We start from the raw sequence: 50410 nt of genomic DNA on the forward strand, positions 1-50410 counted from the left end.
GGCGCCACCCTTGCAAGTAGAAACAAACATAGACCACCTCCAATAATGATCTAATTATAACATACCTACTACATATCTACAAGCGAATAATGAATAAAAAGGCCAAAAAACAGACCCCATGGCCGTTGACGACCAAGAGGTCAGTTAGAATCTGCCAAACTCAGGAAGGACCCCGTTTTCGATAAAAATCCTGAATTCCTGGTTCCGTTCGAGCAGGCTCCTTTCTACGCAGTTCGTGTCATTCCGTCAACGATGGGAACCATCGGCGGTGTCAGAACCAATGACAAGTTCCAGGTTCTTCGTGCGGACGGCTCCGTGATCAAAGGCCTCTATGCGGGCGGTGAAACAGCCAACAGACCTTTCTACCGCAGAGTCTATACATCCGGAACCGGTCTCGGACTGGCCTACACCTCCGGCCGCATCGCAGGTGAAAACGCCGCACAGGAAAAATAATCTTCCCCTGACCGGATAAGCTAAACCCGCTCTCTAACACCTCCTGAGAGCGGGTTTATTCGTTTCGAAAGACATTAAAAAAACCGGGACAAGCCCGGTTTCTGTTCTAGAACGAATTACTTCGTTCTTTCCTGCAGCGCTGCAATCGCAGGAAGCGTCTTGCCTTCGAGGAACTCGAGGAACGCGCCGCCGCCGGTGGAAATGTAGGAAACCTTGTCGGCAACCTCGAAAACTTTAGCCGCAGCAATGGTATCGCCGCCGCCAACGATCGAGAAAGCGCCGTTTGCGGTCGCATCTGCAATGTCCTTAGCCAGGTTGCGAGTGCCTTCCTTGAAGTTGTCCATTTCAAAGACGCCGAGAGGACCGTTCCAAATAATGGTCTTGGCTTCTTTGATGTACGGTTCAAGCAGCTTGCTGGTCTTCGGGCCGATGTCCAGAATCATTTCGTCGTCTTCAATATCATCGAGATCGCAGATACGGAAGCCGGCGTCATAGCCGATGTGGTGCGCAACCACGACGTCAATAGGAAGCGGAAGATGCCCGCCCTTCTCTTCCATGATCTTCATCACGGCTTTGCATTCGTCAACCAGGTCCGGTTCGGCAAGCGACTTGCCAATCTTGTGACCCTGCGCCAAAAGGAATGTGTTGGCGATACCCCCGCCCACAATCAGAGTGTCAACCTTCGGAGCAAGGTTTTTAAGAATGGTCAGCTTGGTGGAAACTTTTGATCCGCCGACAACAGCGGTCAAAGGATGCTTGGCTTCAGCAACCGCTTTCTTCAGCGCATGGATTTCTTTGGCAAGCAGAGGACCCGCGACGGCAACTTCCGCTTCTCTGGCAAGGCCGTCAGTAGTCGCCTGCTCACGGTGCGCGGTGCCAAACGCGTCATTGACATAAATATCACAGAGCGCAGCCATCTTGGCGACAAGTTCGGGGTCGTTCTTCTTTTCGCCCACGTTGCCGCGGCAGTTCTCTAATACCACCACTTCACCGGGCTGAATGTCCACACCGTTGAGCCAATCCTTCTCAAAGCGAATCGGCATGCCAAGCATGCGGCCGAAGTGCTCGGCGACTTTAATCAGACTGTCTTCTTCCGTCAGAGCGCCTTCTTTCGGACGGCCCAAGTGAGAGCAGACCATAACAGCGGCTCCGCCTTCAAGCGCCATCTTAACCGCGGGCATCGACTCTCTGAGACGATGGTCGTCAGCGACGTTGCCTTCGGCGTCACGCGGCACATTCATGTCGGCACGGATGAAAACGCGTTTTCCGCGCAGAGCGTCTTCCTTGAGAAGTTGTTCCAATGTTCTAACTTGCATACTTTTCCTTTTGCAAAAGGCCCCGTAAACGGGGCCTCGAGATAATCAAAGATTACTTGGCGTTGTACATCGCAACAGCGGTGTCGAGCATTCTGCAGGAGAAGCCCCACTCGTTGTCATACCATGCGACCGCTTTAACCAGTGTTCCGTCAATGACCTTTGTCAGAGTTGAATCGAAGATCGAAGAGAAAGAAGTATGGTTGAAGTCTGTGGAAACCAGCGGAAGTTCGTTGTAGCCGAGAATGCCTTTGAGCTCGGCGCTTTCGGAAGCTTCGCGGATGATCTGGTTGACTTCTTCAACGGTTGTCGGACGAGCTGCCTGGAATGTCAGATCAACAACGGAGACATTCAGAGTCGGAACACGCATTGCATAACCGTCAAGCTTGCCCTTAAGTTCGGGGATCACCAGGCCGACAGCCTTAGCGGCACCGGTCTTGGTCGGGATGATGTTGTGCGCGGCGGCTCTGGCGCGGCGAAGATCCTTATGCTTCACATCGGTAAGAACCTGGTCGTTTGTGAACGCGTGAATCGTTGTCATCATGCCGTCTACAATACCGAGCTTGTCTTTGAGCGGCTTAACAAACGGGCACATGCAGTTGGTGGTGCAGGAAGCGTTGGAGACAACCACGTCGCTGGCTTTCAGAACGTCCTGGTTCACGCCGTAAACCACTGTCGCATCAACGTCTTTGCCGGGAGCGGAGATCAGAACTTTCTTGGCGCCCGCTTCGATATGCTGCATCGCGCCTTCTTTATCACGGAACGCGCCTGTGCATTCGAGAACGATATCTACGTCAAGATCCTTCCAGGGAAGCTTCTTCGGATCGCGCTCGGAGCACATGAAAATGCGGTCGCCGTTGACAACAAGATGGCCGTCTTCCCAATAAACATCGCCGTTGAATTTGCCGTGCGCGGTGTCAAACTTGGTCAGATGAACGGTCGCTTCAGGCTTGGCGGTGTCGTTAATGGCAACGATCTTAACGTCAGGCCACTTGTTTTCTTCGTAGAAAGCACGAAGTACATTGCGGCCGATTCTGCCGTAACCGGTGATGGCAACACGAATTGTCATATCTTATTTCCCTTGATTAAGTAGTTGCTGAACAGTGGCCACGACATTGTCGACCGTGAACCCGAAAAGTTTAAAGAGCTCACCGGCAGGAGCCGATTCGCCGAATGTATTCATACCGATAACCGTTCCGGCACCGCGGATGTATTTCCACCAGATGTCGGATGTTGCCGCTTCAATCGCGACAACCGGCTTGCCTGCGCCGAGAACAAAATCTTTGTATTCCTGCGGCTGACGATCAAAGACCGTTGTCGAAGGCATCGATACCAGACGAGTCTGGATGTTCATCGCAAGAAGCTGCTTGCGGGCTTCAGCAGCCAGCGCAACTTCGCTTCCGCTTGCAAGAAGCGTGACCTGAACGGAGGCGGCTCCTTCAGGCGCTTCAAGCATGATGTAGCCGCCCTGAGCCATCTCATCGGCATTGTATTCTTCGCGCTCCACGAACGGAAGATTCTGTCTGGAGAGAATGAGCGAAGTCGGACCGTCTTTGCGCTCAATCGCGCTTGCCCAGGCGGTCAGAGTTTCACAGGTGTCGGCAGGACGCCAAACGTCCATGCCCGGAATAATTCTGAGGCTTGCGGTGTGTTCGACAGGCTGATGCGTCGGACCGTCTTCGCCCACACCGATCGAGTCGTGCGTAAAGACAAAGATGGAACGAATCTTCATCAGAGCGGCCATTCTCAGTGCATTGCGGGCGTAGTCCGCAAAAGTAAGGAATGTCGCGCCGTAAGGAATAAAACCGCCGTAAAGCGCGATACCGTTCATAATGGCGCACATTCCAAATTCGCGGACACCGTAGTTAATATGACGGCCGAGCATATTGTCAGGCCTGAGCGCCTGAACGCCTTCCCAGTTGGTCAGGTTCGAACTTGTCAGGTCAGCCGAACCGCCAAGCAGTTCGGGAAGCGCCGGAGCAAAAGCGTTAAGCGCCATCTGACTTGCTTTGCGGGTTGCAACCGTCTTGGCTTCGCCTGCAGCCTGAACGATCGCGTCAAAAACGATGTCATCCCAGTTTTCAGGAAGTTCACCGCTGAGACGGCGTTCCAGTTCAGCCGCTTTTTCCGGATAACGGGCGCGGTATGCGTCGTATTTAGCCTGCCATTCGTCTTCCATGGCTTTGCCGGCCGCTTTGGCGTCCCAGGCGTCATAAATTTCCTGAGGAATTTCAAAGGGACCGTATTCCCAGCCGATCGCTTCTCTTGCTGCGGCGATTTCTTCTTCGCCAAGCGGAGAGCCGTGCGCTTTGTTGGTACCGGCGCGGTTGGGAGAACCAAAACCAATCACGGTCTTGCAGTCAATCAGTGTCGGCTTGTCGGACTTCTTAGCAAGTGCGATCGCGTCGGAAACCGCTTCGACGTCGTGGCCGTCGATCGGACCGATCACGTTCCAGCCGTAAGACTCGAAACGCTCACGAACGTTTTCCGCGTACCAGTTTTCAACCTTGCCGTCGATGGAAATACCGTTGTCATCATAAAGGGCGATGAGCTTATTGAGCTTCCAAATTCCGGCAAGCGAGCATGCTTCGTGCGAAATGCCTTCCATCAGGCATCCGTCGCCAAGGAACGCATAGGTGTAGTTGTCAATAATCGTGCAGTCTTCCGTATTAAATTCTGCTGCGAGCATCTTTTCTGCAAGCGCCATGCCGACTGCGTTGGCAATACCCTGTCCAAGCGGACCCGTAGATGTTTCAACGCCGGGTGTTACACCGACTTCAGGGTGCCCCGGCGTTTTGCTGTGAAGCTGACGGAAATTTTTAAGGTCGTCGATCGTGAGATCGTAACCGGAAAGATGCAGCAGCGCATACTGCAGCATGGATCCGTGACCGTTGGAAAGAAGGAATCGATCGCGGCCGAGCCAGTGCGGATCAGCGGGATTGTGTCTGAGATGTTTTGTCCAGAGGGCGACAGCGATGTCTGCCATACCCATCGGCATGCCGGGGTGACCGGAATTTGCCTTCTGAACCGCGTCCATTGCCAGCGCACGAACGGCGTTGGCCATTGTCTTGCAAGAGACTGATGATGACATGATTTAAAAGAGTTTTAAAAATAAAAAAAGCGCGGGCCGACAGGGCCAGTACCTGAGGTTCGATTTTACCAACTCTCGAGAGTACGAACAAAATTTAATTTTTGGAGGCGTTTGGGATTTTTCCTTAATAATTCGGCAATTGGGTTATCATCACAAAAATTCTGAAAGCTGTGTTAACAATATATGCCTCGTTTTTACGTTCCGTTTCCCGACGCAGAAGTCGGAAAGCCAATTGTTTTACCCTCTGAGTCCGTTCATCACGCGATGCGCGTGCTTCGTCTTCGTCAGGATGACACGGTCGAAGTTTTTAACGGCAGAGGACTTTGCGCTAAAGGACCGATTCACTTTGCCGCCGATTACGCGGAAGTTGTGCCTGAGGAAATTAAACAGTCCGAGCGCGGGTTGCGTCTTATCCTTCTTCAGTCGCTCGTCAGCAATGAAAAAATGGACTGGATCGTAGAGAAAGCCTGTGAACTTGGCTACAGCAAAATTGTCGTCTTTCCCGCTGATCGCAGCGAAATTCGTCTGACCTCGGAAAAAGCCGCAAAGCGTCTTGAGCGCTGGAACAAAATCGCGGTCTCAGCCTGCAAACAGTGCGGAGAAGATTTTCTGCCGGAAATTGTTTTCAAGTCGAGTTTAAAGAGCGCCGCCGAAGAAGCCGAGGGACTGCGAATTATGCTGAGTCCGTCTGCGCAGACCCGCTCTGAAGATGAAGAAATCCGCGCCGTCACCTTTGCTGTCGGGCCCGAGGGCGGTTTCTCCGACGGTGAAATGAACACACTCCTCGGTGCGGGCTTTACAGGAAAGCGTCTCGGCGCGCGCGTCTTAAGAACAGAAACGGCAGCTATCGCTGCCGCTTCCTACGCCCAAACGCTCTGGGGCGATTTTAATTAACCCTGATTCTGAGAATCTCCCGCAAGCGACGGGAACTTCTCAAGCTTCATGTTGGCTGAGTAAGTCGCAAAATCCTTGTGATCCTGATGATCTTCCGGGAATTTGCTCGGACTGCGGGCCTGAATTCTTGCCGCCTGAATTTCTCCGTTTGCCGCCATCTGCAGATGGCTTCTCATCGAAAGAACCTTGCGGCTGTATCCGCCGTCCGTCTTGTGGTTAGCCGCGCCAACATAATATTTGAGCGCGCCCTTGAGTGAGCCGGTTTTATTCAGATATTCCTTAAGAATCTGAGTGCCGACTTCGATACCTGCTTCAATCTCATGAACCGCTTTCACGCCGCCGTACTCTTTAAAGCGCTTGGCATGAACTTTGGCATGAACCTGCATGAGTCCTTTGGCTCCCGCAGAACTGCCGGCATTCGGATTAAATGAAGACTCGGTCGCAATAATCGCAAGAATCAGCAGAGGATCGATATCGTGCTCTTTGCCGGATATGAAAGCCTGATGAACGATTTCAAGTGCATCTTCTTCCGATACCTTGGCATAGTGCTGTGAAATAAACGCGGCCGCGTTTTCCTGCATGCGTTCCAGCACGTCGTCAATCGTCTGACTTGCGGTATCACGCACATCCTGCTCTTCGAATGTGTGGTAACTTAGAGCCTTGATGCGAAGCGGCGCTTCTGCGGCTCTCAGCATCGGCTGAAAGTGTACGGAAGCAGCGCCGACAAGAACAGCACACGCGGCGGAAACACTCAAAAGGATCCTTCTCAGATTCTTTGTTTTATGCTTCGGGCAGTAAGAATTAAAGTCGGAAACCAAGGCGGCTGCCGACTCCTGTTTAACGATCTTTTGTTTAGTCATCCCGTAATAATGCCTCTCAAGATTTGGGTTGTCCAACCGAAATAGGTGTTAATACGTGACTGACTGTTAAAAACTGCTTGTCAGTGCAAGAATAATTATGCCTTAAAAAATACTCGGAAATATGAGACAGATATTCCATGCCCTCCCCTGGATTCCTCCAAAGGAACCCGACACCGTCATCAAACTCTTTCATGAGTATGGAGTCCCGCTGACATTTCATTCACGCCAGCTTTTAAAGGCCAAGGGAGAAAATAATAAGTTATATCTTGTTACAAAAGGAGCGCTGGCTTATTACATTGCCGACCAATATAAGAGCCATGCAAGTGTGCTCAATCTACTGATTCCAAATCGTGCTGCGTGCGACCTCTCTGCGCTCACTGGAACCAGAGTCAATGTGACCACTCGCGCCATCGGCACCTGCGAAGTTCTTTCCATGTCTCCGAATATCATTCCGAACTATATGCTCGAACACGCGGAGTTTGGTTTGGAAATGGCCAAGCACGTAACTATCAAACAGGAATGCTCCATTGAGGCGATGGTCGCAAACTTTACACTTGAACCGGCTGACCGCCTGCGCACTCTGCTTAAAGTGCTGCTCCTAAGCTATGACAAGCCGATCGTCGACGATCAATGGATGAAAATCCCGCTTGATCTCACCAATGAACAGTACGGATCGGTCGTCAATCTCACACGAGTCTCAGTAAGCAGACTCTTTTCCGACTGGAGCGCTAAAGAACTCATAAGAAAATCCGGCCGTAACGTCTTTGTTCGTTCAGAACTCTTTAAAGATATCTACGACTGGGTTTAATCAAACGATTAATTACGAAGAAGAAGCCTCGTCATCCTGATTCTTGTCTTTGCCTTCCGAAGCCAAATACGCAAAGATAACCATCAGGATCATCGCCAAAATAGCGCATGCCCTGACTGAATGGACTGCGCCGAACTTCTCGGAAGCCAGTCCGAGAATAAACTGCCCGATCGGAACAAAACCGAGCATCACAGCTAAATACATCGCCGAAAAGCGCCCTCGATAAATATTGGGCGCTCGGCTCTGCACCAGATTATTCGCGCTCGCCAAAGAAAATGTCAGCGATGCGCCGGCAACCAATGCGCACAGCCACTGCGAAGTCAGTGAATCCAAGGCGGGAAGTGCCGCAAAACCGATACATGTGACCCAGCCGCCCATCCATACGGTTGTTACATGGTCAATGATTCCGCGGTTTCTCTGCATCAGAACCGCGGCGGCCACCGCTCCGAAACCTAAACCGGAGGACATGGAGCCGAAACTCAGCAGCTCGCTGCCTTTCAGAGAAATCGCCGGCAGCAGTGCGACCGCAGGCATCACCAGAATGGACAGACAGGCCACCTGAGGAAGGATGTCGCGCAAGATTCGATACCGCATAAAGAGTTCAACTGAACCCATATTGACGCTTTCTTTGCGTTCCTCCTCCGTCGTACGGTTCGGAATTCGGACAATGCGCATCAAAGCGATCATCGGAATAAAGCAGACCGCGTTCATCGCAAAGCACCAGGTTGCTCCGACGCTTTCAATGATAAATACCGCAAACATCGGCGCCACGGAGCGTGCGATATTCATAATCAGAGACTGCCGCGCAATCGCTTCCGAAACGGTTTCACCGGTTTCCACAAGCATCGCGTGCATGCACGGGCCGTCAATGGATGTAATGATGCCGAAACAGAGCGCGAGCAGTGCAAGCTGATACGGCCCGAGATCGCCCTCATAAGACAGCCAGGCGGTCAGAGCGGCAATCACGCAGCCGAAGGTCTGTGTGATTAAAAGAATATGGTGGCGGTGAAATCGGTCGGCGATTTGGCCCGCAATCGGAGCGAGCGGCAGAGAGGGAAGCGCAGACAGCAACGCAATCGCGCTTAGCCAAAGCGGAGACTTGGTTAACGTCCAGACAACCCAGGAGAGCGCCATGCCGTGTACAAAACGGCCGAGCGTAGAAAAACTGTAGGCGCTCCAAAAATAGGTATTTGTTCTGTGGTTGGTCTTTTGCACACTCTTCTCCCGACTGAGAGATTATTTTAGTCGTCGATAAAGTATACGTGAGCGGCTTTTGCGTTCTGAGAAGCCCGAAACGGCAAAACCGCCCGAAGGCGGTCTTGTCTAAGTTATCGCAGAAATATTACTTCTTAGCAGCGATGTTGTGATCCTTGATCGCGCTTTCCGCAGCGATACGAGCGGAGTTGACGGCGAAGCCGATTGTGGAGCCGGCCATCAGGAGGTCATAGGAGTCACCGTACATACCGCCGACGTCAGAACCGGCAGCGTAGAGGTTCGGGATTGCCTTATCTTTGTCGGTAACAACCTGCAGACGGTCGTTAACCTTGATACCGCCGAGTGTGCCGAGAGAGGAGGCAACGCTCTTGATCGCGTAGAAGGGACCCTGTTTGACCGGGAAGATGTACTGCGGATCTTTAGCAAAGAGGGCGTCATGACGCTGTTCAGCAGCCTGGTTGTACTGTTCAACACTGGCTTTCAGCTTGGCAGGATCCATACCGGTCTTCTTGGCGAGTTCGTCAAGAGTGTTGGCTTTGACTGCCCAGCCGGCCTTTTCAGCGGCATCCCATTCTTTGTCGAAGTTGGTGAGCTTGGCACCGATCGGAACCATAACGCCAACACCCTGAACAATACCGTCGTGCTTCATAGAGTCGAGGTTCTTGTTGTCATAGACAACCCACATCTGGCCGCCGATTCTTTCAAGAGCGTTACCAGCTGCGGGCCAGTCACCCATGATTGTTTCGTCGGTGAAGCGTTCGCCCTGCGGTGTCAGCCAAAGATGCGGCTGCTTAGCTGTAGCGGAAACGTGGTTTGTTGTTCCGACGGCTCTCGGACCCGGACGGTAGGACTGCTGAACTTCCAGACCTTCTTTACCGCCGCCTGCGGACCAAGCCATCTGAATACCGACACCGTTCTTGCCGGACTGAGCCAGACCGTCTGTATCCGGGAAGCGTGTGTACTTCTTCATCATTTCAGGATTATCAGCGAAACCGCCGGTAGCGATAATCACAGCCTTGGCGTTAACAGTAACGGTGTTGCCGTCTTTGTCTTTAGCGATAACGCCGGCGACCTTGCCGTCTTTCATGAGAAGCTTTTCAGCCGGTGTGTTGAAGAGCACTTCCATGCCGTATTCTTTTTGTCCTTTTTCCTGGAAGAGCTTGATCCAGCCGGCGCCGCGGCCTTCATAGATGTGCCATGTGTAGAGACCGCCCGGGTAATTGGTTGTCAGTTTTTCGAATTTAACGCCGTGTTTCTGCATCCAGTCAACGGTGTCGGCGGATTTGTCAACGAAGGCTCTGACGAGGCGGGCGTTGCTTCTCCAGTGGCCGTAAGCCATGATCTTCCTAAACGCTTCGTCCTTTGTCAGAGGAATGTAGTAGTCGCGCTGCATCTTGGAGCCGACAGCGAAAATACCTTCTGAGAAGTTGCCTGTGCCGCCGGCGATCGCTTTCTTTTCAAGACCGATAACCTTCGCGCCTTTTTCAGCGGCGGCGAAAGCAGCGGCTGTACCGGCTGCGCCCTGACCGACGACGACGATGTCAGCGTTCAGAACCTTGTCGGCAGCATAGGACATTGTTGAGAAAGCAGCTAACACTGCAACAGCTAAAAGTTTTTTCATTCTTGAATACTCCTTGAGAAAAACAGCCTTTATCGGCTTTTATGAAACTATTTCTAGGACCTGTGGTGAGGTGGTCTGTGTCTTTGTTTCTATGGAGAAAATTATCGCCTCTCCCCATTAATCATGTCTGTAATTACTGTTACAGCTAAATTAGAAAAAACGTATACACGATTACATTTATAGGAAAAAACCCTCCTATTTGTAGACAAATTCCCCTACACGAACAAATACCGGGTTAAATCAGCCCGCTCCCCATGAGTTCGTCATCTGCAGCCCTTGTTCGCCAAGCGATTTTTCTAACTCTATACCCCCCAATTCGTATTTTTCCCAGCCCAAGAAAACTATCTGAGCAAAGAAACCAAATCTGTCGGATCTTCCTTCCGGGCACAAAAAAGCCAGAAAATACAGATCCGGCTCCTGGTGTATCTCAGCTAAAAAACTGAATCTTAAAATTCAAGCGTCTCTCCATCCTCCGGAATAAGAGCGCTCTTCTCCATCTTGTGCTCTGCGACAAACTTCCGCATACCTGCTCTGTCTACCGTTGCGTGCGCAACTTATCCATATGGCTGATGATGGTCTTCACATACGGCGCTTCCTTATGAACCTCTAAAACATCATGGGCGTCCATAATCAGTCTGCCGAAATACTGAAGAGCGGCACCGCAGGCATTGAGAATGATGACTTCCGGACGATACTTTTCCAGAACTGCTGCAACTTCATCATAAAAAATGGTGTCTCCTGCAATATAGAGAGTCTTCTCGCCGGGAGCCCGGAACAAAACTCCACACGCCGGTCAAGAAATAAAACTCTTCGTCGCAAAATTGGTCGCCAGCGCCTACTTCAAACTAACCCGCTCATTCTCAGCCCTGAAGCCGCTTTAGAGCCAAGAGTTAATTGCTTATACCCAAACAATGTCTAAAGCAGATGTCTTACTGAAAAAACTTTCGCAAACGGGACGACTGCGGAAAATCAAAGCCGGTCATAAAAATTAAAGCCGAAGTTTTTGGCTCCGGCTTCAATCAGACAATCGCGCTTTAAAGTGCGCCGTCTTCAATGCACTTACTAAACAAGAAGCGGCTGCTTGCTTTCTTCCACTCGTCAAACTTAACGCCGCGAGGCAGAATCTCAAAGTCCGCTGTCGGCTCCGTAACCGTTTCCGCGTTCATCTGTTCAGGTGTCAGCGCGGAATAATAGACTCGGATTTCAGCTTCGCCGTTCACCAGCCACTTTTCAAATGTTAAGTAACCGCCAGGCGTGTTCTCGTTCTTTGCGCGGTTCGGAAGCTTCCAGTTCAGATCAAACAGCGCCCCGAGATTTGCAAGGTTCGTGTCGTGCCCGACCAAATAGGTGTATTTCGGACCATGATCCAGAGAGTCAATAATCTTTTTCGCAAGCGCAGAGCCTTTATAAGCGGCAACTTCCATATCGCGGTTCAGCGCGGTAAATACACCGACTCGAAGCGGCATCAGCTGCATAATGCCGGGCCAGTCCAATACGCCCCAGCCCGCCTTTTGTCCGGGGAACTGTCCCCATTCCAAAGCAAAAATCTCTGTGATGCTCGCAGCGGAATACGGCGCGCCTTCATAACCGACTTTATGTTTGCTCGCTTTACCGCGCATTTTCCCTGTGAGCTCCCGCCCTAGGATTTTTTCGACTTCGGCTATCTCGCTGCCGTAAATCTTCGAAAAGCCTGCGGCCCGTTCCGTCAGCTTCTCGGCAAGCTCTTTCGGATACTCAATCTTGCATACTTTGGCTTTCAAAGGAGAAAAAAGGGCGGAATGCTTTTTATCTGTCGTTCGTACCTGATAGCCGCATCCCGGATACAAACCTTCATTCAGCGCTTTGGCGGTCGCGATGGTTCGCTCATCCGTATCGGCGATGATCTGAACATCATCCGGTTTAGGACAAGTCCCGTATGTAAAAGGCGCACGAGTGCGATTCAGCGCCCAAGTACGCTCTACCAGATAGTAGCCGCGCTTTGTGAGAATGCCGGGATCGACCCCGAAATTCGGCCACTTCTTCGAAGACCAGGACTCCAGTTTCTCTGCCGACTGCGTCGGAGAACGAACACCGTGTCGGGAAACCACGACGACGTTCATCAGTTCTTCGGAATGTACGCCGGGAAGCGGGCCGGTTTCAGCTGCCGACGCCCCGGCCGATGCGAGAATAAAAAGAGATACTGCAGCGGATGATGCAAGCGATGTTTTCATTTTGTCTATCCATTAGGAAGATAGTCCAAATATATACGTCGCAAGCGCCAGGAAGATAAAAAATCCGCCTGAATCGGTAATAAAGGTGAGAAGGACAGATCCGCCCATCGCCGGATCGCGGCCGAGTTTTTTCAGTGTGATCGGAACAAGAATCGCAACAATCGCACCCATCAGCATGTTCAGCAGCATCGCCAGGAACATTGTCAGCCCCAGCAGTTTGCCGTCCGGCGTGTTGTAGTAGAGCGCCCAGGCAAAAAGACCGGCAACAATGCCCCAGATGAAACCGTTCACAATCGCGACCAAGACCTCTTTCTTCACCACGTCGATTTGGTTGGCGTCCGTAATCTGACCGGTCGCTAAAGATCGAACCAGAAGCGTCAGAGTCTGGTTGCCCGAATTACCCGCAATACCGGCGACAATCGGCATCAGCGCCGCCAGAGCGACAACTTTCTCGATCGTTCCGTCAAAAGCGGAAATCACGCGGGAAGCAAAGAAAGCGGTAAAGAGGTTTACACCAAGCCACAGCCAGCGGCCTTTCGCCGATGACCAAACCGAATCAAATAAGTCCTGATCATCATCCAAACCGACGGCACCGTAAGCTTCTTCATCACTTTCTTCACGGATGACGTCAACAACTTCGTTAACCGTCAGACGACCGACCAGTCGTCCGGTCTCGTCCACCACCGGAGCACTCACCAAGTCATATCGCTCAAACGCCTGAGCGGCGTCGCTCACATCTTCCAGAGGCGAAAGCCGCAGCACTTCCGTCAGCATCACGTTCTTAACGGAATCCTCCGGATAGTGCGTAAGAATTCGATCAACCGGCAGCGTGCCCATAAGCTTCTCGTCCCGATCAATCACAAAGACCTGGTCCGTATGATCCGGAAGCTTTTTCAGCCGTCGGAGATAGCGAAGCACGATATCGAGCGTCACATCCTGCTGAATCGAAACAATTTCGAAGTCCATGCGGGCACCGACCGTGTCCTCGGGATAACTCATCGCCGCACGAAGCTGAGCTCTCTCTTCGTGCGAAAGTCCTTCCTGAACCTCCGCGACAACGTCAGGCGGGAGGTCCTCGACCAAGTCTGCGATTTCGTCGGTATCCAGTCCTTCGACCGCGTCCACAAGTTCGTCGCGGTTCATCGCGTCGATAAGCGTTTCTCGTACGCCCTCGTTTACCTCGACAAGGATCTCACCGTCTCGGCCCGCGCGCACGCAGTCCCAGACGATGAGACGCTCATCCAGTGGGAGCGCTTCAAGAATGTAGGCAATATCCGCAGGGTGCAGCCCTGAAAGCGTATCGCGGAGCAGTGTCCTGACTTCTTCGCCGACCCTTAGGTCTTTGCGCTCCTGGGCCTCTTCTCCTTCATCAAGCAGCTGCTGAATAATCGCTAAACCGCGCGCAGCCGCCTCCGGATCACGTACAGCGATGTCGTAATCCGGATCGTGAAGAGGTGTATCTGGATTGATCGTACCCAAATCAATCTCCTTAGAAATTCAAACGCGGGGTTTGAGAGGAGTTAAGCCGCAGAAGCCGTGAGCATTTTGCGAAGCGCTTCGTAGACGGAAGCGGTTTGCGGACGATGTCCCATCCAAATCTCATAGGAATCGGCGGCCTGCTCGACCAGCATGCCGAGTCCGTCAGAAGCCTCTTTTGCGCCGCCGCGTTTTGCGAGCTCCATAAAGGGAGTAGGCGCAGCCGCATAAACCAAATCGTACGCCAATGTACAGCTGTCAAAAGCAAAGGGAGAGACCAAAGGCGCTTTATTCTGAAGACTGGTCGGAGTCGCGTTGATGATGAGATCGTAATTTTCCGAACCGGTTTCATCGTAAAGAATGCTCTGAATGCCAAATTCGTCACAAAGTTCAGAAGCTCTTGCAGTACTTCGGTTGGCAACCGTCACGGATTTTGGCTGACGATCCATCAGCGCGGGAAGAATACCGCGCACGCCGCCGCCCGCACCCAAAATCAAAATCGACGTCCCTTTGACGGTAAACTTCAGACGTTCTTCAAGGTCGCGAATAAAACCGCTTCCATCCGTGTTCTCGCCTAAAATCTTGCCGCCCTGAAAAGTCAGTGTGTTCACTGCTCGGGACTGTCTGGCCTGAGAGGAGCATTTCGTAGAACAGCGATAGGCGTCAACTTTGAACGGGATCGTCACGTTGATTCCGAAATATTCTTCATCAATCAGATCTCCGATGGCGCTTTCAAATTCCCCCATCGGAATCTCTATTTTTTCGTACGAAATATTGTCTCCGAACTGCTTGGCAAATAATTCGTGGATCGCGGGGGAGTAGCTATGCGCTACCGGGTTCCCAACAACTCCCAGTTTTGTAAGCTTTTTCATCGAATATCTCCTGCTCCTCTGTTTTTGTAATCTTAACTCATGCATACAGCGCTTGAATATCTATTGATTTTCAACCGCTGCAGTCTGATTTTCCCCTTCCTCGGAATCAGCAGAAAGTTTCTCCCCTGCCTCTTCTTCCTGTTCTATTTCGTCATCAAAGTCATCTTCATGCGTTTCATCGAGCACTTTGACGAGACTGCATTCCATCACCAGTTCGACATAGTCCAAATTCAAAACACGCATCAAAACCGACTGTCCGCGCGGAAGCTCCGGCAGTCCGGGCACGCGCTGAGCCATCGGAAGGCCTTCGACGCGAACCAAGTCTCCTTTAACAACACTTGCCTTAACTTCCTTAATACCTTCCTGCTCAATCCAGCGCATCGACCAGTAACGAGACATTCTTGACTGGAAGTCATTAAAGGCCGAGTAGTTGCTGTCAAAGAGCGAAATAATCGAAAACAGTTCGCTGTCGTTGCTTCGCAGCGCCGGAGTCTCCCCTTTCAGTGTCGAGATGATCTGACGCTGATTGATCAGGTCCACATAGCGTCTCAGCGGCGAAGTCGACCATGCGTAATACGGCACGCCGATTCCGTCATGCGGTCCGGGCACGCTGGTCATTTTGACGCGGCCGGCGCGCTGTGAACGATAAATTCCCGCGGTACCGCGCTCTTCAAGCCACGCGCCCCAAGTGCAGTTCGCAAAAATCATCATTTCCGCAACCAGCAAATCGAGCGGGTCGCCGCGGCGGCGGCCTTTCAGCTCGATCTCCGCATTCTCGTCTTCGCCCTTCAGACTGAAGTACCAGTCAATGCGGCCGACAGGCTCGGGTCTGCCCCGAACTTCTTCACGATTTTTAAGAAGTACCTTGGCAAAGTTCCACAGCCAAATAATCTCACTGCTGAAGGGCACATCCAAAGAGCCGCTTTTAATCGTTTCTTCCGTGACTTTGTCGGCAATCAGGTCATAGCGCAGATTCTTTTCCACACGCACCCGTTCAAGCCGGGTTTCGGTCGAAATCACGCTGAAGGTCTCGTTGTCCACGACCGCGTATAAAGAAACCGCAGGAGACGCTTTGCCCTCGTCCAGCGTAAACGCTTCAATCCAATTCTTCGGCAGCATCGTGGTCTTCAGCCCCGGTGCATAAACCGTAGACATGCGCTCTCTTGCAGCCAAATCTATAGGAGAGTCATGTGTGATGCCGAGTCCCGGTGCGGAAATATGAATGCCGACTCTTGTACGGCCGTTGTCAAGCGGTGTCACGGAAATCGCGTCATCAATCTCGGTCGTTTCCGAATCATCAATAGAAAACGCGACAGCGTCCGAAATCGGAAGCTCCTCATGAACATCTGCGGGAGGCGTGCCTAAATTTCCCGGGAAGTTTTTGCCATGCGGAAAATTGACCGTGAAGAAGCTGTCCACGTGCCAGTGCCAGGCGTTCTTAATCGCTCCGACATTTAAAAGCATGCGCAGCGGAGAAGTGCTGATCTTGTCGCTTGCTTCCTTAACCGCTTTCCATTCCAATGAATTCTTATCAGGCTTGGTTAAAAGCTCAATCGCCTTGGCTTTGATTGCCTCAGGAGCCTTATGCTCTTCAGTAATCTCGCGCACATACTCGTCTTTGACGCGTTCCTGTTCTTTCTTGCGCTCGATGGCGGCCAAAGCCAGTCTCAGAGTCTCCTCCGGCGCTTTTCGGTAGGAGCCTCTTCCCTTACGGTAGAAGTAAACCGGATTGGCATGTAGTTTGAGAAGAATCGCCGCTTTCTGCACCGCCGTAGGCGCAGCGCCGTAATACTCGTTGGCAATCGCACCGAACGTGAAGTCGCCTTCGGGAGAAAACTCCCAGAGAAGATCCACATCGATTGTCTCAGCCTCTTCCTGAGCACATCTAAGAAATTCTGTCGGACTCGGGTTCTCAAACGTAATCAGTATGTGAGAGCGTTTTGCTTTAATCCGCTTACCTGTCGGAAGTTCCACCTGACAGGCGGACGGAGTCGAACTCTTTTCCGTTCCAACTTTAAATGCTCCGTCTTCTTCAAAAAATAAATTCATGCCGGCCTTTCAGTCGCCAAGCAGGAGTTAACTCAGCGACAAATTTTTTAAATCTCGTTCTGCTGCAATTCTAAGCGAGCAGATATGTTTTCAGCTTCTTCTGCGCTTGCCGCACAGAAAACTTCTTCAGCGCGTCTACTTTAACCGTTCTTACGAGCGAAGAAACTCAAGAATCGGCTCAACATAGGGCGTAAAGTCCGAAATTCTATGATCGCCTTCCGCTATCTCGATGATTTTGGTCTTAGCAAGCATCTTCGCTGTAACAGTCGGATCGAGAACCTCGTCCTTCAGACTCAGCAGCGTGAGGCAGCGCTCGGGGCGCGTCACTTCGCGCACCAGCATCTCATTGAGCTCATCCATGAAGGATTCGCACACGTACATCTTTTTATCAATGCCGCTGACCTGCATCCAGCCCGGGCGAAAATCCACTTTGCCCCAATTGCCGAGCGCGGGGTTCAGCAAAACCGCCCGATTAATATCAAAATGCTCGGCAAGCCAAGCCGCGTAAAAGCCGCCCAAAGAAGAGCCGACGACATTGACGTTTTCCGCGCCGAGGCGGCAAACCGTTTTTGTCAGCAGCTCTGCGACTTCCTTAGGCGACATATAAAGCTCCGGCGCCTCAAAGGGGATACCGGCCTTTTCATGTGCCAAGCGCAGAAGGCTGCCTTTATTAGAATCCGGATGCGATAAAAATCCGTGCAGATACAGAGTGGTTCTCATCGCAGACTCTTTAGGCTTTCTGACCAAAACGAGCCTTCAGCTCATCGAGGATCATCCCATGAACCCCACCGAAACTTCCGTTGCTCATAACCAAAATAATGTCTTTCGGATTCACAGCAGCGGCTGCCTCGTGCGCAAGCACGTGCAAATCTTTATAGACATGTGTTTTGTCTTCGATCGGCCTGAGCGCTTGCTGAATATCCCAGCTCACGGACGGCCCCTGGAAAGCAAATACCTGAGCCGCCTGAGACAGACTCGGCGCAAGCGCCTGCTTGACCGCTCCGAGCTTCATAGTGTTGGAGCGCGGCTCAAATACCGCAATGACTCGCCCTCCGTCGGTCTTGGCCGCAACCGCTCGAATGGTTTCTTCTATCGCGGTCGGATGGTGCGCAAAGTCATCAATGACGCGAATTCCGCCGACTTCGCCCTTAACTTCCATACGACGCTTGACGCCGTGGAAGCGAGTGAGCGCATCCAGCGCCTCTTCCGTACTCACGCCGGCGGTCGTCGCCGCGGCAACCGCAGCGAGCGCGTTCAGACGATTGTGCTCTCCGGGCAGATCAAGCTGCATCCGGCCAAGCTCTTTACCGCCAGCCGAAACTCTCCAGCCCTCATGATCAACCAGACGCCAATCCGCGTCTTCTTCCAAACCGAAACTTTCCGCCGGCGTCCAAAGGCCCATCGCAAGAACCCTGCGCAGCGCTTCGCTCTTATTATTAAAGATGACCTTTCCTTCCGAAGGGATTGTCCGCACCAAATGATGGAACTGCCGCTCAATCGCCGCAAGATCGGAGAAGATATCGGCGTGGTCATATTCAAGATTATTCAGAATCGCAGTTCTCGGACGATAGTGAACAAATTTGCTTCGTTTATCAAAGAAAGCGGTGTCATATTCGTCGGCTTCAATGACAAAGAACTTAGAATCCGTCAGTCTTGCCGAGCAGCCGAAATTCTGCGGAACGCCGCCCACCAGGAAGCTCGGATTCAGACCCGCGTCTTCCAGCATCCATGTGAGCATGGATGTCGTTGTGGTTTTACCGTGTGTCCCGGCAACCGCAAGCACATGCTTATTCACCAGTATGTTTTCAGACAGCCATTGCGGACCCGACGTATAAGGAAGACCCTGATTCAGGATCGCTTCCAAAAGCGGATTGCCGCGGCTGATGGCGTTGCCGATCACATACAAATCCGCGCCGAGTGTAAGCTGATCCGGGCTGTAACCTTCAATTAAATGAATTCCTGCCTGCTGCAGCTGATCCGACATCGGAGGATAAACACCTGCGTCACAGCCGCTTACTTTAAAGCCCATTGCCTTTGCCAGCTGGGCAATACCGCCCATGAAGGTTCCGCAGATGCCGAGAATATGAATATGCACCTTATGCTCCGTCAGAAAATAGTTCGGAGTCCAATATACAGCGGAGAGGACTCAGAAGAAAATACCTGAAGAAAAACTTTAGTAAGCGAGTCCTTACTAACAAATACGGTTCCAATAATTAGAAGCAGATCGTGATAATTTGATACTTTTTAGGTGCGCACAAATTTTTTGCGCTCGTTATGATTGCTCTCCTTAGAGAAATAAAGAAAAATCGGTCTGAGTATCGATAAATTTCATGAAAAATAGAAACAAATTAGAAGAATTTAGTGAATTAGCGGTAAAAACCGCCGAACTCATTGCCGAAGGTCGGGATTGGAGCGAGGCGAGAAGCAAAATCGCGGAGTTTTACGACGTACCGGTTTTCCGTCAGCCCTCAGACGAAGAGATTGAATCGGCTCTGCGCTGTCACTACAGCATTTACGACCCGCAGGGGCATGCCCTTCGACTGCTTGAGCTCAGAGAAACGGCGCTCTTTATCATGCGCGAACTTTCTGCGTTTCAGCCTCGGCTCACCAAAGGCGTTCTCAGCGGGTGCGCCGATCAATATTCCGATATCTGTCTTCAGGCGGTGAGCGAGGACTTAAAAGCGTTCCAAATCGCCCTGCTTGATCGGGATGTCGACTTTACCGTTCTGCCTAATCCGAAATCCGGCAGGAAAGAATTTGCGGAGGAAGTCGTTTTTGAGGCACCCTTAAAACCGAACGGATACTTTGCGGTCAACCGCATGACCGTTTGGGTCCGAGTCAAGGTATTTGAAACACAGCCCCCTGTCAGACAAAAGAGCGAAAAAACTCCGGACGCGTGGCAAATTCCGCTCGAAGCGGCAAAATCCGTCGACATTGACGGACTCACGCGTTTAATCGACTCGACGCGAGTCTAATCCTGTATTTTTCATTATCTTCGTCTATCTTTTCTCATCGTTTTCCCAAATAGTCTTTAAGGTTATTTGAAAGAAAATCATGCAAAAGAGAAGATTTTTAATGTTTTAAATACAGTTAAGCCCTATACTTGCGAAATATTGACTTATTCCCGCTATAGCTCGGGATATAACTCTATGAAAAAAATATTATTGCTTAACGGGCCGAATCTCAATTTGCTGGGAACTCGTGAACCGGACAAATACGGGAATAAGACACTCGCGGATATCGAGTCGTCGCTTTCAGCCTACGTATCAGAAAAAGACGCGAAGCTGAGCTGCTATCAGAGCAACCATGAGGGAGACCTGGTAGACCGTATTCAGCAGGCCAAAGAAGAAGGAATTGACGCCGTTATTATTAACCCCGGCGCCTATACGCACACCAGCATCGCGATCCGCGATGCCTTTTTGTCTGTGCAGATTCCTTTTGTCGAAGTGCATCTATCCAATATCTTTAAACGCGAAGCGTTCCGCCACCATTCCTATCTGTCCGATATCGCGCAAGGCTGCGTGATCGGTTTAGGCGCCAAAGGCTATTTTCTGGCTGCGGACGCGCTTCTCGACAACTAATTAATTTATCTCTCTTATATAAAGAGGCTTTTCCATGGACTTGAGAAAACTTAAAACATTGATCGACCTCGTTCAGGCTTCAGGCATTTCTGAAATCGAAATCACAGAAGAAGGCGATCATGTCAAAATCGTCAACCGTCCGGCTGCAGCTGCCGCTGCGCCCCGCGCTCCGGAGCCTGTTGTCTACGCGGCTCCCGCTCCAGCTCCTGCCGCACCGGCCGCTCAGCCCGCAGCTCCGGCGCCCGCCGTCACCGCGAACACGCCTTCCGGAACTCAGGTCACAAGCCCGATGGTCGGAACTTTCTACCGCGCCCCGAGCCCCGGCGCCGACCCCTTTGTCGAAGTCGGCGCTCAAGTCAAAAAGGGCGACACTCTGTGCATCATCGAAGCGATGAAGCTGCTTAACGAAATCGAGGCCGAAGTCAGCGGCACCGTTAAGGAAATTCTCGTTGACAACGCTTCTCCGGTTGAATTCGGTCAGCCGCTTTTCGTCATTGAATAACCAGAGAGATATCTATGTTCGGTAAGATCCTTATCGCAAACCGAGGAGAAATCGCGCTCCGTATTCAGCGGGCGTGTAAAGAAATGGGCATCAAAACCGTTATCGCCCATTCTCTTGCGGACACAGACGCAAAATATGTTCGGCTTGCGGATGAGTCCGTATGTATCGGACCGGCGCCTGTTCATCAGAGCTATCTGAATATGCCCGCGCTCATCAGCGCCGCTGAAGTCACCGATGCTGAAGCCATCCATCCGGGCTACGGATTCCTTTCTGAAAACGCCGATTTCGCTGAACGCGTGGAATCAAGCGGCTTCGTCTTTATCGGCCCGAGACCGGAAACCATCCGTCTGATGGGAGATAAAGTCTCCGCGAAGAAAGCGATGATCGAAGCGGGCGTGCCCTGCGTCCCCGGCTCCGGCGGCGCGCTCCCGGACGATCCTTCCGAAATTATCAAAATCGCTCGTCAGGTCGGCTACCCGGTCATTATTAAAGCCTCCGGCGGTGGCGGCGGACGCGGCATGAAGGTCGTCCACACGGAAGCGGCGCTCATCAATGCGGTCCAAACCACCAAACAGGAAGCAAAAGCCGCCTTCGGCAATGACACTGTCTATCTTGAGAAATTCCTCGAGAACCCGCGCCACATCGAAATTCAGGTACTTGCGGACTCTTTCCGCAATGCCATTTGGCTCGGAGAGCGCGACTGCTCCATGCAGAGACGCAATCAGAAAGTCATCGAAGAGGCGCCCGCTATCGGTATTCCCCGCCGCCTGGTCGAGAAAATCGGCGAGCGCTGCGCAGAGGGCTGCCGCAAGATCGGTTACCGCGGTGCCGGCACTTTCGAATTCCTATATGAAAACGGCGAGTTCTACTTTATCGAAATGAATACCCGTATTCAGGTCGAACATCCCGTAACTGAGCTGATTACGGGCGTGGATCTGGTGCAGGAACAAATTCGAATCGCCGCAGGTGAAAAGCTGCGCTATCGCCAGCGCGATATCCAGATTAAGGGACACGCGATCGAATGCCGTATCAACGCCGAAGATCCGTTTAAGTTCATTCCGAGTCCGGGCCGCATCACAACGCTGCATCAGGCGGGCGGCCCCGGTATCCGCGTGGACTCTCACGTCTATCCGGGCTACTTTGTTCCGCCTTACTACGACTCCATGATCGGCAAGCTGATCGCTTACGGCGACACTCGTGAACAGGCGATCGCCAGAATGCGCACCGCGCTTTCTGAAACGGTCATCGAGGGCATCACGACCAACCTTCCTCTTCATAAGGAAATGATGATCGATCAGAAATACATGCAGGGCGGCACCAGTATTCATTACCTCGAAGAAAAGCTTTCTCACCGGGCTTCCGTTCAAAGTTAAGGACTCATATGCTGCACGAGTTTTCTCTATTAGCCACAAAACAGATGGCGGAACCGCTCTCTGACTTTCTGATGGAGCACGGCGCTTATTCCGTCTCCATTGAAGACGCAGACGCCGACACCGATCAGGAAAAACCGATCTTCGGCGAACCGGGAACCGAACTTGATGACTTCGCGTGGGACCGCTCTCTTTTGAAAGTGCTCTGCCCTGACGACTTCAACATCAAAGCCGTCGTTGAACTCAGCGCACAGGAACTGGGCATTGAGACACCCACCATCGAAAACGTCGTTGAGGTCCCGAACAACGATTGGGTACGCATCACACAGGCGCAGTTCACGCCGACCCGAATCGCAGGCGACCTCTGGATCGTCCCCTCCTGGCATGAGCCCCCCAACCCGGATGCCGTCAACATTCGTCTGGATCCGGGTGTCGCGTTCGGCACGGGTACGCATCCGACAACGCGTCTTTGCCTGGAATGGCTTCATGATCATTCGCTCAGCGGCAAATCCGTTCTGGACTACGGCTGCGGCTCGGGCATTCTTGCGGTTGCCGCTAAAAAACTCGGCGCCTCCGAGGTGCTCGGTACGGACATTGATCCGCAGGCGATCGAAGCGGCCAACTATAATGCGGAAGTAAACCAAGCAGACGCGCACTTTTACCTGCCCGAACAAATGCCGGAAGGAAAGTTTGATGTTGTGGTGGCCAATATTCTCAGCAACCCGCTCAGAATCCTTGCACCTGCTCTGCTCGGCAGAGTAAAGTCCGGCGGTCATTTAGTGCTCTCCGGAATTCTGGAACGTCAGGCTGACGAGCTGATTGAAGTTTATCGCTCGTATCGCCCTGATTCTCCGCTCTCCGTATGGAAGAGCATGGACGGCTGGATCTGTCTGGCAGGACAGATCGCGTAAATACAAAGTGAGGATTTATGGAGCCAAAACTCAGCGACACTAATGTTTCTTACCATCTGCCTGACGAACCGTCTCTGACGCCGTTCGGCGAGCAGAAGTCCGACATTCCGAAAATTGTGCCGGCTGATTTTAAGGCTCCTCCGCGTGTGGTTCCCAAGCAGGAAGCAGGCGCGGTAAAGCCTGCGGCGGCAAACCCCGCTCCGGCACCCGCTGCGCCTCAGGCTGCGGCGCAGCAAAGCGCGGCGCCGTCGAACACGTCCGGAACAACCTACAGCGCAAACGATCCTCGAGCCCTCATGGCTTCGCTCTCTAAAGACATTTCCGAGCTTTCTCAGCCGCGTAAAAAGGAAGAGGCGCCCGTCACTCCGAGCGAACCGGAAATCGGCGTTAAAGGAGCCGACGGCATCATGTATCCGCCGGAAGATGATCTTGGAGACCCCGAGGTTCCGCCCTCTTCCTCCGGTTTCTTCCGCTCTGTCATGCTGCTGATCTGTCTGTGCTGCGTCATTGTGGCCGCTTGGCAGGTCACACTTTTCCTTCAGCCGGAAATTCTTCAGAAAGAACCGTTCAACTCCATTTCGGAAAAGAGCTGCGACTATCTGTACTGTCCGCCTCTGAGAACGCCGGTTATTCTCAAAAGCGGCGTGGATGCTGAAGGCCCCAACAAGTGGATGCTTTCGATGCAGATTCAGAATCAGGACATGCGCTCACAGAAACTTCCGAACCTGCAGCTAACGCTCGAAGGTACGGACGGCGCAAAGACACAGAAGATTTTTGAACCGAGAGAATATAAAGTCGTTTCCGGAGAGAAAGCCATTAAGGGCGGCGGCACTATCGAAATTCAGGTACCGTTTGACTACACGGAAAGCAGACCGAAGTCTTTCAGAGTCAAAGTGTTGGAAGATTAAACATGGTGCAGAGCTACGCTCTTCACTAAAAGCCAGACCTCAGAGCCCTTCCGGATTGATAAGTCCTGAAGGGCTTTTCTTGTGAGCTTGGCGACGATCGTCTGACCCGAACATAAAACCTGAATCAAAGCGCCTGAGCCGTCAGCAAGATCGGTCAAAGCGGACACAGTGCCTTTGAGTCGGTTCTGCACCGACAGATGTGCGGGATTTTCCAGCGAGACCACAATGTCCTTTGCGGGGATCGTCATCGAAATCTTATCGCCGACCTTCAGGCCGTCAGCGCTGACCCAAAGCATGAGATCGCCTGAGCGCACCGCGGCAAGATTCCACTGTTCATCGATCGAATCCACAGCGCCTCTCAGAAGCGCGCCGGAATCTTCTCCGACTTTCACTGGAATATCAATGTTGGTCAGAACCGACTGTAGCTCTCCCGAGGATTTGATTTTGCCCTGCTCCATCACAACCAGATGATCGGCCAGACGCATAACCTCTTCGGCCGAATGCGTCACATAAAGCATCGGGATATTAAGACTCTCGCGAAGTCGCTCCAGCCAGGGAAGAATTTCATTTTTTCGTTTGAAATCGAGCGCCGCCAACGGTTCATCAAACAGCATAATTGCGGGCTCTGTCGCAACGGCGCGTGCAATCGCGGCGCGCTGTCTTTCGCCGCCTGAAAGCTCCGCAGGACGGCGATTCATGAGGTGACCGATTCCAAGCAGATCGATGGCTTCGTCCATTCGCCTGCGCGCATTCTCGCTCTTTGAGCGGCGCACGGCGAACTCGATATTCTGCTTTGCGGTCAAATGAGGAAAAAGGGATGCCTCCTGAAAGACGTACCCAAGCGGCCTGTCCCATGTCGGCAAAAAGATAGTGCACGCATCATCCTGCCAAAGCTGTCCGCTGATCCGAACTTGCCCGAGGGCTCTCTCCAGTCCGGCAACGCACCGCAGCACCGTTGTTTTGCCGGACCCCGACTCTCCGAATAGGACCGTGATTCCTTTGTTCGGAAAGCTGAAAGAACAATCCAGCTCGAAACCGTCTGCACGCTTGAGAAGTAAAGATGCGCTACAATTTTCCGTCATGGCATTACACGCTCATTTTTGCGATTCAGAAGTGTCAGCCCGAGCAGTACGATAAAGCTGAAAGCTACCATCCCACCGGCAAGCCAATGCGCTTTCCCGTACTCCATAGCCTCGACGTAACTATAGATCTCGGTTGACACGACCTGAGTCTTTCCGGGAACATTCCCGCCGATCATTAGAACCACCCCAAATTCGCCGATCGTATGAGCAAATGTCAGAAGCGCTGCCGTCACAAAACCCGGACGCGCCAACGGTACGACAACATTCCAAAAGGCATCCCATGGACGAGCGCCTAATGTCGCCGCCACTTCCAGCGGCCTTTTTCCGATCGACTCAAACGCAGCCTGCAGCGGCTGGACGGCAAAAGGCATTGAGTAAACAATGCTGCCGATCACAAGTCCCGGAAAAGTAAACGTCAGAATGCCGATACCGAGCGCTTCCGTTAGCTTTCCCAAGGGACCGTGCGGTCCGAGTGCGACCAAAAGGTAAAAACCTAAAACACTAGGCGGTAATACAAGCGGAAGCGTCACAATCGAACTGACTGGCGCACGCCACTTTGAATTTGTGTGCGAGAGCCACCAGGCAACCGGCGTCGCGACAGCGATTAAAAATACCGTCGTGATCAGTGCGAGCTTGAGCGTCAGCCAGATCGGGAGAAGTTCTTCCGCTGTAAACATAATTACTGTTAATTATTCAAGACCGTAGCCATAGGAAAGGATAATGTCCCTGACCTTCGGGCTGGTTTCCATAAATTTCATAAACGCAGCAACATCCTTGTTGTCTTTGCCGAGATTCAGCACCACGACGTCCTGTCGAATCGGCGAATACAGATCCGAAGGCATAACCCAGCCGGAACCGGATGTCATCTTACCGCCTTTATACACCTGAGAAAGGGCAACAAAGCCGACTTCAGCATTGCTTGTCTTAGCAAACTGATAAGTCTTGCCGATATTGTCACCGGTCACAAACTTATTCTTAACCTTATCAAGCATGCCCCACTTCTCAAGCGTCTGATAAGCCGCCTCTCCGTAAGGCGCAAGTTTCGGATTGGCGACCGCAATCTTCTTTACTGCGGGCTCTAAAAGAAAGTCCTTGCTTTCCTTAACGAAGTCAGGAGTCGCGCTCCACAGCACTAACTTTCCGTACGCGTAAGGTCTAGCGCTGCCCTTAACACCTAGGCCTTCGTCTTCGATTTTCTTAGGCGTTTTAGCATCCGCGGCAAATAGGATCTGATAAGGCGCTCCGTTTTTAATCTGCGCAAAAAACTGACCGGTCCCGCCGAAAGAAGCAAGAACTTTATTTCCGGTTTCCTTTTCGTATACAGCGGCAATATCTTTCATCGGAGCGGTGAAATTTGCAGCAACTGCGACATTGATGTCTGCAGCCTGCGCTGATCCGCAGAAGATGAGCGCAGAAAGGGAGGCAAGTGCAAAAGTTTTCATAAAAGGATTTAAAATGTGGAATTAACTATGTCGTTATTCTAATCTGGAATAGCAAAAGAAAACAACTCTTTCAACTTCAAATATGACGCTCAATATTTCGAACGCTTTATCTCAGAATGTTGTCGACAAGCGCGTAGACGTGCTTCGCAAAATTAAGCAGTGCGGGAGCATTTCGGAAGCCGCCCGCAGTGCCGGTATCAGCTATAAGGCCGCTTGGCAGGCTATTGAAAATATGTCCGCGCTTGCGGGTGTTCCACTCGTTGAAAAAATCGTCGGCGGATCTTCCGGGGGCGGCGCACGCCTGACGGAAGCCGGAGAATCCGTTCTTGAAGCCGCTGCCGCTCTGAGCAAACTCAGAGATCAGCTCATTATCGATATTGAAAACAAAGGCAGCAGCGGACTTGCGGCGCTTGCCGCAAACACTCTGAAAATGAGTATCCGCAACATCATTCCCTGTGTTGTGGAAGATATGCACGGCGGAATGTCGATGACCAAGGTAAAACTCAAAATCTGCGAAGGAGAATACCTGCGGTCGAGCATCACGATAGAAAGCCGGGAACTGCTGGACCTTAAGACCGGGGACAAAATCTTAGCTTTATTTAAGGCCTCCGGCGCAACGATTAATTTGGACCCGGAAGCGGAACCCAAAAGCTGCTGCCTGAAAGGTCAAGTGGTACGACTTCCTCCCAAAGAAAAAGGAGGCGAAGTGACAATCCGCCTTCCCAATGGGTTTAATGTCGTTGGTTTTGCTCATAAATCCAATGGGTTATCTGTTGGTTCAGACGCCTACGCCCATATCCCCGAGCAAGCTGTTGTGCTCGCACTTTTTGGGTAATACGTCTTCATGACTCCTTTAATTCTTCAAAAAATTATCAGGGAAAATTCTAAGAAATAATCAAAGCGCCATACTTGTTTGTATAATCCTTAAAATAATATTATGAGGTTACGATCAGATACACCTCATCTGCTCGTCCTCACAACCGCTGTAAAGAGCGCTAAAAACTGCTCTATAGAACAAAGGAGTTGATCATATGTCTCAGGCCAGTAAATGGGGAACCTTTTGGCTTCTCGTCATTGGTGTCGTTGTCGGTATTCTTCTTACCGCCGCCACCGTCGGTGTCGTCCAGTGGGCGGGCACTGACAAGTTCTGCACCGGCTGGTGCCACTCTATGGACGGCGTAACTTACGCCTGGAAACAGGGCCAGCACGCCCGTACTCCCTCCGGCTATACCGCCGGCTGCTCCGACTGCCACCTGCTTAACGAAACCAACCGTCCGCTGACCCCGGTTGCCTACGTTGAACTGCTTTTCGCAAAAGCTAAAGCCGGTTCCATTTCCGGTTTCGGCGAACTTCGCGGCACTCTCAACACACCTCAGATGTGGCTCGAAAAACGTGCTGAACTCTCCAAGAGAGTGGTCGACACAATGACCGGCAACAACTTCAGAAACTGCCGCGGCTGCCACAATCTTGCTGAAATGTATGACGCTAAGAAACCGATGGTTGCTGCAATGCACAAGGGCTTCATTGACAAACCCACCAACTGCGTCATGTGCCATAAGATCGCCGGCCATAACTACAAGCAGGCTGATGAAATTATCAAAGAAACCGGCAAATGGCCTGATCCTGCTAAAGCTTGGGAAACCGCTGAAGCTAAGAAATAATTAGGTCCCTAATCAAAAAACGGAGCGCGCAAGCTCCGTTTTTTGTTTGCATGAATTCTTCGCCGACAAAAAAAGCCCGCAGAGCGAATCTTGCGGGCTGATTTTTATGCGATGACTTAATTAGTCTTTCTTGGAACGATTGGCAAAGAAGATGTCCTTCTGAATCGTTTCTGTCGCGAGCGTGAAGACCTGGTTGGTCAGTTTTTCACACAGAGCTTCTGTTTCGGCAAGCATTTCAAGGTTGACCTTCTGCAGCAGAGCTGTCGCAGCCTCTTTGTCTGTCTTAACAAGAGCCATGTATTCTTCTTCCAGCTTGGCCTGTTTGGCGCTGAGCGCCTGTTCCTGTTCGGCAAACGCCTTCTTAACGAGCGGCGCATAAACTTCATAGTTCGTCATAACGAGTGTCTGAAGTTTGCGGAACTTCCAGTAAACAGAAGCGCTATCAGCCTGATCCGTACCGATCTGATAGTGTTCCGGAACAGATTCGAGACCCTGATAGAACGGCATGAAGCAGGAGAGATCAGCCATACCGAAAGCGATATAGATCACATCGCCGATCGCATGCGGCATCCAAGGACGAACCTGAACCACATGCGCTTCGTATGTACGGAAAACGCTGACCGGACGCCACGGTTCTTTACCGTTAAGGCCATTTGAATACGGATCGTGTTCGGAACCGTCAAAATGGTCTCTCATCACGCGCTTAGCGTCTTCAACGCTGAGTTTGCGTTCCGGCTTCATAAAGACTGCAAATTCTCTGCCGTCATCAACCGGCTGAATCACAGACGGATTAAAGAGCTTCTGAATCTGCCAGACGCGCGGGTCATTGTAAATACGGTCGCGCTCGTCATTGCGGGTGTAAGCGGCTGCAAAATCAAAGGGACCTTTGGCCGGATCATAGAAACCGTTCTTTTCAGCGAACTCAACCAATGTCGGGCTTGCGAGCTGATCCTGAGCTTCGGGATCATAGAAGCGCAGACGGCCCTGATTGCCGGAAGCAAAGTAAACATCATCAGGGATGCGCTGAGCAAACCACTGATGGCCAGTACCGGTTTCGAGATACCAGATTTCTTTGTCGTCGCAGAAGCCGACACCGAAGCCTTCGCCGGCGCCGTGAGTTTCGATAATCTTGCCGAGGAGCTCTACGCCTTCCTTAGCGGTCTTGGCGCGAGGAAGAATGATATCGATGATGTCATCTTCGGTAATGCCGGACTCTTTGTTGTACGGGTCGATCGCGAGCGCATCGTCACGCGCAAAAATCGACTCAGTTCCCGTAACGGCAAGACCGACTTCGTTAAAGCCGACAGCGCCGTGCAGTTTGGTCTGCCAGTTCGGAACGGAGGTGTAGCGCATCGCGTGAGCGGGCTGCGGGTAAACAAAATCCGTTGCGCCATTATGATCCTTTGTGCGATACATTTCGCCGGCGGCATAATCCTTGGCCGGGTGAATAAGAAACAGCTGGGCCTTAAGGGCGGAGCTGTCCGCGCTGCGGGCCATGATGAATGAACCGTCTGCAGAACATTTGCCGCCAACAATAAAAGTAGTACACATATTCGGATCCTCTTTAAAAAAGTTCACGACATTCTAAAGCCGAGGACCGTTTGAGGGAATACTCAAACTCACTGCTTATATAACAAAAGTGTGAAGATTTTCGACAAATAAAATATTCTCCGCTAAACACTCCGTCCTGGCTTCAGAAACAAATTATTTTGCGGTCTCCTTCGTTGACTGAGCTTTCCTCAGTTTGGATTCCTCTTTAGAAGCGGAGCTCCCACTCGTTTCCACTTTAGTGATACTCATCTGGCAGCAGCACTTCTTTTCGGGTGCAATGAAAATTTTTTTGAATAGAGATTTCAAATCCGACATAACTAATTAACCTAATAGCTGATTGAAAATAAAGCCTGTGGTGCAGGCAACAATAAAAACCGATAACAGAAAGGCGGTAAGCATCTTTTTCGTAAAGATCGAACTCAGTAATGAGACTTCCGGGATACTGGCTCCTCCGCCTCCGATCATCAATGAGATTAAAACACCCGGACCTAAACCGCAGCTTTGAAGAATGGTCGCCGCCGGAATAATTGTTTCGGTCCTTAGGTAAAGAGGAATACCAACGACAGCTGCAACGGGAATACTTAGCCAGCCGGGGATCGAAGAAAGTTTTTGAACCACGGAAACCGGAAGTACTCCGTGTATGACGCTTCCAATGGCAGCGCCAAATAGAAGATACGGAAATACTTTTCTAAGCAAAAGCAAAGAACCAATCAGAGAATTTCGAAGAGCAGTACGGATTTTCTCTCCGGTCGTTCCGCTTAACTCTGCCCAACTGAGAGACTCCTCACTTCCGCCCGTAATATTCACGTCATAGACTTCCTTTTCAAAACCAAGACGCTCCAAGAGAAGACCAAAGAAAACCGCAAAGAAGAAGGTGCACAAGCCATAGAGCACCGCAACCCTAGCTCCGAAGAAAACTCCCATAAGTGTAAGGATCGCAGGATTCAAAATGGGAGAAGAAATAAGAAAGGCTACCGAAGTTGAAAACGGCACTTTTGATTTGATAAAACCCACAAACAATGGGATCGTAGAACATGAACAAAAAGGCGTGACTGCCCCGACAAGAGCTCCGCAAGCCGCCGAAAGCAGTTTGTTTTTCCCTGCATACTGAAAGAGTCTGCTTCTGGGATTTATGAAGTATCTGCCAAGTCCGACTAAAAAGGAAATTGCAAAAAAAAGACCGACAAGCTCAGCGGTCAGCTTTAAAAAGTACAGCAAATAAGACAACATAGATGATACAAATTGCGTTTATGCGTTATCTATACGCATAATTAAACAGGTTTCCTCAGTACAGACTTCAGAGTTTTTTTGTGATTCGGCTCATTGAGATAAAGTTTTTTGAACACTGCAGGAAGCTTTTCAGGCAAGACATTTCAGCAGAGTAAATAATGGAATTGGATTTTTTCTCTGACTTAACAATCTGGGCCTCTTTCAGCACAGCCAAATGACGTGAAACAGTCGGCATTTCCAATTGAACTAAGACGGCAAGCTCCGTTACAGTTTTTGGTCCTTCAAGCAAAGCTTCAGCCATCATTAACCGTGCAGGGTGACCAATGGCCTTAAATATCTTTGCCTGCCCCTCGTATATTTCAGGAAATTTTGCCATATTTTTTTGCCTCCAAATTACCCCATTCAAAAAAGAACTTTCCTAACTCTTTATAAAATTTATGTGTTGTCTCTTCCGTTAGAAGGCTAGACCATTTTAGGATGAAATTACTCAGGAATTTTTCAAAGAATTCCTGCTTTTCTTCTTCGTCTAATAATTCATACACTTCAAGAACGGGAACAATATGCTCCGGAAGTTCTCTGACATCCTCTTCTATCTCAAATCCCTTGCTCTGCAAATAAGATAAGTAGTCCTCGAGAACATTACTGCCCAGTTCGTTCTTCCAGCACGTTAAGTAGTTTCTTGCCAGCGGCTGCCCGGGACTGAGAAATAATCTGGTGTACTCCAGCAGCATTTCTTCAAAAGCCTGTTTGTCACGAGTCCCCTGGCTATACAGCGCATCTAGAAGACGTGCTTTTTCGGCCAGCCCATCCTCCAAAGATTCCGCGGCTCTATTAAACACATGTAACTCTCTAATTTCGTCGCTTGGCTCAAACAAGCCAACAAGCACAAGATTCAGCGGTGAAGTTTGCATAATTAAACTTAAATCGGACGGAAGAGGCACAAAGCCTCTTCCGTGTTAAAACATCAAATGCTTATCCTCGCGGAGAATACTGACCCATATAAAAGACCTTCGGAGATGTTCCTTTATCTTCCTTGAGCCTCCAAACCTGACCGGACTTCATTTTCTTTGAAATCACAGAATTCGGATCATCTAAATCACCAAAGACTCTGGCCCCGGCAGGGCAAGCGTCCACACACGCGGGATTTAATCCGTTAGATGTGCGGTGGTAGCAGAAGTTGCATTTTTCCACAACGCCCTCTTTTCTCTGCGTAGCGGAATCACCGGCTTTAAACAAATTGGCATAGGCAGGAAGCGCCCCTGCTTTGCGAGCGAGTTCCTGAGCTCCGCCTGTGACACCCTCAATTAGAGTAGGCCTGGTCGAAGCATCTCCTCTCGGATCAACCCCCTTTGGATTAAAACTAATCACCGAATAGGATTTCCCGTCGAGACTTTCTACTCCCAATTCCGCTGCCGAGTAGGGACAGGCATTCTGACAAAGACGACAGCCGATACAGGCTTCATCATTGTGGAGAACGACTCCCTCGGGGCTGATAAACATCGCGCCCGTCGGACAAACCTTTACACACTGCGGATTTTCACAGTGGTTGCACAGCACAGGAATAACTGCCTGAGTAGTATTTGGGAAAGCTCCTTTGGTTTCCTGAAGGAAATCGGCCCAGTTGAAACTCTGACCTTCTCCTCTTGTTCGGGTGTTGTTTTCCGCTTTGCATGCGAGCGCACACGCCCCGCAGGAAGAGCATAAATTCAAATCAATGATCATTCCAAATTTCATTTTTCTCTCCCTGGTTAGATGATTTTGGAAACTTTCTTAATGCTGACTCTTGTAAAACCACCGTTTCTGCACGAGGTTCCGGACAATCTATCGTAGTCATCAATAAGAATCTCATTGTTGTTTCCGCCGCGAGGAACTTTTCCATATTCTTTCGCCGCCACCTGACCGTATGCCCAGTGACCCTGTCCGTAGGCTTTGGCAACCGTTCCCGGCCCTACTCCTTCCCAGACCTTAATCTCTGTAACAATGGTGCCCGCCGGCGACGTAATTTCGACAAGATCATTGTCCTTTAAGCCGAGAGTCTTAGCGTCCGCAGGATTGATCTTCAACACATCTCCCCATGAGCGATCACCAGCGTCGCATTTTTTGAATTCCTGCATCCAAGGAAGGTTCGCAGAACGTCCTTCACGATTTAAGCGGCTCTTGTGATCGATAAACAGGAACGGGAACTGTGCTGCGTCGCCGTGACGCAGAGGTTCTTCATAATGAGGCATCCAGCCTTTAATTCCTCTGGCTGTGTAATGACAGGCTTCAAGGATCTGATCGGGTGTGGAATTGTATTTGGCTGAATGGTCTTCGAGTACTTTTCTTAATGCGCCCGAAACAAATTCAAACTTGCCGCTGGGTGTGGGGAATTTACCGCCCCAATGCTTTTTGTATGCCTGAGGCGCTGAGTTATGCATGCCTTTTTGTCTAAAGTCTTCCCAGCCGTTGATCTGGTCACCGGGGATCGCTTTGGCTCCTTGTTTCCAGCAAGGCGCAGAAGCAATCTTAGTCGTGATTAGCTGGAACTCTTTCTCATTTGTCGGCTTGGCTCCGGTCTCAGGATCCGCAAACTCATTAGCATAGTAGTTCAGCAGAGCCGGCCATCCTTTCTGAACCAACTTCTCAGCCAAGAGCCATGTAACTTCATTCTCTTCCTGTTTAACATCCCAGATTCTGTTGCAGGTCGGCTGCTGTATTGAAGTCCACGCGTGCATTGAGCCGAAGCCGGTCACTGTACCCATTCCCTCAGCCGCATTAAATGTCGACGGCAGAACGATATCTGCAAATTGTGTCATTTCAGAAGGGAACGGAACCATATGAACGAAGAACGGCACATTAGCAAGTGCTTTTTCCCAGCGCTTACCGTCGGCCGCGGCAAACGGCGTGTTCGTCCACGAACTAATCATGATCTTCACAAAGTCAGGATGGCTGAGCATGTAGTTAGCAATGTTGTTCGTAACAACACCGCTTCCGAGTTTTGCCTTCATTGCGGCAGGCATTTCTTTATCCCCGCGGCCGTCGACTTTCTTGCCTTTACCGTGGGATTTAGCCAGTTCATCTACATACTTATCGGCTGACGGATAACTGCCTTTTAAGGATTTGGCCGGATCATGGGTACCGCCGACATTGTCAACGGATCCTAAGATACCGTTCAATGCATGCACGACCATTGCGGTGTAGGTTCCTCTGGGATTCATGCAGACGCCGGGTCCCATCCAGACAATTACATTGGGTGCGGCTTTACCGAGAGTCCTTGCCACTCTCTTAATCTGTTCAGCGTCAAGTCTGCATTCCTTGGCCGCTCTTTCCGGTGTCCAGTCCTTCGCCTCCTCGTTCCAGTATGTGACTAGACCAAGAGTGTTATTTTCCTTAAAAAGAGCGGGATCGACAGTCTTGCCGGAAACAAATAAGTTTTTCCCGTTTTCAAAGTCGCCCACAAATTCTTTATGCCAGAGTCCTTCTGTGAGAAGAACATGCGCAATTGCGTTAGCGAGGGCTCCATCAGTTCCCGGAAGAATCGGAAGCCACTCTTTTGACTTGGCTGCTGCAGTCGAGAGTCTCGGGTCGACTGTGATTAATGTACCGTTTTTCTGGAGAACACCGAGTTTGGAAATGACATTGGGAACCTGACGATTTGAGGAGAAAGGATCAGTACCCCAGAACACCACGCACTTAGTATTTCCGAGATCATAATCTCTATAGGAGAATAACCCTTGTGTATAACCCGGACCCATTTTTTCAGTCTCTGCACAAAGAGCAGAAGTTGAAAAGTTGTTCGGAGAACCGTAAACCTTAGTTAAAGTTCCATAAAGCAGACCGTGAGAAGTATTTCCGTATCTGCCTTTTAGATAAAGCAGTCTTTCGGGTTCACCGCTATTGCGGAGCTCAATCATCTTGTCTGCGACTATGTCAAGAGCCTCATCCCAGGAAATTGGAACCCATTTAGGATCAACTCCACGGCCTTTTTGCGGATTTGTTCTTTTAAGCGGCTGCTTGATACGATCAGGATCGTAGTTTTCCTGAGGAATCAAATGTCCTCGCGGACAGCAAAATCCATGATTACCTTTGGAATTTTGATTGCCGCGTACACGAGTTGCTCTGCCATTTTGGTTAAAGATTTCAATCGCACAATATTGAGTACATCCTTGGCATGTCGTACCAATCCACTTGCCTTGCGAAGGGCTGCAAGGGAGAGGAAGTCTTTTCACGGACAAACCCTGAGCTTTCAGTAACGGCGAAGAAGCTATGAAAGCAGCACTGCCGACAAGCTGCACGAATATTCTTCTTGTAAGTTTCACGAGATGGTCTCCTTGAAGGAAGAAGTTGGGGCGTTTAGCTAATTTGCTACTTAGCTATATTGCTAAATATATCCCATATCATACCTCTTCAATAGAGCGTTTACCCTAATATTTTCTTACTAATTTAAGAAAGATAAACAAAAAGTAATTTTCCTCAAATGTATTTAATTTGTCCTAAACCTGCACTGATCAGACGCAGTAAATTAAAAACCATGAGATAACTTGTTTCTTTGCGCCTCTGCCGGCTTCTTTAACCCAACAATGGAGAGCTCTCAAACAGGATTTACATTACTCACTTCCCATTGAAAAAAAATCGGACGCGCTAAAATTGCAAAATCTTATATAAGAGGAAGCTGATGACAGCCAATACCAACAAAGCCGGGACCGAATCTATCGTCCATTGCGAAGATTACGCCGCTCCCGACCACAATGTGGAATCCATACACCTTACTTTTGATCTGGTACCGAATCAGACGACCGTCACGGCAAGAATGATTGTTATTCCGAAAGACGATCGTAAAAGCGATGATTTCGTCCTCTACCGCGACGATGTCTCGATGACTTACCTAAAAATCGGCGGAAAAGATTCGCTGCCGGGTCAGTACGCCTTTGTCGCAGATAAACTGATTATTCACGACATTTCAGAACCGACCGAAATCGAAATTCAAACCCGCATCAATCCGCGCACCAATCTGCAGCTCTCCGGTCTCTACATGAGCCGCAATAACTACATCACACAGTGCGAGGCCGAAGGTTTCCGAAGAATCATGTACTTCCCGGATCGCCCGGACGTGCTTGCAAAATACCGCGTCGTGATCCATGCGCCGAAAGACTACAAAGCACTGCTCTCAAACGGCAACCTGATGGAGCAAGGCGAGCTTCTCGACGGCAGAAACTATGCGATTTGGGATGACCCGTTCCCCAAACCCTCTTACCTCTTCGCGCTGGTAGCCGGAAATTTCGTCGCGCAGGAAGAAACCATCAAACTCGCAAACGGCAAGGAAGCACTGCTGCAGATCTGGACAGAACCTTCCAATCAGGGCAAAACAGACTTTGCCATGCAGAGCCTTATTAAGGCCATTCGCTGGGACGAAGAACGCTTCGGTCTGAACCTTGACCTCGATCGGTTCATGATTGTCGCCACCGACGACTTCAACATGGGCGCGATGGAAAACAAAGGTCTGAACATCTTTAATTCCAAATGCGTCCTTGCCGACAGCCGTATTGCTACAGACGAAGACTTTGCGCGCATCGAATCCGTAATCGCGCACGAATACTTCCATAATTGGACCGGTGACCGCGTCACATGCCGCGACTGGTTCCAGCTTTCGTTAAAAGAAGGCCTCACGGTTTTCCGCGAGCAGGAATTTGCGGCCGACATGCTCGGCACTCCGTCCGCTCGCGCCGTTAAGCGCATCCAGGACGTCCGTTATCTGCGCACTAACCAATTCCCCGAAGATGCGGGCCCGATGGCACATCCGATTCGCCCGGAATCCTACCGACAAATCGACAACTTCTACACCACCACCGTCTATGAAAAAGGCGCGGAAGTGGTACGCATGTACCAGACGCTTTTCGGCAAAGAGGGCTTTCGACGCGGTCTTCTGGAGTACATCAACCGCTTTGACGGAACCGCCGCCACATGCAGCGACTTCTTAACCGCTATGGAAGAATCCAACGGCGAAGACCTTTCGCAGTTCGAACTGTGGTACTCGCAGGCAGGTACGCCGCGTGTCAGCGTCAGCAGCAAATGGGATGAGAACGAAAAAACTCTGACCCTGACGCTGCATCAAAGCAACCGCTCCTTCCCCGGAAGAGCCGCGCCCAAGCCGCTTCTGATTCCGGTCTCCATCGGTATTCTCGGCGACGACGGCAAGGATATCGAACTGCAGCTGCAGGGCGAAGACAATCCTGACGGAACAACACGCACGCTGCTCTTTGATCAGCAGGAACAGACCTGGGTTTTCGAAAACATCAACAGCCGTCCGATTCTCTCGATCGGCCGCGGATACTCCGCCCCGGTTATTTTTGACATCGAATACACGAAGGATCAGCTCGCGTTCCTCGCGAGAAATGACTCGGATCTCTTCAACCGCGCTGAAGCCTTCGATCGTCTGACACTTTTGATGATCGATCAGTACATTCTGGATCTGCAGAAGAAAGGACCGAACCAGGGCCGCGACCATATTCCGGTCTCGGAAGCCTATCTCTTTACGTTCGAAGATATTCTGAACGATGAGTCACTCTCTCCTGCTTATCGGGCTGAACTGCTGAAATTCCCGGACGAGAACTACATCGCCGAGCATCGCATTCTTATTGAGCCGGCGCTTGTACGTGAAGTCTCTGATCAGATTCGCAAGAAGATCGGCACACGTCTTCGCGCAACGCTGGAAGACAAAGTCCAAAAGATGGCGACGCCCGGCGCCTACCGTCCGAATCCGATCGACGCCGGCAAGCGCGCGCTCAAGCATGTCTGCCTGGGCTATCTTGCCTTTGCGGACAACCCGAAAGCAATTCAGCAGATTCGTGCGCTTTACAAGACCGCCAACAATCTGACCGATCAGCTTGCCGCACTCAAAATTTCTGTCGAAGCCTCGCTTCCGATCGCACAGGAACTTTTGAATATGGCGGAAATCGAATGGCAGAGAGAGCCGCTGCTCATGAACAAGTGGCTCACGCTGCACTCCCGTCTGCGCCACAGCCGCGAACAGAGAACCGTCGTGGAAAAGATTCACGCGCTGACTCTGCACGGCAGCTACCAGCCGAAGAATCCGAACTGCATTTACTCTCTGCTTTACGCCTTCTTCCGCAGCGGCGGCCCCGAGTTCCACCGCCCCGACGGTATGGGCTATCAGCTATGGGTGAACAGCGTCCTCTCAACCGACCAATTCAACCCGCAGGTTGCGGCTCGCCTCGCTCGTGTGCTGGAAAACTGGCGCCGCTACGAACCGTCTCTCTCTCGTATGATGTACAAAGCGCTTCGTTTCGTGAATTCCCACCGCGAACTCTCTCCCGATGTTCGCGAGATCATTGAAAATGCGCTTTACGAGCCCGTTTGATATATATTGTGAGTACTTCCTAGTTAGAGGAGAACATAAATTGTCCAAAACCCTACAGCAGTTCCTTGCGGAACAGTTCTCTGCAGGCAATATCGATCAGCAGCTCAGCGACCTGCTTAACGCGGTCGCCGACCTCAGCAAGAACATTAATGACAAAGTCACGCACGGCGCCCTTGCCGGTGTTCTTGGCTTTGCGGGCACTGACAACGTTCAGGGCGAGCATCAGAAAAAACTCGACATCATCACGAACGAGGTCTTCATCGACGGCGTGGAATGGACCGGCTCCATCGCCGCTATGGCCAGTGAGGAAATGGACCATTCCCTCAGCACGCCGGCTGAATTCCGCCGCGGAAAATATCTGATCATGTTTGATCCGCTTGACGGCTCAAGCAATATTGACATTAACGCGCCGATCGGCTCGATTTTCTCGATCTCCGAGGCCCCCGAAGGCAAAGTTACGGACGAAAGCTTCCTTAAAAAAGGCCGCTCTCAGGTCGCTGCCGGCTATGTCATGTACTCTCCTCAGACCATCCTGACACTCACTGTCGGTCACGGCGTCTATATGTTCACGCTGAACCTCGGAACCGGTCAGTACATCCTGACAAAAGAGAACATTCGCATTCCGGAACAGACTCAGGAATTTGCCATCAATATGTCCAACATGCGTCACTGGGAACCCCCGGTTCAGAAGTATGTCAAGGAACTGCTTGAAGGCGAAACCGGACCGCTTGGAAAGAACTTCAATATGCGCTGGGTTGCGGCGATGGTCGCCGAAGTCCATCGCGTGCTCTGCCGCGGCGGCATCTTCATGTATCCGCGCGACAACCGCGATCCGTCCAAACCCGGCAAACTGCGTCTCATGTATGAAGCCAACCCGATGGCGATGCTGATTGAACAGGCCGGCGGAAGAGCCACAAACGGACATGAAGACATCCTTGATCTGCAGCCGGAAAAGCTTCATCAGCGTGTTGCGGTCTTCCTCGGAAGTAAGGAAGAAGTTGATCGCGTCACAAGCTACCATAAGAACTAAGCGATACTGATTCAGTCACAGCGGGCGGCCTAGGCCGTCCGTTTTTCATCCCGGAAGAGCTGAACCTCAGTGACGCTGAATTGAAGTTAGTATTCACTTCTAAATAAAAAACTGCATTTTCATTTCGTTTCTTACATCAATTTCCGGCGCATAGACCTTGGAACCTATGTACCCGAAATGACCGCTTCTTTTTCAAAATTAATATCTCATCACTGAGTCAATAAACATTTTAAATTCAATACATTACGAATACATTCATTTTAAATATTTTTAGCAAATGTGTTCTTTCGATTCGTAATGTAAATCTTCAAAACATATCCCCTCTCGGTCTTCTTATAATCGACTGATTTAATTGTTAAGAGGTCCGCATGCTCCCACTCGACACGGCGCTGAATGATTTGCTGAATCAGCTTTCTTCAACGCTGCCCGACGCCCCCGGCTTACGGGTTTTCGAATCTTCTTTTGCGCTGAACGACAGCTTTGATGCCCTGACTTGGCTCTCAAGCCAGAGCGCCTATCCGCAGTTTTACTGGCAGCAAAGAAGCGGAAGCGAGGAAGCTGCAGTCCTTGGTAAAGCAGTCGCATTCACTTCGCTTGAAGATGCTCAGAAATTTATTCGTCAGTATCCGGATGAAGACTTACGTGTGTGGGGACTGAATGAATTTGATCCGTCCCGATCAAGCCTGATTCTGCCTCGTCTGGAGTGGAGACGAAACGGAGAAGATGCAGCTTTACGGCTGACGCTTTTCAGCGAAAATTCTCTGCGCTCTGACAGAGAATTCGCTAAGGCTTATATCGCAGCCCTCAAGTGCGCAAAACCTCTGCCGCCGCTTCAATCTAAGATGATCCGTGAGGAGCATCGACCGGATAAAGAAGAATGGTGCCGTTTAATCAAGCTTGCCACCGACACGATCAGTAACGGCAAACTTAATAAAACCGTACTTGCAAGAGCGACCGACCTGCACTTTGAAAAGCCGATCAACCCGGCATCCATGCTGAACGAGAGCAGGAAGCAGAACCTTCACTGCTATCACTTCTACATGGCCTTTGACCCTGACAGCGCCTTTCTCGGTTCTTCCCCGGAAAGACTTTGGCGGCGCGTCGGCAAATCACTGCAAACGGAAGCTTTAGCCGGCACCGCCGCAAACCATAATGATGATCAGGAAGCGCTCAGACTTGGCAGATGGCTCATGTCAGATGATAAGAATCAGCGTGAGAACATGCTGGTAGTCAAAGACATCTGTCAGCGCCTTGAAGCTGAATGCGAAAAGCTCGAGGTCCTGCCGGAGCATATTCTCCGCCTGCGCAAGGTGCAGCATTTGCGCAGACAAATTCAAACATCTCTGCATAAAGCCGATGACACGATATGTCTCTATCAGCTCCAGCCGACTGCGGCTGTGGCGGGGCTGCCGCGAAATGCCGCACGAGAATTCATTGCTGAGTACGAGCCTTTTACCCGTGAATGGTATGCGGGTTCCGCAGGCTACCTCTCCTTAAAGCAAAGCGAATTCTGCGTTTCTCTGAGATCCGCAAAGATCAGCGGCAATGTCGTTCGCCTCTATGCAGGCGCGGGCATTGTTCCGGGGTCGGATCCGGAAGCTGAATGGATCGAAATCAATAACAAGGCTGCGGGTCTCAAAACCCTGCTTCAGCCTGAACACAAGTAAACAATAATCTGTCATGTCGCTAAGTTCATTTAACCGCCGCTGGGCGTCCGTTATTCTTGAAGCCGTCAGACGTCACGGCGTCAAACATGTCTGTATTGCGCCGGGTTCCCGTTCCACTCCGCTAACTTTGTCTGCGGCAGAAAATCCGGGTTTTACTCTGCACACGCATTTTGATGAACGCGGACTCGGACATCTTGCGCTCGGCCTTGCCAAAGCCGGCAAAGATCCGGTCGCTGTCATTGTTACCTCCGGCACCGCGGTCGCAAACTTGTACCCGGCTCTTATTGAAGCCGGGCTCACCGGAGAAAAACTCGTCCTGTTAACCGCGGATCGCCCGCAGGAATTGATTGACTGCGGCGCAAATCAGGCTATCCGACAGATAGGAATATTTGCGTCGCACCCGGCTCGTTCTCTTTTTCTTCCGAGCCCGACTGAGCGGATTTCAGCTCGATGGCTCGTCTCTTCCATTGATGACGCGATGGGAACGCTGCATGCGGGAGCTGTACACATCAATTGCCCGTTTGCGGAGCCCCTTTACGGAGAAATGGACGACACCGGTCTTAGCTGGCAGCAAAGCCTCGGAGATTGGTGGACCGATGACAAGCCTTGGCTTCAGGAAGCTACTCCGATCGAAGTTTTCAAGGAGCGTGACTGGCCGCTCATTCGTCAGCAACGCGGCGTGGTCATCGCCGGCCGCATGAACGCAAAAGACGGTGTAAAGGCGGCGCAGTGGGCACAGACTCTTGGCTGGCCCTTGATTGGCGATGTGCTCTCTCAAACGGGCCAGCCCCTGCCTTGCGCAGACCTTTGGCTCAGCAACCCAAAAGCCGTAGAAGAACTCAACCAAGCCGAAATTGTGATTCAGCTCGGAAGCGGACTCACCGGAAAACGCCTGCTGCAGTGGCAGACTAAATGCGCGCCGAAAGAATATTGGATCGTTGATCCAAACTGCGGCAGACTTGATCCTGCACAGCATCGGGGGCGCCGAATCATCGCAGATATCAGCCGCTGGCTGGATCTGCATGAGGCTGAACCCGGAGCGCCTTGGTATAAAGAATGCGCCCAATTATCCAAAGAAACCGCAAAAAATGTGGAATCAAAGTGCGTCGGTTTCGGAGAAGCTCAGCTTGCGCACCGAATCGGCAAATATCTGCCAGAAAACGGACAGTTCTTTGTTGGCAACAGCCTTATCGTGCGGCTCATTGACGCGCTTGGGCAGCTCCCCGCCGGATATCCGGTGTACAGCAATCGCGGCGCAAGCGGCATCGACGGCTTGATTTCCACTGCGGCTGGCGTTCAGCTCGCCACGGGCAAGCCGACGCTTTCGATCGTCGGTGATCTCTCCGCGCTCTATGACGTAAACTCTTTGGCGCTGCTGCGGCACGCAACCGCACCGTTTGTTCAGATCATCGTGAACAACAACGGCGGACAGATATTCTCGCTTCTTCCAACGCCTCAGGCAGAAAGAACCCGCTTTTATCAAATGCCGCAGGATGCGGATTTCGCGCACGCTGCCGGCATGTTCTCTCTTAGATACTGCGCCCCTAAATGCCGGGAAGATTTAGAAACCGAGCTCGCTGAAGCTTGGAAAATTCCGGCCGCAACAGTTATAGAACTTAAAGTCAATGAAACCGAAGGCGCTCAGATGCTGAGAAGCCTTCTTAAAGAAGTCAGCCGCTTATGATTCTCAGCGCTCAGATTAAAGAGGGACAGTCGGGTCGACCCTGGCTTGTCTTTCTGCACGGTTTCTCGGGAGACCGTCGCGAATGGCAGCCGATCGGAGCGTCTTTTTGCGAACATCCGCAAATGTATATCGATCTGCCGGGCCATGGCGGTTCTTCAGGAATACACGTGAACGGGTTTGAGGACACCGCCCTGCTCATACGTCAGACTTTGGCGCACTATGGTGTGCGGGAATTTTTTCTCATCGGATATTCTCTTGGCGGGCGCATCGCGATGTTTACTGCCTGCAAAGGATTGGTTGGTCTTAAAGGACTAATTGTAGAAGGCGGCCACCCCGGCCTGCAGGACCAAGAAGCAAAAGAGCAGCGGCGCCTATCCGACCAAGCTTGGGCTAAGCGGTTCCGTTCGGAGCCCCTGCCGAAAGTTTTTACCGACTGGTACCAACAGCCGGTTTTCAGCACTCTGACTCAAAAAGAGCGAAGCGCGCTTATCGCTTTGAGAAGCCGCAATAACGGAGAAACTTTAGCAGCGATGCTTGAATCCACATCGTTATCAGCTCAGCCGGATCTGCGGCAGGAGCTGAAAAACAGAACTTTCGCCTTCCATTACCTTTGCGGCGAGAAAGACGCAAAGTTCCGAGCGCTTGCTAAAGAGCTCTGTTCTGATGTCAGAGTCATCGAGAACGCAGGACACAATGCTCATCGAGAAAATCCCGAAGCCGTCGCAGAAGCGCTTGCCGACATTCTTCGTTCGTAACGGACCGCTCATCATGAATTCTCCAAAAACAAATCGTACAGCGCACGTTTATAAATGGCAGATACCTATAGATGTGGGTGTTGCACTGCGCGCCAAACGAATCAGCTGCCGAGAGGGCCTTTATATTGAGCTTCGGTCTGAAGATCGCTGCGGATGGGGAGAAATCAGTCCGCTTCCCGGATTCAGCGCCGAATCCCTTGAAGAGGCTCAGGACGCTCTGCTTTGCTGGACAAAGCTGTGGCTGAGCGGCGAAGAAGAACTGCCGAAGCTCCCATCTGCGGCTTTCGGAATCAGCTGTGCGCTCGCAGAACTCAACGGCACGCTTCCCATGAAAGCAGACTACCGTACGGTTCCGCTTGGAGGCTGCGAGACAGAAAAGCTGGTTGACAAACTTGCCGGCGCCAAAGGAGAAAAAACCGCGAAAGTCAAAGTCGGTTTCTCTGGCGCCGCCAATGACGGGATCACTGTCGATACAGTACTTCACGCTGTTTCGGACGTACGCCTGAGACTTGACGCCAATCGATCATGGACGCTTAGTCAGGCGCTTGACTTCGCTCAGAACATACGGCCGCATTATCGGGAGCGAATCGCCTTTATAGAAGAGCCTTGTCAGAGCCGGGAAGAATCGCGCATCTTCGCGAGACAGACCGGGATTGCGATTGCCTGGGACGAAAGCCTGCGTGAGTCGGACTTTACATTCGATTCGAGCGATATCGCCAAAGCGGTCGTCATCAAGCCGACTCTGACCGGCAGTTTAGAAAAAATTAAAAGTCAGGCCGAAGCCGCCCGAAGGCTTGGCATGACGGCTGTGATCAGCTCTTCACTCGAATCGAGTCTCGGACTCACTCAACTCGCCCGCATCGCAGCGTGGCTCACGCCAAATACTATCCCCGGGCTCGACACGCTTAACCTTATGCGGTACCAGCAGATTCGTCCGTGGCCGCAAAGCACTCTTGAATTAGTTCCCGCAGAATCGCTGCAGCGGCTGATTTAAAGACAGAAAGCAAAACCGCCGTTCTTCGCATTCAGCGGAGCAAACGGCGGCAGTCAACAGCCGGAAGAAACCCGGCTGTCAAAATTTACGGCGTTATTTACTGATCAGAATCTTTGTAATCTTGTCGTCCATTGTGTCCAGGGAGCCGGTAATCGAGTTGCTGAGATCTTTATTTGCGTTCGAGATTTGATCCTGAGTGTCTTTAAAAGCGCTCAGAATCTTATTCTGGTTCTCTGTCAGACGCTGCTCTGTCTGAGCCAGTACATCTCTCTGCTCCTGAGTCCATTTCTGCCACTTAGCCTCGAAATCCGCTTTAACGTCGGAAAGACGGGAGTCTTCACTGTCGGAAGCGAGTTTGCGCTGAGATTCCAGCTCTTTTGTGAGTCTGCGCATGGTCGCAAAAGCTCCGGTCTGCTGTGCAAACAGACAATAGAGAACGATTAGGAACAAAATCGCAAACCAGAACAGTAGCATCAGCGTCAAAGGAGCCTTCGCTGTAGTGACTATTAAATCGACATCAACCGGTGCGTTCACTGCGGTCCAATTGAGAAAAGTGAATCCGGCACCAAGCAGAAATACAACGAGCAGAACGATATAACGCATGTGAAATCCTTCAGATCAGTTATCTATTTGTAACTAGTCTAATCCATTCCTCAACGGCACATGTAAACGCGATGCCTAAATGAGTGCAATAATTAAAAAAGATTTTTTGGAGAAATATAGATGAAAACTGATTCGCGTTTTCCTAAGCTTCACATCGTCGATCATCCTTTGGTCACCCACAAACTCAGCACGATGCGTGAAAAGAAAACTCCTTCTAATTCTTTCCGCCAGCTTCTGAGAGAACTTACTTATTTAATCGGCTACGAAGTCACACGCAACCTGCCGATGGAAGTCCGTACGATTGATACACCGCTCGGAAAATGCAAGGCGAGTTTCCTTGCCGGGAAAAAGCTGGTCATTGTTCCGATTCTGCGTGCCGGTCTCGGCATGTCTGACGGTCTCCTTGATTTAATGCCTTCCGCACGCGTCGGCCACATCGGCCTCTATCGCGGTCCCGATCATATGCCGGTTGAATACTTGGTTAAGCTGCCGTCCAAACTGGACAAGCGTCAGATTATTCTTTGCGACCCGATGCTCGCGACAGGCAACTCCGCTGTCGCTGCGGTTGACACACTGCTCAAACGCGGTGTCTGCCCGGAAGACATTAAATTTGTCGCCTTAGTTGCCGCACCTGAAGGTGTTGAAACCTTCCAGAAGGCACATCCGGAAATTGAGGTTTTTGTGGCCTCTCTTGATGAAAAATTAAATAAGAACGCCTACATTGTTCCGGGCTTAGGCGATGCAGGCGATAGAATCTTTGGCACCAAATAAGTGCATAAATATTAATTTCTAGGTAAAAACCCTTAATTTAAGAACGAATTAATGGTTTTATTTTGTCTTTTATCAGTTTTAGGCAAAAATTTAGGCGACTTTTAACGTGCTCTGGCGCATGATACGTTCAGTCGTTGAGACAATAATTTCACCCAAATATTAAGGTTTATCATGTCCGATGAATTTAAAGACGTATCTCACCTCTACAAGGTGACACCTTCTGCTAAGACCGTGATTGACGGCGAAGACTTAGTAGAAACAAAACAGAAATCTAAGGCTTATGCCTGGTGCGACGTTCTCCAGTCTGTCACAGGTCTTATCCTTGGTCTGTTCCTGTTCTGCCACATGGCTTTCACCAGCTCCATCCTGCTGGGCAAAGACACCTTCTGGTCTCTGGTTTCTTTCACCGGCGGCTACTTCATTGACGGTGTTGACCACCTCTGGATGCACGTTGTATTCGTAGGATTCATTTTCATCCTCGTTATCATTCACGCCATTCTGGCTCTTCGTAAGTTCCCGAGCAACTACAAAGCCTTCCGCATTATGCGCGGCCACTACAAGCTGCTCCGTCACACTGACACCACAATGTGGTGGGTTCAGTTCATCACCGGTGTGATCCTTACAGCTCTTGTTTTCCCGCATCTGCTTCCGATGCTCATGAACCCGGGCGCTATCGGCCCCTATGGCAGCGGTCTTGAGGTTTATCACTCCTGGCTGTGGGTCATCTTCCTGTTCCTCATCGTTACAGAACTTCACGGCATGATCGGTCTCTATCGTCTGTGCATGAAGTGGTGCGGCCCGTCCAACGCTACACGCAGCTTCCTGCGCAAGCTTCTCTACGTTGTCATCGTTCTCATGATCGCTATGGGCTCCTGCACAATCATGGGCTTCTACAACGCCGGCGAAGAAGCTTCCAAGCTTGATCCGGAAACACACTATGTTCCGGGCTGGCTCCAGACTCCTCAGACTCAGCCGTATCCGAGCTGGTGGCCTGACCGTCTGAAGAAATAATCAGATATAGGTTCATCTCCTATAGGGGCGTCGCAAGACGCCCTTTTCTTATGCCTGCTGTCTATCTTGTCTCACAAGCAACTAACCTACCTTCAAGCTAATGCTACGATCTACATCTCGAGACGACCTCAACCATCTCAAATCTGCTCACTAGTTTTCCTTCAAACAAAATAAAAGTGGACGGCAGTGACGGTACGAATTGAAAGGAGACGATTGCATCAAACAACGTTTTAGAACTTGTAGCTCTATCCATAACACAATCCGCTTTTCAATACTCCTTTACCACAAAAAATAATTTTCAAATGCTTATAAATGCACGCTTAAAAAACGCGTCGTACAGATGTTTGTGATTTCTTGCGATTCTAAGTAGGGCTTTGTTTTTTTAATTTATCCTGCCGTTTATTTTTTATCATTCAATAAGAAGCCAACCTCTTCTTTAGGTATTAATCCGTACTTATAACGATTACACCGGGATCGCATTTCCCCTTATATCCCTTACCCGGACAATTCACTAAAGCACATCCTGAGGGTTGTATTTATTTAAGTCCCTTCGATTCAGAATTTACCCATCGAGGAAAGAGTTAGGAGGCGTCCTATTTAATTTCAATTGCAGCAAGGAAGTTCAGCAGAAACCTTTCACATCAATGGAGTAAATAATGCTTAGAAGAAATTTATTTAAAACAGCAGCAACAGTCGCAGGATCAAGCTTGTTATCTACAGTCCCTGCAGCGCTCGCCATGGAAGCGGGGAAACGGCCTTTACAGGCAATCGCCTTGTGCGCCATCGAGCTTCCTCCGGAGGAGTTCGCTAGTCAGGCTAAAAAAGCCGGCTATGAAATGATGGGACTTAGAATTCATCCCATTGTTCCCGGAGCCCTTGCTCATGAATTTAAAGCCGGTACAAAAGAAATCAAAGCATTCAAACAGTACCTTGCTAATACGGGTATCACATTGCACGGCGTCGATGGGTTTGCCATCAACTCTGATACTAACCCTGCTGAATTCCACTCTGTGATGGACGCCTGTGCGGAGCTGGGTGTTAAAAATTTGACACTCTGCGGAGATGCCCCCAATAAAGAAAAGTTCGCTCGTGTTCTGCAGGATATGGCTGATTATGCTGCACCAAGAGGATTCAATATCGACGTTGAATTCATGATCTGGAGAACTGTAGGTACTTTGGAACAGGCTTATGAACTTGTGAAATTGGCCGACCGTAAAAACTGCACCATCGCTGTTGACGCTCTGCATCTTTATAGGTCAGGTGGTTCACACAACGATCTTGATAAAATTCCGCAGCAGTATTTAGGCGAAATTCATCTTTGCGACGCGGTTATCAATGGTCCGATTGACAAGAAGCTTGTTGCTGCACAGCGCGCCGGACAGCTTAAAGTCGAATCGACATCCGGAACCCCAAAAGGTTTTGAAGGAGTTGTAAGAGAAGCTCGCGAAGGCCGACTCATCCCCGGTGTTGGCGAACTTCCGCTGGTTGAATTCCTGCGCCATATGCCGGAAAGACCGATAGGTGTCGAAGTACCGTTACCTGGTTATCAGACACAAAGAGTATTCGACTTAACCTATAAATACAGTCAGGACCTGCTCCGGCAGCTTTAAAAGTTAGTCCTCATCTGGGATAGGTATTATGGAAAATAAGCCTCGCACAAAAACGGCGAGGCTTATTATTCTGCAAGCGACATAGCTGAAATTCTCTACGTAAAAGTCCTTTTTCTGCCATTGAAAAGAGCTGCCAATCAACCGACGGCAGCTCCCTTTCTTATTAGCTCAGGAAATTAAATTCCGTTCACTTTCTTAGCAATACCAACATACATGCCTAACGCAGTCTTCAAAGCGTTTTCGTCAATGTCGAATGTGCTCTGATGATGACCTGCGGCTCTGTCCGCACCACAAATGAAGAATGCGGCTTTACCGCCGTGCTGCTGGACTCTTCTGCCGAGAATCGAAATGTCTTCAGAGCCGCCAAAGTTTCCGTCGGGAATAATCTTCTCAACACCTTCAGTTTCTTTAGCAACTTCAGCAATAAGCTCGCTCAGCTCAGGATCGTTTGTAAAGTCAACAGCGGCACCCATCTGGGAAATTTCATAAGAAACGCCGAAACCCTTGGAAATGCCTTCCAAAATGTTCATAACCTGCTCGGACATATAGTCGTTGATCGAACTGGTTTCACCGCGAACTTCAAGCGCCATGTGGGCGGAGCTCGGAATCACGTTGCGGCCTTCGCCGGCACGAAGCGTACCGATGTTAATGCGAGTCATGCCGCCGCCGTGACGGGGAATACCAAGCATCTGAACAACGGCATTGCAGGCTGCAGCCAGTGCGTTATGGCCGGCATTCGGCTCTTTGCCTGCGTGAGCGGGCTGACCTTTGAATGTCACGTCATACTTGGAAGTGCAGAGCAGACCATACGGAGCGGCAACAATTTCACCGGAATCGGCCATGAACGAAATATGGCTTCCAAAGAAAAAGTCTGCATCATCAACAATACCGGAGGCGGCAACGGCTGAAGCGCCGCGAACGCCTTCTTCAGCAGGCTGGAAAACGAATTTAAATTTGCCTTTGAGCTGGTCCTTGTGGTCAGCAATCCAGTGAGCAAGCGTCAGGCCGATGGAAGCATGCGTATCGTGGCCGCAGGCATGCATATAACCGTCATGCTGGCTTCTGAAGCCTTCTTTATTCGGTTTGTGTGCGGGATCGTCCGTTTCACGAACGCATACACAGTCAATGTCAAAACGGAAGGCGGTCGTAGGACCTTCGCGGCCTGTGTCAAGCACACCGACGCAGCCGGTATAACCGCCCATTTCTTCAATCAGCTTGGGATCAGCGCCTCTTTCGAGCGCGTTCTTGATACCGAGATCAACCAGCTTCTGATTGCGGCCGAAAACCTGTTCAGGGTTAATTACCTTGGTTCCGACGAGAACTTCATAACCGTAAGCCTGGAGCTTCTTCACAATGTAGGAAGTTGTCCAAAACTCAGTCCAGCCTTCTTCGGGCCACTGGTGAAGTTCTCTGCGCTGCTCGATAAGCTGTGTGTTGTAATCGGTCATGGTGTAGGTATCTCCTCTATTCGTTGATGCGCAGCCGATATGAGTCAGATGCGCAGGTAAAATGCGCTTGCAGACGACTGATTTTTAATGGTTTTATCAAACCAATACGGGATGTCATAATAAATCATCCCTAATCACAGAAACGTCCGTAATTTGAACCCGCTGCGGCTCTTGCCGAAGCGTCGCATTGAAGGTTTATTCTATAAGCGGGATACCTATATTGCAATAAAAAATTAATACCAAAAGGCGCCCCACCCCGCGGGTGGGGGCGGGTTTTTTTAGTTTTAGCGGGGGGGGGTTTAAACAAGAAGAGCGGGGGGGGGGAAAACCCCCCAAAAACCTGTTGGGACCCCCCCCCGGGGGGGGGAAACCAACGGGGG

General features: G+C 50.8%; 44 protein-coding genes. 20 read left to right on the plus strand and 24 right to left on the minus strand.

The features are described 5' to 3' along the window. The first annotated feature begins 198 nt into the window (after positions 1-198). Positions 199-453: an FAD-binding protein gene (locus E5987_RS07020; protein ID WP_160335432.1), complete on the plus strand. Its 255-nt coding sequence runs from the start codon at positions 199-201 to the stop codon at positions 451-453. Positions 454-569: 116 nt separating this feature from the next. Here the strand turns inward: E5987_RS07020 and E5987_RS07025 are convergent, their stop codons facing one another. Genes E5987_RS07025 through tkt form a run of 3 tightly spaced genes read right to left on the minus strand, consistent with a single transcriptional unit; the run spans position 570 to position 4857 of the window. Next, complete coding sequence (locus E5987_RS07025; protein ID WP_160335391.1) at positions 570-1769, minus strand: phosphoglycerate kinase; 1200 nt, start codon at positions 1767-1769, stop codon at positions 570-572. 52 nt (positions 1770-1821) lie between these two features. Next, a complete protein-coding gene (gap, locus tag E5987_RS07030) occupies positions 1822-2835 on the minus strand; it encodes a type I glyceraldehyde-3-phosphate dehydrogenase (RefSeq protein ID WP_160335392.1) in 1014 nt (337 codons plus the stop codon). A 3-nt stretch (positions 2836-2838) separates the two neighbouring features. After that, entirely contained in the window at positions 2839-4857 is a 2019-nt protein-coding gene (tkt, locus tag E5987_RS07035; RefSeq protein WP_289171035.1) for a transketolase, read from the minus strand. Between the two features lie 183 nt (positions 4858-5040). Between tkt and E5987_RS07040 the strand changes: the two genes are divergently transcribed. After that, positions 5041-5751 carry a 16S rRNA (uracil(1498)-N(3))-methyltransferase gene (locus tag E5987_RS07040; RefSeq protein WP_160335394.1) on the plus strand — a complete coding sequence of 237 codons (711 nt, stop codon included), beginning with the start codon at positions 5041-5043 and terminating at the stop codon, positions 5749-5751. Here E5987_RS07040 and E5987_RS07045 read toward each other — a convergent pair. After that, complete coding sequence (locus E5987_RS07045) at positions 5748-6611, minus strand: transglycosylase SLT domain-containing protein (protein ID WP_160335395.1); 864 nt, start codon at positions 6609-6611, stop codon at positions 5748-5750. The genes E5987_RS07040 and E5987_RS07045 overlap by 4 nt on opposite strands. A 121-nt stretch (positions 6612-6732) precedes the next feature. Between E5987_RS07045 and E5987_RS07050 the strand changes: the two genes are divergently transcribed. After that, positions 6733-7419 carry a Crp/Fnr family transcriptional regulator gene (locus E5987_RS07050; RefSeq protein WP_160335396.1) on the plus strand — a complete coding sequence of 229 codons (687 nt, stop codon included), beginning with the start codon at positions 6733-6735 and terminating at the stop codon, positions 7417-7419. Positions 7420-7431: 12 nt separating this feature from the next. Here the strand turns inward: E5987_RS07050 and E5987_RS07055 are convergent, their stop codons facing one another. From E5987_RS07055 to mpl, 9 genes are all read right to left on the minus strand, one after another. Then, the gene (locus tag E5987_RS07055; RefSeq protein ID WP_160335397.1) at positions 7432-8634 is read right to left on the minus strand and encodes an MFS transporter; all 1203 of its coding nucleotides are present in this window, start codon (positions 8632-8634) and stop codon (positions 7432-7434) included. Positions 8635-8761: 127 nt separating this feature from the next. After that, entirely contained in the window at positions 8762-10255 is a 1494-nt protein-coding gene (locus tag E5987_RS07060) for an FAD-dependent oxidoreductase (RefSeq protein WP_160335398.1), read from the minus strand. Between the two features lie 535 nt (positions 10256-10790). Continuing rightward, positions 10791-11033, minus strand: a complete 243-nt coding sequence (locus tag E5987_RS07065) for an MBL fold metallo-hydrolase (protein ID WP_160335399.1) — start codon at positions 11031-11033, stop codon at positions 10791-10793. Between the two features lie 256 nt (positions 11034-11289). After that, entirely contained in the window at positions 11290-12465 is a 1176-nt protein-coding gene (locus E5987_RS07070; protein ID WP_160335400.1) for a histidine-type phosphatase, read from the minus strand. 12 nt (positions 12466-12477) lie between these two features. Then, the gene (gene mgtE, locus E5987_RS07075) at positions 12478-13935 is read right to left on the minus strand and encodes a magnesium transporter (RefSeq protein WP_370267275.1); all 1458 of its coding nucleotides are present in this window, start codon (positions 13933-13935) and stop codon (positions 12478-12480) included. A gap of 50 nt (positions 13936-13985) precedes the next feature. Then, the gene (gene aroE, locus E5987_RS07080) at positions 13986-14813 is read right to left on the minus strand and encodes a shikimate dehydrogenase (protein WP_160335402.1); all 828 of its coding nucleotides are present in this window, start codon (positions 14811-14813) and stop codon (positions 13986-13988) included. 60 nt (positions 14814-14873) lie between these two features. After that, a complete protein-coding gene (locus E5987_RS07085; RefSeq protein ID WP_160335403.1) occupies positions 14874-16862 on the minus strand; it encodes a ribonuclease catalytic domain-containing protein in 1989 nt (662 codons plus the stop codon). A gap of 150 nt (positions 16863-17012) precedes the next feature. Then, entirely contained in the window at positions 17013-17582 is a 570-nt protein-coding gene (locus tag E5987_RS07090) for a YqiA/YcfP family alpha/beta fold hydrolase (RefSeq protein ID WP_160335404.1), read from the minus strand. A gap of 10 nt (positions 17583-17592) precedes the next feature. After that, positions 17593-18957 carry a UDP-N-acetylmuramate:L-alanyl-gamma-D-glutamyl-meso-diaminopimelate ligase gene (gene mpl / locus E5987_RS07095; protein ID WP_160335405.1) on the minus strand — a complete coding sequence of 455 codons (1365 nt, stop codon included), beginning with the start codon at positions 18955-18957 and terminating at the stop codon, positions 17593-17595. A gap of 235 nt (positions 18958-19192) precedes the next feature. Here mpl and E5987_RS07100 point away from each other — a divergent pair, with 235 nt between their 5' ends. The 6 genes from E5987_RS07100 to E5987_RS07125 all read left to right on the plus strand — a co-directional run bounded on the left by E5987_RS07100 (position 19193) and on the right by E5987_RS07125 (position 24134). Next, complete coding sequence (locus tag E5987_RS07100) at positions 19193-19837, plus strand: hypothetical protein (protein ID WP_160335406.1); 645 nt, start codon at positions 19193-19195, stop codon at positions 19835-19837. Positions 19838-20011: 174 nt separating this feature from the next. Then, a complete protein-coding gene (aroQ, locus tag E5987_RS07105; protein ID WP_160335407.1) occupies positions 20012-20443 on the plus strand; it encodes a type II 3-dehydroquinate dehydratase in 432 nt (143 codons plus the stop codon). Between the two features lie 34 nt (positions 20444-20477). Continuing rightward, positions 20478-20945 (plus strand): acetyl-CoA carboxylase biotin carboxyl carrier protein, encoded by a 468-nt coding sequence (gene accB, locus E5987_RS07110; RefSeq protein WP_160335408.1) that lies wholly within the window; start codon positions 20478-20480, stop codon positions 20943-20945. 14 nt (positions 20946-20959) lie between these two features. Continuing rightward, positions 20960-22318 carry an acetyl-CoA carboxylase biotin carboxylase subunit gene (accC, locus tag E5987_RS07115; RefSeq protein ID WP_160335409.1) on the plus strand — a complete coding sequence of 453 codons (1359 nt, stop codon included), beginning with the start codon at positions 20960-20962 and terminating at the stop codon, positions 22316-22318. Positions 22319-22326: 8 nt separating this feature from the next. Beyond that, positions 22327-23226 (plus strand): 50S ribosomal protein L11 methyltransferase, encoded by a 900-nt coding sequence (prmA, locus tag E5987_RS07120; protein ID WP_160335410.1) that lies wholly within the window; start codon positions 22327-22329, stop codon positions 23224-23226. 17 nt (positions 23227-23243) lie between these two features. After that, the gene (locus E5987_RS07125; protein ID WP_160335411.1) at positions 23244-24134 is read left to right on the plus strand and encodes a DUF3426 domain-containing protein; all 891 of its coding nucleotides are present in this window, start codon (positions 23244-23246) and stop codon (positions 24132-24134) included. On the opposite strand, the gene modC is transcribed toward E5987_RS07125, so the two are convergent. Genes modC through modA form a run of 3 tightly spaced genes read right to left on the minus strand, consistent with a single transcriptional unit; the run spans position 24131 to position 26658 of the window. After that, complete coding sequence (modC, locus tag E5987_RS07130; RefSeq protein WP_160335412.1) at positions 24131-25216, minus strand: molybdenum ABC transporter ATP-binding protein; 1086 nt, start codon at positions 25214-25216, stop codon at positions 24131-24133. The two genes, E5987_RS07125 and modC, sit on opposite strands and share 4 nt — an antisense overlap. Further along, the gene (gene modB / locus E5987_RS07135; RefSeq protein ID WP_160335413.1) at positions 25213-25893 is read right to left on the minus strand and encodes a molybdate ABC transporter permease subunit; all 681 of its coding nucleotides are present in this window, start codon (positions 25891-25893) and stop codon (positions 25213-25215) included. The genes modC and modB overlap by 4 nt, the downstream gene beginning before the upstream one ends. A gap of 12 nt (positions 25894-25905) precedes the next feature. Next, a complete protein-coding gene (modA, locus tag E5987_RS07140) occupies positions 25906-26658 on the minus strand; it encodes a molybdate ABC transporter substrate-binding protein (protein WP_160335414.1) in 753 nt (250 codons plus the stop codon). A gap of 82 nt (positions 26659-26740) precedes the next feature. Between modA and E5987_RS07145 the strand changes: the two genes are divergently transcribed. Together E5987_RS07145 and E5987_RS07150 are read left to right on the plus strand one after the other, a co-directional pair. Next, complete coding sequence (locus E5987_RS07145) at positions 26741-27493, plus strand: LysR family transcriptional regulator (protein WP_160335415.1); 753 nt, start codon at positions 26741-26743, stop codon at positions 27491-27493. A gap of 196 nt (positions 27494-27689) precedes the next feature. After that, entirely contained in the window at positions 27690-28319 is a 630-nt protein-coding gene (locus tag E5987_RS07150) for a NapC/NirT family cytochrome c (RefSeq protein ID WP_160335416.1), read from the plus strand. Positions 28320-28439: 120 nt separating this feature from the next. On the opposite strand, the gene E5987_RS07155 is transcribed toward E5987_RS07150, so the two are convergent. The 6 genes from E5987_RS07155 to E5987_RS07180 form a co-directional block, all read right to left on the minus strand. After that, the gene (locus E5987_RS07155) at positions 28440-29870 is read right to left on the minus strand and encodes a C69 family dipeptidase (protein ID WP_160335417.1); all 1431 of its coding nucleotides are present in this window, start codon (positions 29868-29870) and stop codon (positions 28440-28442) included. A gap of 321 nt (positions 29871-30191) precedes the next feature. Continuing rightward, positions 30192-31100: a permease gene (locus E5987_RS07160; protein ID WP_160335418.1), complete on the minus strand. Its 909-nt coding sequence runs from the start codon at positions 31098-31100 to the stop codon at positions 30192-30194. A 67-nt stretch (positions 31101-31167) separates the two neighbouring features. Then, positions 31168-31476, minus strand: a complete 309-nt coding sequence (locus E5987_RS07165; protein WP_160335419.1) for an ArsR/SmtB family transcription factor — start codon at positions 31474-31476, stop codon at positions 31168-31170. After that, complete coding sequence (locus E5987_RS07170; RefSeq protein WP_251451937.1) at positions 31460-32041, minus strand: molecular chaperone TorD family protein; 582 nt, start codon at positions 32039-32041, stop codon at positions 31460-31462. Before E5987_RS07170 ends, E5987_RS07165 begins: the two co-directional genes overlap by 17 nt. Positions 32042-32072: 31 nt before the next feature. Then, positions 32073-32834, minus strand: a complete 762-nt coding sequence (locus E5987_RS07175; protein WP_160335420.1) for a 4Fe-4S dicluster domain-containing protein — start codon at positions 32832-32834, stop codon at positions 32073-32075. 14 nt (positions 32835-32848) lie between these two features. Then, on the minus strand, positions 32849-35398 hold the full coding sequence (locus E5987_RS07180) for a molybdopterin-dependent oxidoreductase (protein ID WP_160335421.1): 2550 nt from the start codon (positions 35396-35398) through the stop codon (positions 32849-32851). A 356-nt stretch (positions 35399-35754) separates the two neighbouring features. On the opposite strand from E5987_RS07180, the gene pepN reads away from it, so the two are divergent. From pepN to menC, 6 genes are all read left to right on the plus strand, one after another. Continuing rightward, the gene (pepN, locus tag E5987_RS07185; RefSeq protein ID WP_160335422.1) at positions 35755-38457 is read left to right on the plus strand and encodes an aminopeptidase N; all 2703 of its coding nucleotides are present in this window, start codon (positions 35755-35757) and stop codon (positions 38455-38457) included. A gap of 40 nt (positions 38458-38497) precedes the next feature. After that, positions 38498-39487: a class 1 fructose-bisphosphatase gene (locus E5987_RS07190; RefSeq protein WP_160335423.1), complete on the plus strand. Its 990-nt coding sequence runs from the start codon at positions 38498-38500 to the stop codon at positions 39485-39487. Positions 39488-39855: 368 nt separating this feature from the next. Then, positions 39856-41154, plus strand: a complete 1299-nt coding sequence (menF, locus tag E5987_RS07195; protein ID WP_160335424.1) for an isochorismate synthase MenF — start codon at positions 39856-39858, stop codon at positions 41152-41154. 13 nt (positions 41155-41167) lie between these two features. After that, a complete protein-coding gene (gene menD, locus E5987_RS07200) occupies positions 41168-42838 on the plus strand; it encodes a 2-succinyl-5-enolpyruvyl-6-hydroxy-3-cyclohexene-1-carboxylic-acid synthase (protein ID WP_160335425.1) in 1671 nt (556 codons plus the stop codon). Further along, the gene (gene menH, locus E5987_RS07205) at positions 42835-43593 is read left to right on the plus strand and encodes a 2-succinyl-6-hydroxy-2,4-cyclohexadiene-1-carboxylate synthase (RefSeq protein ID WP_160335426.1); all 759 of its coding nucleotides are present in this window, start codon (positions 42835-42837) and stop codon (positions 43591-43593) included. Before menD ends, menH begins: the two co-directional genes overlap by 4 nt. Further along, positions 43532-44587 carry an o-succinylbenzoate synthase gene (gene menC, locus E5987_RS07210; protein WP_202074577.1) on the plus strand — a complete coding sequence of 352 codons (1056 nt, stop codon included), beginning with the start codon at positions 43532-43534 and terminating at the stop codon, positions 44585-44587. Before menH ends, menC begins: the two co-directional genes overlap by 62 nt. 93 nt (positions 44588-44680) lie before the next feature. Here menC and E5987_RS07215 read toward each other — a convergent pair whose 3' ends face one another. Further along, positions 44681-45190 carry a LapA family protein gene (locus E5987_RS07215; RefSeq protein WP_160335427.1) on the minus strand — a complete coding sequence of 170 codons (510 nt, stop codon included), beginning with the start codon at positions 45188-45190 and terminating at the stop codon, positions 44681-44683. Positions 45191-45310: 120 nt separating this feature from the next. Here E5987_RS07215 and upp point away from each other — a divergent pair, with 120 nt between their 5' ends. The 3 genes from upp (at position 45311) to E5987_RS07230 (ending at position 48582) form a co-directional block, all read left to right on the plus strand. After that, positions 45311-45961 carry a uracil phosphoribosyltransferase gene (gene upp, locus E5987_RS07220; protein ID WP_160335428.1) on the plus strand — a complete coding sequence of 217 codons (651 nt, stop codon included), beginning with the start codon at positions 45311-45313 and terminating at the stop codon, positions 45959-45961. 171 nt (positions 45962-46132) lie between these two features. Continuing rightward, positions 46133-46972, plus strand: coding sequence for a fumarate reductase cytochrome b subunit (locus tag E5987_RS07225; RefSeq protein ID WP_160335429.1), 840 nt, complete (start codon positions 46133-46135; stop codon positions 46970-46972). A 656-nt stretch (positions 46973-47628) separates the two neighbouring features. After that, entirely contained in the window at positions 47629-48582 is a 954-nt protein-coding gene (locus E5987_RS07230) for a sugar phosphate isomerase/epimerase family protein (RefSeq protein ID WP_160335430.1), read from the plus strand. 176 nt (positions 48583-48758) lie between these two features. On the opposite strand, the gene E5987_RS07235 is transcribed toward E5987_RS07230, so the two are convergent. After that, on the minus strand, positions 48759-50030 hold the full coding sequence (locus E5987_RS07235; RefSeq protein WP_160335431.1) for an amidohydrolase: 1272 nt from the start codon (positions 50028-50030) through the stop codon (positions 48759-48761). Positions 50031-50410 lie beyond the last annotated feature (380 nt).

This window comes from Parasutterella muris (genome assembly GCF_009767915.1).
Taxonomy (GTDB): Bacteria; Pseudomonadota; Gammaproteobacteria; order Burkholderiales; family Burkholderiaceae_F; genus Parasutterella; species Parasutterella muris.

Coding starts and splice junctions, on each gene's coding strand:
- E5987_RS07025 (WP_160335391.1), bottom strand. CDS start 1,769: ATGCAAGTTAGAACATTGGAACAACTTCTCAAGGAAGACGCTCTGCGC.
- gap (WP_160335392.1), bottom strand. CDS start 2,835: ATGACAATTCGTGTTGCCATCACCGGTTACGGCAGAATCGGCCGCAAT.
- tkt (WP_289171035.1), bottom strand. CDS start 4,857: ATGTCATCATCAGTCTCTTGCAAGACAATGGCCAACGCCGTTCGTGCG.
- E5987_RS07040 (WP_160335394.1), top strand. CDS start 5,041: ATGCCTCGTTTTTACGTTCCGTTTCCCGACGCAGAAGTCGGAAAGCCA.
- E5987_RS07045 (WP_160335395.1), bottom strand. CDS start 6,611: ATGACTAAACAAAAGATCGTTAAACAGGAGTCGGCAGCCGCCTTGGTT.
- E5987_RS07050 (WP_160335396.1), top strand. CDS start 6,733: ATGAGACAGATATTCCATGCCCTCCCCTGGATTCCTCCAAAGGAACCC.
- E5987_RS07060 (WP_160335398.1), bottom strand. CDS start 10,255: ATGAAAAAACTTTTAGCTGTTGCAGTGTTAGCTGCTTTCTCAACAATG.
- E5987_RS07070 (WP_160335400.1), bottom strand. CDS start 12,465: ATGAAAACATCGCTTGCATCATCCGCTGCAGTATCTCTTTTTATTCTC.
- aroE (WP_160335402.1), bottom strand. CDS start 14,813: ATGAAAAAGCTTACAAAACTGGGAGTTGTTGGGAACCCGGTAGCGCAT.
- E5987_RS07085 (WP_160335403.1), bottom strand. CDS start 16,862: ATGAATTTATTTTTTGAAGAAGACGGAGCATTTAAAGTTGGAACGGAA.
- E5987_RS07090 (WP_160335404.1), bottom strand. CDS start 17,582: ATGAGAACCACTCTGTATCTGCACGGATTTTTATCGCATCCGGATTCT.
- E5987_RS07100 (WP_160335406.1), top strand. CDS start 19,193: ATGAAAAATAGAAACAAATTAGAAGAATTTAGTGAATTAGCGGTAAAA.
- aroQ (WP_160335407.1), top strand. CDS start 20,012: ATGAAAAAAATATTATTGCTTAACGGGCCGAATCTCAATTTGCTGGGA.
- accB (WP_160335408.1), top strand. CDS start 20,478: ATGGACTTGAGAAAACTTAAAACATTGATCGACCTCGTTCAGGCTTCA.
- accC (WP_160335409.1), top strand. CDS start 20,960: ATGTTCGGTAAGATCCTTATCGCAAACCGAGGAGAAATCGCGCTCCGT.
- prmA (WP_160335410.1), top strand. CDS start 22,327: ATGCTGCACGAGTTTTCTCTATTAGCCACAAAACAGATGGCGGAACCG.
- E5987_RS07125 (WP_160335411.1), top strand. CDS start 23,244: ATGGAGCCAAAACTCAGCGACACTAATGTTTCTTACCATCTGCCTGAC.
- modC (WP_160335412.1), bottom strand. CDS start 25,216: ATGACGGAAAATTGTAGCGCATCTTTACTTCTCAAGCGTGCAGACGGT.
- modB (WP_160335413.1), bottom strand. CDS start 25,893: ATGTTTACAGCGGAAGAACTTCTCCCGATCTGGCTGACGCTCAAGCTC.
- modA (WP_160335414.1), bottom strand. CDS start 26,658: ATGAAAACTTTTGCACTTGCCTCCCTTTCTGCGCTCATCTTCTGCGGA.
- E5987_RS07145 (WP_160335415.1), top strand. CDS start 26,741: ATGACGCTCAATATTTCGAACGCTTTATCTCAGAATGTTGTCGACAAG.
- E5987_RS07150 (WP_160335416.1), top strand. CDS start 27,690: ATGTCTCAGGCCAGTAAATGGGGAACCTTTTGGCTTCTCGTCATTGGT.
- E5987_RS07155 (WP_160335417.1), bottom strand. CDS start 29,870: ATGTGTACTACTTTTATTGTTGGCGGCAAATGTTCTGCAGACGGTTCA.
- E5987_RS07160 (WP_160335418.1), bottom strand. CDS start 31,100: ATGTTGTCTTATTTGCTGTACTTTTTAAAGCTGACCGCTGAGCTTGTC.
- E5987_RS07165 (WP_160335419.1), bottom strand. CDS start 31,476: ATGGCAAAATTTCCTGAAATATACGAGGGGCAGGCAAAGATATTTAAG.
- E5987_RS07175 (WP_160335420.1), bottom strand. CDS start 32,834: ATGAAATTTGGAATGATCATTGATTTGAATTTATGCTCTTCCTGCGGG.
- pepN (WP_160335422.1), top strand. CDS start 35,755: ATGACAGCCAATACCAACAAAGCCGGGACCGAATCTATCGTCCATTGC.
- menF (WP_160335424.1), top strand. CDS start 39,856: ATGCTCCCACTCGACACGGCGCTGAATGATTTGCTGAATCAGCTTTCT.
- menD (WP_160335425.1), top strand. CDS start 41,168: ATGTCGCTAAGTTCATTTAACCGCCGCTGGGCGTCCGTTATTCTTGAA.
- menH (WP_160335426.1), top strand. CDS start 42,835: ATGATTCTCAGCGCTCAGATTAAAGAGGGACAGTCGGGTCGACCCTGG.
- menC (WP_202074577.1), top strand. CDS start 43,532: ATGCTCATCGAGAAAATCCCGAAGCCGTCGCAGAAGCGCTTGCCGACA.
- E5987_RS07215 (WP_160335427.1), bottom strand. CDS start 45,190: ATGCGTTATATCGTTCTGCTCGTTGTATTTCTGCTTGGTGCCGGATTC.
- upp (WP_160335428.1), top strand. CDS start 45,311: ATGAAAACTGATTCGCGTTTTCCTAAGCTTCACATCGTCGATCATCCT.
- E5987_RS07225 (WP_160335429.1), top strand. CDS start 46,133: ATGTCCGATGAATTTAAAGACGTATCTCACCTCTACAAGGTGACACCT.
- E5987_RS07230 (WP_160335430.1), top strand. CDS start 47,629: ATGCTTAGAAGAAATTTATTTAAAACAGCAGCAACAGTCGCAGGATCA.
- E5987_RS07235 (WP_160335431.1), bottom strand. CDS start 50,030: ATGACCGATTACAACACACAGCTTATCGAGCAGCGCAGAGAACTTCAC.